Source organism: Geomonas terrae (assembly GCF_004791675.1).
GTDB classification, from domain to species: domain Bacteria; phylum Desulfobacterota; class Desulfuromonadia; order Geobacterales; family Geobacteraceae; genus Geomonas; species Geomonas edaphica.
The window spans coordinates 1-57,071 of sequence record NZ_SRSC01000005.1; the positions used below are offsets into that span (position 1 = coordinate 1).

The 57,071-nt window shown below is 62.4% G+C and carries 52 protein-coding genes and 1 rRNA gene (1 of these 53 running past the window's edge); 26 read left to right on the forward strand and 27 right to left on the reverse strand.

Annotated elements, in window-relative coordinates; all coding sequences use genetic code 11:
* Positions 1-9 precede the first annotated feature (9 nt).
* A 5S ribosomal RNA gene (gene rrf / locus E4633_RS18180) occupies positions 10-126 on the forward strand.
* 86 nt (positions 127-212) lie between these two features.
* Here the strand turns inward: rrf and lon are convergent.
* Entirely contained in the window at positions 213-2,618 is a 2,406-nt protein-coding gene (gene lon, locus E4633_RS18185) for an endopeptidase La (RefSeq protein ID WP_135872404.1), read from the reverse strand.
* 185 nt (positions 2,619-2,803) lie between these two features.
* Between lon and E4633_RS18190 the strand changes: the two genes are divergently transcribed.
* The gene (locus tag E4633_RS18190) at positions 2,804-3,487 is read left to right on the forward strand and encodes a type 1 glutamine amidotransferase domain-containing protein (RefSeq protein ID WP_135872405.1); all 684 of its coding nucleotides are present in this window, start codon (positions 2,804-2,806) and stop codon (positions 3,485-3,487) included.
* Positions 3,488-3,547: 60 nt separating this feature from the next.
* The gene (locus tag E4633_RS18195) at positions 3,548-4,447 is read left to right on the forward strand and encodes a pirin family protein (protein ID WP_135872407.1); all 900 of its coding nucleotides are present in this window, start codon (positions 3,548-3,550) and stop codon (positions 4,445-4,447) included.
* Between the two features lie 70 nt (positions 4,448-4,517).
* Here E4633_RS18195 and E4633_RS18200 read toward each other — a convergent pair whose 3' ends face one another.
* Together E4633_RS18200 and E4633_RS18205 are read right to left on the reverse strand one after the other, a co-directional pair.
* Positions 4,518-5,207, reverse strand: a complete 690-nt coding sequence (locus E4633_RS18200) for an OmpA family protein (protein ID WP_135872409.1) — start codon at positions 5,205-5,207, stop codon at positions 4,518-4,520.
* 83 nt (positions 5,208-5,290) lie between these two features.
* A complete protein-coding gene (locus E4633_RS18205) occupies positions 5,291-6,166 on the reverse strand; it encodes an alpha/beta fold hydrolase (RefSeq protein WP_135872411.1) in 876 nt (291 codons plus the stop codon).
* 535 nt (positions 6,167-6,701) lie between these two features.
* Here E4633_RS18205 and E4633_RS18210 point away from each other — a divergent pair.
* The 5 genes from E4633_RS18210 (at position 6,702) to E4633_RS18230 (ending at position 12,036) form a co-directional block, all read left to right on the forward strand.
* Positions 6,702-8,117, forward strand: a complete 1,416-nt coding sequence (locus E4633_RS18210) for a B12-binding domain-containing radical SAM protein (protein WP_135872414.1) — start codon at positions 6,702-6,704, stop codon at positions 8,115-8,117.
* Between the two features lie 94 nt (positions 8,118-8,211).
* The gene (locus tag E4633_RS18215) at positions 8,212-8,994 is read left to right on the forward strand and encodes a hypothetical protein (RefSeq protein WP_246038234.1); all 783 of its coding nucleotides are present in this window, start codon (positions 8,212-8,214) and stop codon (positions 8,992-8,994) included.
* A 20-nt stretch (positions 8,995-9,014) separates the two neighbouring features.
* Positions 9,015-9,722, forward strand: a complete 708-nt coding sequence (locus E4633_RS18220) for a methyltransferase domain-containing protein (protein ID WP_135872416.1) — start codon at positions 9,015-9,017, stop codon at positions 9,720-9,722.
* A complete protein-coding gene (locus E4633_RS18225; RefSeq protein WP_135872418.1) occupies positions 9,719-10,948 on the forward strand; it encodes a U32 family peptidase in 1,230 nt (409 codons plus the stop codon). The genes E4633_RS18220 and E4633_RS18225 overlap by 4 nt, the downstream gene beginning before the upstream one ends.
* On the forward strand, positions 10,948-12,036 hold the full coding sequence (locus E4633_RS18230; RefSeq protein ID WP_135872419.1) for a type III polyketide synthase: 1,089 nt from the start codon (positions 10,948-10,950) through the stop codon (positions 12,034-12,036). Before E4633_RS18225 ends, E4633_RS18230 begins: the two co-directional genes overlap by 1 nt.
* 16 nt (positions 12,037-12,052) lie before the next feature.
* Here the strand turns inward: E4633_RS18230 and E4633_RS18235 are convergent, their stop codons facing one another.
* Positions 12,053-13,465, reverse strand: a complete 1,413-nt coding sequence (locus E4633_RS18235) for a B12-binding domain-containing radical SAM protein (RefSeq protein WP_135872421.1) — start codon at positions 13,463-13,465, stop codon at positions 12,053-12,055.
* A gap of 164 nt (positions 13,466-13,629) precedes the next feature.
* On the opposite strand from E4633_RS18235, the gene E4633_RS20655 reads away from it, so the two are divergent.
* From E4633_RS20655 to E4633_RS18245, 3 genes are all read left to right on the forward strand, one after another.
* A complete protein-coding gene (locus E4633_RS20655) occupies positions 13,630-13,779 on the forward strand; it encodes a hypothetical protein (protein WP_198419476.1) in 150 nt (49 codons plus the stop codon).
* A gap of 164 nt (positions 13,780-13,943) precedes the next feature.
* Complete coding sequence (gene ppk1, locus E4633_RS18240; RefSeq protein ID WP_246038235.1) at positions 13,944-16,544, forward strand: polyphosphate kinase 1; 2,601 nt, start codon at positions 13,944-13,946, stop codon at positions 16,542-16,544.
* A gap of 112 nt (positions 16,545-16,656) precedes the next feature.
* The gene (locus tag E4633_RS18245) at positions 16,657-16,926 is read left to right on the forward strand and encodes a hypothetical protein (RefSeq protein ID WP_135872423.1); all 270 of its coding nucleotides are present in this window, start codon (positions 16,657-16,659) and stop codon (positions 16,924-16,926) included.
* A gap of 123 nt (positions 16,927-17,049) precedes the next feature.
* On the opposite strand, the gene hcp is transcribed toward E4633_RS18245, so the two are convergent.
* The 3 genes from hcp to E4633_RS18260 all read right to left on the reverse strand — a co-directional run bounded on the left by hcp (position 17,050) and on the right by E4633_RS18260 (position 20,685).
* On the reverse strand, positions 17,050-18,684 hold the full coding sequence (gene hcp / locus E4633_RS18250; protein ID WP_281276793.1) for a hydroxylamine reductase: 1,635 nt from the start codon (positions 18,682-18,684) through the stop codon (positions 17,050-17,052).
* A 435-nt stretch (positions 18,685-19,119) separates the two neighbouring features.
* Positions 19,120-19,392 (reverse strand): hypothetical protein, encoded by a 273-nt coding sequence (locus E4633_RS18255; RefSeq protein WP_135872427.1) that lies wholly within the window; start codon positions 19,390-19,392, stop codon positions 19,120-19,122.
* 60 nt (positions 19,393-19,452) lie between these two features.
* Positions 19,453-20,685 (reverse strand): MFS transporter, encoded by a 1,233-nt coding sequence (locus tag E4633_RS18260; protein WP_135872429.1) that lies wholly within the window; start codon positions 20,683-20,685, stop codon positions 19,453-19,455.
* Positions 20,686-20,819: 134 nt separating this feature from the next.
* Here E4633_RS18260 and E4633_RS18265 point away from each other — a divergent pair, with 134 nt between their 5' ends.
* Entirely contained in the window at positions 20,820-21,731 is a 912-nt protein-coding gene (locus E4633_RS18265; RefSeq protein WP_135872431.1) for a LysR family transcriptional regulator, read from the forward strand.
* Here E4633_RS18265 and E4633_RS18270 read toward each other — a convergent pair.
* The 18 genes from E4633_RS18270 to E4633_RS18355 form a co-directional block, all read right to left on the reverse strand.
* Positions 21,728-22,291: a CheB methylesterase domain-containing protein gene (locus E4633_RS18270; RefSeq protein WP_135872433.1), complete on the reverse strand. Its 564-nt coding sequence runs from the start codon at positions 22,289-22,291 to the stop codon at positions 21,728-21,730. The two genes, E4633_RS18265 and E4633_RS18270, sit on opposite strands and share 4 nt — an antisense overlap.
* Entirely contained in the window at positions 22,281-22,679 is a 399-nt protein-coding gene (locus tag E4633_RS18275) for a response regulator (RefSeq protein WP_135872435.1), read from the reverse strand. Before E4633_RS18275 ends, E4633_RS18270 begins: the two co-directional genes overlap by 11 nt.
* Complete coding sequence (locus E4633_RS18280; protein ID WP_135872437.1) at positions 22,676-25,048, reverse strand: GAF domain-containing protein; 2,373 nt, start codon at positions 25,046-25,048, stop codon at positions 22,676-22,678. The genes E4633_RS18275 and E4633_RS18280 overlap by 4 nt, the downstream gene beginning before the upstream one ends.
* Positions 25,045-26,811, reverse strand: a complete 1,767-nt coding sequence (locus E4633_RS18285; protein WP_246038236.1) for a cache domain-containing protein — start codon at positions 26,809-26,811, stop codon at positions 25,045-25,047. The genes E4633_RS18280 and E4633_RS18285 overlap by 4 nt, the downstream gene beginning before the upstream one ends.
* Before the next feature lie 31 nt (positions 26,812-26,842).
* Positions 26,843-27,928 carry a protein-glutamate methylesterase/protein-glutamine glutaminase gene (locus tag E4633_RS18290; protein WP_135872438.1) on the reverse strand — a complete coding sequence of 362 codons (1,086 nt, stop codon included), beginning with the start codon at positions 27,926-27,928 and terminating at the stop codon, positions 26,843-26,845.
* Positions 27,913-28,482 carry a histidine kinase gene (locus tag E4633_RS18295; RefSeq protein ID WP_135872440.1) on the reverse strand — a complete coding sequence of 190 codons (570 nt, stop codon included), beginning with the start codon at positions 28,480-28,482 and terminating at the stop codon, positions 27,913-27,915. The genes E4633_RS18290 and E4633_RS18295 overlap by 16 nt, the downstream gene beginning before the upstream one ends.
* Before the next feature lie 2 nt (positions 28,483-28,484).
* Positions 28,485-29,369, reverse strand: coding sequence for a CheR family methyltransferase (locus E4633_RS18300; RefSeq protein WP_342791910.1), 885 nt, complete (start codon positions 29,367-29,369; stop codon positions 28,485-28,487).
* The gene (locus tag E4633_RS18305) at positions 29,354-31,090 is read right to left on the reverse strand and encodes a methyl-accepting chemotaxis protein (RefSeq protein WP_135872444.1); all 1,737 of its coding nucleotides are present in this window, start codon (positions 31,088-31,090) and stop codon (positions 29,354-29,356) included. Before E4633_RS18305 ends, E4633_RS18300 begins: the two co-directional genes overlap by 16 nt.
* The gene (locus tag E4633_RS18310) at positions 31,087-31,614 is read right to left on the reverse strand and encodes a chemotaxis protein CheW (protein WP_135872446.1); all 528 of its coding nucleotides are present in this window, start codon (positions 31,612-31,614) and stop codon (positions 31,087-31,089) included. Before E4633_RS18310 ends, E4633_RS18305 begins: the two co-directional genes overlap by 4 nt.
* A gap of 21 nt (positions 31,615-31,635) precedes the next feature.
* Positions 31,636-33,684 (reverse strand): chemotaxis protein CheW, encoded by a 2,049-nt coding sequence (locus E4633_RS18315; RefSeq protein ID WP_135872449.1) that lies wholly within the window; start codon positions 33,682-33,684, stop codon positions 31,636-31,638.
* A gap of 50 nt (positions 33,685-33,734) precedes the next feature.
* Positions 33,735-34,061: an STAS domain-containing protein gene (locus tag E4633_RS18320; protein ID WP_135872451.1), complete on the reverse strand. Its 327-nt coding sequence runs from the start codon at positions 34,059-34,061 to the stop codon at positions 33,735-33,737.
* Positions 34,062-34,488: 427 nt separating this feature from the next.
* Complete coding sequence (locus tag E4633_RS18325; RefSeq protein ID WP_135872453.1) at positions 34,489-35,397, reverse strand: type II secretion system F family protein; 909 nt, start codon at positions 35,395-35,397, stop codon at positions 34,489-34,491.
* A 9-nt stretch (positions 35,398-35,406) separates the two neighbouring features.
* A complete protein-coding gene (locus tag E4633_RS18330) occupies positions 35,407-36,366 on the reverse strand; it encodes a type II secretion system F family protein (RefSeq protein WP_135872455.1) in 960 nt (319 codons plus the stop codon).
* A 14-nt stretch (positions 36,367-36,380) separates the two neighbouring features.
* Positions 36,381-37,688: a CpaF family protein gene (locus E4633_RS18335; protein ID WP_135872457.1), complete on the reverse strand. Its 1,308-nt coding sequence runs from the start codon at positions 37,686-37,688 to the stop codon at positions 36,381-36,383.
* A 52-nt stretch (positions 37,689-37,740) separates the two neighbouring features.
* Positions 37,741-38,907: a nucleotide-binding protein gene (locus tag E4633_RS18340; RefSeq protein WP_246038237.1), complete on the reverse strand. Its 1,167-nt coding sequence runs from the start codon at positions 38,905-38,907 to the stop codon at positions 37,741-37,743.
* Between the two features lie 13 nt (positions 38,908-38,920).
* Positions 38,921-40,243: a type II and III secretion system protein family protein gene (locus tag E4633_RS18345; protein WP_135872459.1), complete on the reverse strand. Its 1,323-nt coding sequence runs from the start codon at positions 40,241-40,243 to the stop codon at positions 38,921-38,923.
* A 44-nt stretch (positions 40,244-40,287) separates the two neighbouring features.
* Entirely contained in the window at positions 40,288-41,148 is an 861-nt protein-coding gene (gene cpaB / locus E4633_RS18350; protein ID WP_135872461.1) for a Flp pilus assembly protein CpaB, read from the reverse strand.
* Between the two features lie 134 nt (positions 41,149-41,282).
* Positions 41,283-41,471 carry a Flp family type IVb pilin gene (locus tag E4633_RS18355; RefSeq protein ID WP_198419477.1) on the reverse strand — a complete coding sequence of 63 codons (189 nt, stop codon included), beginning with the start codon at positions 41,469-41,471 and terminating at the stop codon, positions 41,283-41,285.
* A gap of 427 nt (positions 41,472-41,898) precedes the next feature.
* On the opposite strand from E4633_RS18355, the gene E4633_RS18360 reads away from it, so the two are divergent.
* The 14 genes from E4633_RS18360 to E4633_RS18425 all read left to right on the forward strand — a co-directional run bounded on the left by E4633_RS18360 (position 41,899) and on the right by E4633_RS18425 (position 55,624).
* Positions 41,899-42,390 carry a TadE/TadG family type IV pilus assembly protein gene (locus tag E4633_RS18360; protein WP_135872464.1) on the forward strand — a complete coding sequence of 164 codons (492 nt, stop codon included), beginning with the start codon at positions 41,899-41,901 and terminating at the stop codon, positions 42,388-42,390.
* Positions 42,390-42,908: a TadE/TadG family type IV pilus assembly protein gene (locus E4633_RS18365; protein ID WP_135872466.1), complete on the forward strand. Its 519-nt coding sequence runs from the start codon at positions 42,390-42,392 to the stop codon at positions 42,906-42,908. Before E4633_RS18360 ends, E4633_RS18365 begins: the two co-directional genes overlap by 1 nt.
* Before the next feature lie 15 nt (positions 42,909-42,923).
* On the forward strand, positions 42,924-44,234 hold the full coding sequence (locus tag E4633_RS18370; protein WP_135872468.1) for a pilus assembly protein TadG-related protein: 1,311 nt from the start codon (positions 42,924-42,926) through the stop codon (positions 44,232-44,234).
* Positions 44,235-44,260: 26 nt separating this feature from the next.
* Positions 44,261-44,974: a Crp/Fnr family transcriptional regulator gene (locus E4633_RS18375; RefSeq protein ID WP_135872470.1), complete on the forward strand. Its 714-nt coding sequence runs from the start codon at positions 44,261-44,263 to the stop codon at positions 44,972-44,974.
* Between the two features lie 129 nt (positions 44,975-45,103).
* Positions 45,104-46,234 (forward strand): sugar transferase, encoded by a 1,131-nt coding sequence (locus E4633_RS18380; RefSeq protein WP_135872472.1) that lies wholly within the window; start codon positions 45,104-45,106, stop codon positions 46,232-46,234.
* A 25-nt stretch (positions 46,235-46,259) separates the two neighbouring features.
* Entirely contained in the window at positions 46,260-47,285 is a 1,026-nt protein-coding gene (locus E4633_RS18385) for a Gfo/Idh/MocA family protein (RefSeq protein ID WP_135872474.1), read from the forward strand.
* Positions 47,286-47,326: 41 nt separating this feature from the next.
* Entirely contained in the window at positions 47,327-47,854 is a 528-nt protein-coding gene (locus E4633_RS18390; protein ID WP_135872476.1) for an acyltransferase, read from the forward strand.
* On the forward strand, positions 47,817-48,926 hold the full coding sequence (locus tag E4633_RS18395; RefSeq protein WP_135872478.1) for a DegT/DnrJ/EryC1/StrS family aminotransferase: 1,110 nt from the start codon (positions 47,817-47,819) through the stop codon (positions 48,924-48,926). The genes E4633_RS18390 and E4633_RS18395 overlap by 38 nt, the downstream gene beginning before the upstream one ends.
* Positions 48,916-49,953: a lipid II:glycine glycyltransferase FemX gene (locus E4633_RS18400; protein WP_135872480.1), complete on the forward strand. Its 1,038-nt coding sequence runs from the start codon at positions 48,916-48,918 to the stop codon at positions 49,951-49,953. The genes E4633_RS18395 and E4633_RS18400 overlap by 11 nt, the downstream gene beginning before the upstream one ends.
* 279 nt (positions 49,954-50,232) lie before the next feature.
* Positions 50,233-52,230 (forward strand): asparagine synthase (glutamine-hydrolyzing), encoded by a 1,998-nt coding sequence (gene asnB, locus E4633_RS18405; protein ID WP_135872482.1) that lies wholly within the window; start codon positions 50,233-50,235, stop codon positions 52,228-52,230.
* Positions 52,231-52,255: 25 nt separating this feature from the next.
* Positions 52,256-53,812 (forward strand): class I adenylate-forming enzyme family protein, encoded by a 1,557-nt coding sequence (locus E4633_RS18410; protein ID WP_135872484.1) that lies wholly within the window; start codon positions 52,256-52,258, stop codon positions 53,810-53,812.
* A gap of 31 nt (positions 53,813-53,843) precedes the next feature.
* Positions 53,844-54,830, forward strand: coding sequence for an NAD(+) synthase (gene nadE / locus E4633_RS18415; RefSeq protein ID WP_135872486.1), 987 nt, complete (start codon positions 53,844-53,846; stop codon positions 54,828-54,830).
* Between the two features lie 25 nt (positions 54,831-54,855).
* Positions 54,856-55,125, forward strand: coding sequence for an acyl carrier protein (locus E4633_RS18420; RefSeq protein WP_135872487.1), 270 nt, complete (start codon positions 54,856-54,858; stop codon positions 55,123-55,125).
* On the forward strand, positions 55,097-55,624 hold the full coding sequence (locus E4633_RS18425; protein ID WP_281276796.1) for an acyltransferase: 528 nt from the start codon (positions 55,097-55,099) through the stop codon (positions 55,622-55,624). Before E4633_RS18420 ends, E4633_RS18425 begins: the two co-directional genes overlap by 29 nt.
* On the opposite strand, the gene E4633_RS18430 is transcribed toward E4633_RS18425, so the two are convergent.
* Together E4633_RS18430 and E4633_RS18435 are read right to left on the reverse strand one after the other, a co-directional pair.
* A complete protein-coding gene (locus tag E4633_RS18430; protein ID WP_135872489.1) occupies positions 55,621-56,421 on the reverse strand; it encodes a cytochrome c3 family protein in 801 nt (266 codons plus the stop codon). The two genes, E4633_RS18425 and E4633_RS18430, sit on opposite strands and share 4 nt — an antisense overlap.
* A protein-coding gene (locus E4633_RS18435; RefSeq protein ID WP_135872491.1) for a cytochrome b crosses the window boundary here: on the reverse strand, positions 56,418-57,071 show its 3' portion. Its footprint extends 444 nt past the window's final position; 654 of the gene's 1,098 nt are visible here — the last part of the coding sequence; its start codon lies off the right edge, out of view; the stop codon is at positions 56,418-56,420. The genes E4633_RS18430 and E4633_RS18435 overlap by 4 nt, the downstream gene beginning before the upstream one ends.

Genomic DNA, 57,071 nt, shown 5'->3' on the forward strand with positions numbered 1-57,071 from the left:
GAAGAGTTTCTCTGTGGCAATGCCGAGAGGGCCACACCCGTTCCCATCCCGAACACGGAAGTTAAGCCTCTCTGGGCCGATGGTACTGCATTGGTAACGATGTGGGAGAGTAGGTCGCCGCAGGGAATTTAATAGAGAAGCCCCACTGGATATCCGGTGGGGCTTTTCGCTTTTCTGCCTTCTACCAAGCTGTCACGCAAATCACAAACTTCTTAAACCTTCCCGAACGCAACTTTGGCGACGTCTTTATACTCTTTGGCGAAATGAACCTCCAGCCCCTCTTTAAGGTAATCCGGCAATTCGTCAAAATCCTTCTTGTTCGCCTCGGGGAAGATCAGCACTTTCAGTCCGGCTCGACGCGCTGCGATGGTCTTTTCCTTCAGTCCGCCGATTGGTAAAACCCGCCCCGTCAGAGTCAATTCTCCGGTCATCCCCAGTTTCTTCCGTACGGGCTTTCCTTTAATCATCGAAATGAGCGCCGTTGCCATGGTCACACCAGCCGACGGGCCGTCTTTCGGGGTAGCGCCGGCCGGGACATGCAGGTGCACGAAGTGGTTGTCGAAGTAGTCCGCCGGTGCCCCGTACGACTTCAAATGCGCCATCACAAAGGAATAGGCAATCTCGGAACTCTCTATCATCACGTTACCAAGTTGCCCTGTCTGTCTGAACCCCTTGCCCTTGCTCGCCATGGCGGTGGCTTCGATGGGGAGTGTCGCTCCCCCCATGCTGGTCCAGGCCAGACCGGTCACCACACCGGGGACCCCTTCGAAGATCTCCTCAGTAGTGAATACCGGCTGCCCCAAGTAATCATGCAGGTCCTTTTTGGTGACCACTATGGCTTCGGTCCGTCCGGAGGCGAACTCCATTGCCGCCTTGCGCATCAGTTTCTTGATGCGGTTTTCAAGGGTCCTGACTCCGGCTTCCCTTGCCCATCCGTCGACTATCGCGGCCAGGGCATCCTTCCTGATGGTAACCTGTCCTACTTTCAACCCGTGGTTCTTCATCGCCTTGGGTATCAGGTAGCGTTTCGCGATCTCCATTTTCTCCTCAAGGACATAGCCGGAAAGGCGGATCACCTCCATCCTGTCGAGTAACGGCGCGGGAATCGTGTCCAACTGGTTAGCCGTGGCAATAAACAGAACATTGGAAAGATCGAACGGCACATCGAGATAATGGTCGCGGAAAGTCCCGTTCTGTTCGGGGTCCAGCACCTCGAGAAGCGCCGAGGCCGGATCGCCCTGGAACGAGGCGCCGATCTTATCTATCTCGTCCAGCATCAGCACGGGGTTTGCGGTCCCCGCATTCTTCATGGCCTGCAGGAATTTTCCGGGCATCGCCCCGATGTAGGTTCGGCGATGGCCTTTGATCTCGGCCTCGTCACGCATGCCGCCCAGTGAGAAACGGAAGAACGAACGACCGAGGGCGTCCGCGATGCTCTTCCCGATGGAAGTCTTGCCGACGCCCGGGGGACCGACGAGGCAGAGGATCGAACCGGAGATGTCACCCTTCATTTTGCCCACCGCGATGAACTCGGTGATGCGGTCCTTCACGTCATTCAACCCGTGATGGTCGCGATCCAGCGCCTTGCGCGCCTTCTCGACGTTGTACGAGTCCTTGCTGTATTTGCCCCACGGCAGAATGGTGAGCCAGTCGAGGTAGTTCCGGGTCACGTGGTACTCCGGCGAGGACGGCTCCAACAGCCTGAACTTGTCGAGCTCGTCGGAGACTGCGCGCTGCGCCTCGTCGTTCAGTTTCAGCTCCTTCAGGCGCTGCTCGAATTTCTCGATCTCGGACGTCTTTCCCTCTTTCTCCAGTCCCAGTTCCTTCTTGATCGCCTTCAACTGTTCCCGCAGGAAAAACTCGCGCTGCTGACGACTGATCTTCTCTTCGATCTGCTTGGTGATCTTTGTCTGCAGCCGGGAGACCTCGAGCTCCTTCTTGAGCAGGGTGAGAACCAGGTCGAGCCTTTTCCTCACATCGAAGGATTCAAGGACCAGTTGCAGTTCCTGCCCGTCGGCGGAAGTGAGGCTCGCGGCGAAGTCAGCCAGCTTGCTCGGATCGTCAAGGCTTGAGCGCCCGAGGAACATCTTGATCTCCTCGGAGTAGAGCGGGTTGATCTGTACCAGTTCCTTCAGCGTGCTCACCACCGCGATGGAATATGCCTTCAGTTCCGGGTTGACGGAAAGCTCGGTGCCGTACTGGTAACTGACCGTGGCATAGGTGGCCCCATCGCTTTGGTGCAGCTCGACGATCCTGAAACGCTCAAGGGTGTTGAGCAGGAACTGGGCGTTGTCGTCCCCCAGGTGGATCATCTTGACGATCTTCCCCACAACCCCGACGGCATGGAGGTTATCGGGACCGTCCGGCTTATCCGGGTCCTTGACGAGCACGAGCCCGATCGCTTGGGCCTGGGATTCCATGGCGTGTTTGATGGCGCGTATTTGGTTCTGATCATCTAGCGCCATGGGAATCAGCATGTTCGGAAACGCAGGGCGCGGCCGTATCGGAATTATGGGGACACCAAGCGGCAGGACCTCGGAAGCCAGAACGAGACTGCCTGGCTGCGAAGGCTTGCCGTTTATTTCAGCTTCTACAACTTCGATATCCTTTTCGCTCATGATGAGACTCCTGGCGTAGTTTTAATAAAACGTAAGCACGGAACCCGGCAGTGTCAACCTCACCGACAGCAGACGATCCGTGCGAAGGCGCGAAACATCTGCCTGTCGGTTGATATATCCCGGGGATGTTGTAAGACTTAGCAGTGCTCAACCAAATCCCAACACACTCTCGAAAGGAGTCAGTGATGAAAATTCTGATGGTAGTGACCTCGCATGACAAGTTAGGCGACACCGGCGAGAAGACCGGTTTCTGGCTGGAAGAGCTTGCTGCGCCCTATTACGTCTTTCACGATGCAGGGGTAACGGTGACCATAGCCTCTCCAAGGGGAGGAATGCCCCCGGTGGATCCGAAAAGCAATCTGCCGGAAAACGAGACCGAGTCGACGATGCGCTTTAAGGACGACCAGGCGGCGCAGGACGACCTCGCCCATTCCAGAAGGCTGCGCGAGGTGTCGGTGAACGACTTCGACGCGATCTTCTATCCCGGGGGGCACGGGCCGCTGTGGGACTTGGCGCTCGATACCGATTCCATCGCACTCATCGAGGCCTTTGTACGGGCCGACAAACCGGTGGGCGCCGTTTGCCACGCCCCGGCGGTGCTGGCAGACGTGAAGGGACCGGATGGCGATTTCCTGGTGAGGGGGAGGCATGTTACCGGCTTTACCAACGCAGAAGAAGAGGCGGTGGGGCTGACCGATGTGGTCCCGTTCCTCCTGGAGGACCGGCTTAAAGAGCGAGGTGCGACCTTCCGGGGCGGGGGAGACTGGGCTCCCCACGTTGAAGTGGACGGTAAGCTCGTGACCGGCCAGAATCCGGCGTCCTCCGCGCCTGCTGCCGAAGCGCTACTGAAGCTGTTGAAGCCGTCGTAACCAGGTGCTGGGCCCCGTTGATTCCCCCGGAGAGCGGATCCCATCACGAAAGGAGCTATTATGGAGACCCTGCGTAAGATACGGAAGATATGGAAGAGCGAGCCGACCATCGAGGGGGCGGGCGTACACCTGAAGCGCGCCTTCGGATACCACGAGGCGCCGCTTTTGGATCCGTTCCTGCTCTTCGACGACTTCCATTCCAACTACCCGCCGCATTACTTGAAGGGCTTTCCATGGCACCCGCACCGCGGCATCGAGACCATAACCTACGTGCTCCATGGGAAGGTGGAACATGGTGACAGTATGGGAAACAAAGGGGTCATTGATTCCGGCGATCTGCAATGGATGACCGCCGGCAGCGGTATCATCCATCAGGAAATGCCGCTCGGCGACGGTGAAGGGCTCATGTGGGGATTCCAGCTTTGGGCGAATCTCCCTGCCTCACACAAGATGATGGCGCCGCGCTATCGCGGCATCGTCGCCTCGGAGATACCCGAGGTTACCATGAACGGCATCAAGGTGAAGGTGATCGCCGGGACGGCGGGGGGCGTGCAGGGACCGGTACGGGACGTGGTGGTCGATCCCGAATACCTCGACGTGACCATCCCCGAGGGGAGCAGCTTCACCCACCCCATAAAGCGCGGCTACACGGCACTTGCCTACATCATCGACGGTGAAGGTTACTTCGATCACGAGCGCAACGCCTTCGGGCACGAGGTAGTCGGTAATAAATACTTCGACCTCGATCGGCAGTGTGAGTGCGGTCCGGAGAACCTCATCCTTTTCGAGGACGGCGACGTGGTATCGGTAACCACACAGGGGAAACCAGTGCGCTTCCTATTGATCTCGGGAAAACCGATCGGGGAACCTGTGGCGTGGTACGGCCCCATCGTCATGAATACGCAGGAAGAGTTGGAGCAGGCCTTCGAGGAGTACCGCAACGGCACCTTCGTGAAGTAGGCGGGGAGTTCAGGTAGTTGAAATAAAAACGGGACGCCGAGGTCGGCGTCCCGTTGTTGTTTGCGTGGAGCTAGTTGCTGCCGCTTCCTTCCTGGGCCTTGAGCTTCTCGGTGGGAGTGAGCTCGATCTGCACGCGGCGGTTCAGGGCGCGGTTGGCCTCGGTATCGTTGGCCACGGCAGGGCGGGTGGAACCGTACCCTACGGCAGTCATCTTGGATGCGGGGACACCCTGGGAAATCAGGAAGTCGCGCACCCGTCCGGCGCGCCGCTCGCTGAGCGGTTGGTTGATGGCGTCGGAGCCGGTGGAATCGGTGTGCCCCTCGATGACGATGGTGGTCTGGGAATCCTTGAGCGTCGGGGCCGCCTTGCCGAGTGCATCCTTCGCTTCCTGTTTCAGGACGTCCTTGCCCACGTCGAAGAGGACACCCGAGGGAAGGGCCACGTAGACCTTGTCGCCGTCGCGCACCACTTCAGCCTGGGGCATGCTCTTTTTGAGCGCGGCCGCCTGCCGGTCCATGTAATTACCTACACCACCGCCTACGACCGCACCGGTCAACCCGCCGATGGCCGCGTTGCGTCCGCGGTGGGATTTGCCGCCGATGAGTGCGCCGGCGCCGGCGCCCAGGACCGCACCGCCCAAAGCTCCCAGACCGGTTCTCTTGTACTCGTAGCTCCCGTCAGGATTGGTCGCGCAACCGGTTACTAACAGGGCGGCTGCTGTCATTCCAACGATCATTCTGGCTATCCAACGTGCTTTCATACTCCATCTCCTTGTTGATTAAAATATGATGGAACTCACCAAACATAGCACTACAGTTGTTTGGAATCAATGCGCCTTTGGCTTTACGACTTATTTTCTTTCTCGGCCTCGGTGATGAAACTGTCAATGATCTCATAAGTTTCAACAGGTTTCTCCTCCTGAGGGTTGTGTCCGCATTCCTCGAGCACACGTAGTTTTGCCGCTGGAATGGCAGCTTGAAGACGATTCCCCTGTGACAGTGGCACGATCTCGTCGTGCCTTCCCCAGAGAAGCAATACCGGCAGGCGCAGGTCCTGGTAGCGGGAGGCGATCTCTTCCTGGTTGACCGGCACCAGGCTGCGGCAGGTCGCGACGAGGGCCCGCTTGGCGGCTTTGTTGCGGTAGCAGGGGGCGTACCGGGCGATGTGTTCCCGGTCGATGAGGCTGTGGTCGTGGTAGGCCATCTTCAGCCCCACTTTCACCCATACGTCCGGTGCATACAGGGCAACGAAGAGGGCGGCGGCGTAACGGTTTTTAAAAATCTCCGCCATAAGCGGCAGACGCTGTAAGTAACCGGGGCCGGCCATGATGATCACGGATGCCAAAAGATCGCGCTCATCCCGGAGCATCGCCTCTACCGCGGTCAGCAGCACCACTGCTCCGCCAAGGGAGTGGCCTGCGACGATGACCTGGGCGAGCCCTTCCTGTTCCAGAAAGCCGATGAGGCGGACCGCGTGGCCGCGGATGGAGTAGTCCCCCCCGTTCGGTTTCGAAGATTCTCCTGATCCAAGCAGGTCGAGAAGGTGGACGCTGTAGCGGTCGGCGGGGAAGAGCGACACGAGATCACTCCATGTCTCGGATCTTGCCGCCAGGCCGTGCACCAGGACGACGTTGGTTGGCCCCGTCCCGTAGGTACGGTAGGCGAGAGTCTCGGTTTCCGACAGGCGGCAGAATAGAAGGGGGAGGGTGGCGATGTTCATGTCGGGTAGTTTAACAGAATACCGACGGAACGCTGGGGTGGAAGGCGGCGAAAAGTGAAGTCTCTGTTACTCTTGTGGCTGGGTAATCAGTAATTGGACATATTCAGTACTTGGCCAAGCAACGGTCCTTCGGTATCGGCCACAGGTAACCGTAGGCAACAGAAGGTCTGGCAACAGAAAAGGCCCGATGTGAAGTCATCGAGCCTTGTGTTAAAAAAATAACTGGCGTCCAGTGAACCTGCTCAATCCGTAGGAGTGGTTTTTGTGCTTCTGGGAGAAACTTCGGTAGCCACCCTTATCTGGTCTTTTTATGCCATAACGGACGAGATATCTAAGCCTTTCGGCCTGGTCTCCTGAACGTCAGTTACCAACCCCGGATGTCGCTTCATGCACCTGGAGTTGTTTTATGTCGGTTTGTGAAGTTTTTTGTCTTTTGCTCCCTCCATAAGAAACATTTTACTCCTGCCACATTGTCGGATCAACACTTTTTGTGCCGGTCTATGAAGTGCAAGATACTGTTTTTCAGGAGGAAGATGTGCCGTCCCGCATACTCGTTATCAGCACGAACCGTGAACGCGCGCCGCAGCCGACGGTTCCTCTCGGCGCCGCCTGGGTGGCCGAGTCGCTGCTGCAGGCCGGCTTCCAGGTCCGCCTGCTCGACCTCTGCTTCGCGCGGGATGCACTGCTTGCGACGCAGAACGCCATCGCCGCGTTCGCTCCTGACGGCATTGCCATTTCCGTTAGAAATCTCGACAACTGCAACTTCCTCGCCCCCAAATCCTATCTTCCCGAGGTGCGGCTACTGGTGGATTTCATCAAGTCACGCAGCGACGCCAGAATCCTGGTGGGAGGCTCCGGCGTGAGCATCATGCCGCAGCAGGTCCTCGACTTTCTCGAGCTGGACCATGCCGTCGTTGGGGAGGGGGAGCACGCCGCCCCGCTTTTTTTTCGCGCTGAAGGAGCCGAGCATGCCGGACGCGTGGCAGGTGTGGTCCGCCGTAGCAAAGCGGGTGTGGTGGAAGCGGGCGGGGGGGCGGCAAGCGCCGGTCCCTTCATCACGCCGCGTCTGCACCGCTGGGTGGAGACACGGCGTTACCTCGCGCTGGAGCCGGTATTGCCCATCCAGGGAAAAAGGGGATGCACCCATCGATGCCTATACTGCACCTACCGCAGCATCGAGGGGGATTCGTGGCGGGTCAGGGAGCCGGGAGCGGTGGTCGACGAGATCCTGTCGGCCATGCGTAATACCCGGGCTCGCGAGTTCGAATTTGTGGACAGCATCTTCAACGAGCCGGAGGGGTATCTGGAAATCTTGCTCGATGAGATTTTGAGGCGCGGGATCAAGGCCCGCTTCAGCGTCTCGTCCCTTTCCCCGAAGGGGCTCACCAGGGATCAACTTGAGCTGATGGCCCGCGCGGGAGTGGCTTCCGCGGTCATCACCCCCGAGAGTGCAGCCGGCGCCACCTTGGCTGCGCTTGGCAAGGGATTCGATGAGGGCGAGGTGCACCGCGCCGCGGAACTTGTTTCAAGCTCGCGCCTGCGCGCCTTGTGGTGCTTTCTCATGGGTGGTCCCTCCGAGGACGAGACAACCCTGGGGAAGACGGTGGTCTTTCTGAACCGCTACCTGAGCGACAAAGACCACGCCTTCCTGACCACCGGGATACGTATCTACCCGGGCACCGGTTTGCATGATGTGGCCTTGCGGGATGGGCTGGTTGAGACCGGAGACGATCTGCTCATGCCGGCTTTCTATTTTTCGCCGCAGCTTACCCCGCAGCAGGCCCGGACGCTTTTGGACCGGGGAATAAGTTCGCCGTCGCGCTGCATCAATCTGCTTGATACACAAGCTCCGGTAATTGGGGCTTTGCGCCGGATAGGAACTGCCGTGGGGTTGCCGACGCCGTACTGGCGCTATACCCGCTTTGCCAAGGGAATGAGCCGCACACGCTGACAGAGATGTACGTCGCTCCTGCACGTTGACAATAATATGTTAGAATCGCCAAATGGTTAATCACCCAATTCCCCTTCAGCACCAAGGAGAGACAGTGTCTGCGTACAGTCGAATGAGTAGCACGCTGCTGTTGGTACTTTTGCTGCTGTTGCCTTTGCCGGTACAGGGCGCACCGGTGACGGTAAGGTTCACGGAAGGAATGGTGCGCGGCTTTCTCATACTAAAGGACGAAGCCGGCAATCGGATCGCTTCCGGTGATTTTCTGCAGCTACCCAAGGACGGCGGGATAAAGACCCGCATCGTGCTCAATTTCAAGGACGGTTCTCTCCACGACGAGACGGTCATCTTCTCACAGCAGCACCACTTCCTCCTGAAGAGCTACCGGCTCATCCAGAAAGGGAAGTCTTTTGACGAGGACCTTGATGTGTCTCTGGAGCGGAGCCCCGGCACCTACCGGGTCCGCGTGAAAGGAAAGGACGGCCGCGAGAAGGTCTTGCAGGGTGAGCTGGAGCTCCCGTCCGACGTCTACAACGGCATGGTGCCGACGGTGATGAAGAACCTCGTCAAGGGAAGCAGCGAGACCATCCACATGGTCGCCTTCACCCCGACACCGAGGGTGATCGAGCTGGAGATGTCCCCTTCCGGCGAGAACAAGATACTGATCGGGGACGTCGAAAAGACGGCAAACCACTACGTGCTCAAACCGAAGCTCGGACTGCTGAGGCTTCCCGCCGCGCTCCTCGGCAAGAGCCCGCCGGACCACCACATCTGGACCGTCATGGACGAGGTGCCCGCCTTCGTTAAATTCGTAGGCCCTCTCGCCACGGGCGGCCCCATCTGGCGTATCGAGCTGACCAGCCCCAGTTGGCCCAAATAGAAAAGGGAAAGAATCAGCCTATGCCGTTTATCCCCCGCAGGAGGACAAACCTGGAATTTCTCGATCTCCCGTCGGACGTCTGCAGTGTCGACGAACTCGAAGGGAGCCTCGCCGACATCCGCACGGTGAACCGTTACCTCGGCGACCGCTGGGCGCTTTTGAAACACCTGTCGGCTCGGGTGAGGGGGCTCGCGCGGATCACGGTGCTTGACGTCGCCACCGGTTCCGCCGACCTCCCGGTCACCCTGGTTGAGTGGGCGCGTAAAAAAGGGATCGATATCAGCGTCACTGCAGTCGACATCAACAGCCGCACCATAGACATTGCGCGCCGGTGCACCCTGCAATACCCCGAGATCGAGCTGATGGTCGCCGATGCCCTGGAACTTCCGTTCGGGGATGGGAGCTTCGATTTCGTGCTCTGCAGCAAGACCTTGCACCACATGAAGGAGCCGGAAGGGGTTGCCGCGCTGCGGGAAATAATGCGGGTGGCGCGTAGGGGATACCTCGTCATGGACCTGCAAAGGAGTTGGGTCGCCTACCTCCTCATCTACGCGCTCACGAGAATTTTCACCAGAAACCGCATGACCCGATACGACGGCCCGCTCTCCGTGCTGAAGGCGTTCACCGTCGAGGACCTCACCCTGTGGGCGCAGCAGGCGGGGGCCCCCTCCTTCAGGATCCACCGCGAGCCGTTCTGGCTGCTCGTTCTCTCGGGGGATAAATCATGAAGTTCTCCGTTGCCACCAATTTCGAGCCCGACCTGCTGTCCGCTCTCGAAGGGTTTCCGGTCGCGGAGCTCTTCGGCAAGCTCCCTAGTGACAGCATCGGCGGGGGGCGCGCCTCCTTCATGCTGGCGCCCCTTGGCAGGGACCGGTTCCGCGCCCACGTCGCAGATGCGGCGCGCAGGGGGATCGGGTTCAACTACCTGCTGAACCCCGCCTGCCTGGACAACCGCGAGTACACCCGGAAGGGACAGCAGGACCTGGAGCGGCTGCTCGAGTTTGTCGAGGAGTGTGGCGTCACCTCGGTCACGGTCTCGCTTCCTTTCCTGCTTCCCATCATCAAGAAGCGGCACCCGCGTCTCAAGGTGCGGGTGGGCGTCTACGCGCGGGTGGACTGCGTGGCGAAGGCCAGGTTCTGGGAGGACCTGGGGGCGGACTGCATCACGCTGGAATCGATAGCGGTGAACCGGGACTTCGCCATGCTACAGGCGATCCGCGAGACGGTGCGCATCGAGCTGCAGCTCATCGCCAACTCCAACTGCCTTATCTTCTGCCCCTGGTCGGGACAGCACATGGTGAACCTGTCGCACGCCTCCCAGAAGGGGCACGAAAGCCGCGGCTTCATGATTGATTACTGCGCCCTGCGCTGCTCCGCGGCAAAGCTCGCCGACCCGACGCATTACCTGCGCTCCGAGTTCATCCGGCCCGAGGACCTCTGCGCCTACACCGGCCTTGGCTACCATTCCTTCAAGATCCTGGAGCGGGGTGCGCCGACGCAGGTGTTGGCGCGCCGGGTGAAGGCCTACGCCGAAGGGCGCTTCGAAGGGAACCTGCTCGACTTGATCCAACCCTATGGTTACCGGGGGGGCGGGGAAAGCGGGGGGCTTGCCGGACTTTTGAGGTTCGTGAGGTTCTTCTTCCGTCCGGCAACGGTGAGCCCCACCGGGCTCATGCGCCTGAAGCGTCTGGCCGAGAAGCGTGGCCTGCTGGCGGGACTGGACTGGGACCCGGTTTACATCGACAACCGGCTTCTGGACGGCTTTCTGGACGGCCTGAAGGATATCGAATGCCGGGGGCGTGATTGCCCCCGGTGCGGCTACTGCGCCAGCTGGGCGGACAAGGCGATCCGAGTCGACACGAAGTACCGCGAAGAGATGCTGCAGCTTTACCAGGAAGCTTTCCATGACATGCATTCCGGGGCCCTCTGGGGGGTGACCGATGGGAGGGGATGATGATCGATGCACGTTTCACCAAGGGGGAGCCTGCCTCGCCCGGGGCGGTCTATGTCGCCTCGGTGGCGCTGGCCGTACCGGAGTTCAGCGCAACGCAAAGTTACGCGGCGGAACTCGTCCGGCAACGCTTCAAAGAAACCCTGACGCCGAGGAGCCTCGGGCTGATCCGGGCGACCTTCGAGCATCCGGCCATCGAGAAACGTCACTTTGCCGTCGACGCACCGGCGCGCATCTTCGACGAGACCGCTGACGAGCGTGTCGCCCGTTTCACAGAAGAGTCGGTGGCGCTTGCGACGCGGGCGGTGCTGTCCGCACTGGAACAAGTGGGGCTATCGCCCTTGCAGGTGAGCGGCTTGGTGCTCAACACCTGTACCGGCTACATCTGTCCCGGCATCTCCACCTACGTTGCGCAGCGTCTCGGTATGCGACCGAGCACCCGGCTTTACGACCTCGTCGGTAGCGGCTGTGGCGGCGCAATCCCGAACCTGCAGGTGGCCGAGTCGATGCTGAGAACAACCGGTGGCGTCGTGGTGAGCGTCTCGGTGGAGATCTGCAGCGCTGCCTTCCAAATGGAAAACGACCTGAGCCTCATCCTTTCCAATGCGCTCTTTGGTGATGGCGCGGCGGCAGCCGTTTTGTGGCAGAAACCGGTCGGGTTCGAGTTGACGGCATCGGCGGGGCGCTACGTGCCCGAGGAGCGCGAGGCGATCCGCTTCATCCACAAGGGGGGGCAGTTGCACAACCAGTTGTCGACGGACCTCCCCAGTCTGGTGGCAAGGGCCGCGGCAGAGGTGGTCGACGACCTTCTGGACTCGGCCTCGCTGGAAAAGGAAGACATCGGGGCGTGGGCCCTGCACACCGGCGGCGAGAAGGTAATCAACGCGGTGCGGGACCAGGTGGGGATACCGGAAGAGCTCCTTTGGGCGACACGGCGGGTTCTGTCCCAGTACGGCAACATGTCTTCGCCCACCGTCTGGTTCGTACTCGAGGAGATGATGCAGAAGGGGATACCTGCCGGCACGTGGTGCGTCCTGCTCGCCTATGGCGCGGGGCTATCTGCCCATGCCTACCTGCTGCGCAAGACGTGAAGGTGATAAATGGTTTTCAAAACCTGTGGCGGGAGCGGAACTGGTCGCCGGTGAAATAGCCGCGCACGAGGTCGAGGTTGTTGAGTAGCACCTTCCAGGCCCCCTTCTCGCGCTTCTTCACGAAGCGGTTCCCCACGAACATCGAGGGGCTGAAGAACGCCTTCAGGTTCTCCCAGTTCATCAGCCTGTTCAACTGGGCCGTGCTGAGCTGCCTCGTCTTCACGTTGCACATGAAGCCGGTGTACCTGCTCAGTCGGTCGGAATTCGTGACGAGCTCCGCCTGCAGCAACTCCTCCCTGATTCTGGTGCCGGGGTAGGGGGTGACGCACTGCACGTAGGGGAGATCCACCCCCAGCCGGCGCGAGGCGCGGAACACTTCCCTTATCTCCTCTTTCCCGTCGTCGGGATTGCCGATGATGAAGCCTCCCATCACCCCGATGCCGTGTTCGCGCAACCGGTGCACCGCCTGCCTGGTCTGCTCCCTGATGTCACCCTTTTCAAAAAGAGCGAGGTTCTTCGGCAGCACCGATTCAATGCCGAGGAAGACCATGGCGAAGTTGGCACGGGAAAGCGCAGGTATAAGCGCCGGGTCGGCCACGATGCCGGCGACGGATGCTTGGACCAGGTACTCCATGTCGTTCAGCCCCTGCTCCGCGATCGCCTCGGCGAGCCGAGTGAAACGGCGGCTGTCCAGGGTGATGTTGTCGTCGACCAAAAGCACCGTCTTCGTGCCATGCCGCTTGAGTTCCCGCAGGTCTTCGAGCACCATCTCGATCGGGCGGCATCGGAAGCTGGAGCCGTACATCCCGGTGATCGAACAGAAGGTGCAGGTCTTGGTGCAGCCGCGCGAGGTCTCAACGCAGTCGAGCCGGCGGTCGAAGTAGGTGAAGCCGTCCAGAACGCGCACGCTGCGGTCCGGCAGTGGCAGGCACTTCAGGTCGAGCAGAGGTCCGGGAGGATTGTGGACGAAGATGCCGTGGCGCGGCCAGGAGAGGCCGGGGACATCGAAAAAGGAGCGCTGGCCGTCGAGCGCTTCCAAAAGGGCGGCAAAGGCATGCTCACCTTCGCCGCGTACCAGGAAGTCAAACGGGGCGTTGCCGGAGGCGAGTTCTTCGCGGGCGAGGGTGGCGTGGTAGCCGCCAAGGACAAGCTTGGCGCGCGGGGTGGCTGCCCGGCAAATGGCGAAGACTTTCAGGGCGCTTTCGTACTGGAAGCTCATGCTGCTGACGCCGATCACATCGGGAGAGAACTCCGCCAGAAGCCGCCTGAGCCACGACTCGATGTCGCGATGCACGAGGACGAGATCGACGACCTTAACCCGGTGCCCCTTGAGGTGCGCGGCGATGGAACAGAGCCCGAGGTTGGGGACTTTTATGATGCGATGGAAATTGTTGGCGGCATCAGGCATCGCCAGAAGGAGTACATTCATGATTTCCCTTGTGACTGCGGCAGGTTCGATTGAGCCCCTAGCATTATAGTGGCTGGGGCCGCTTGCGCAAACGGAACGCCTGCTGGCAAGGGGGAGGATTGAAGATAAAATGTTCGTCATTAAATCCGGTGCTGCGGTAGAAGCCGCCGCGGCTGGAGGTTCCCATGGACGAACAGGAAAAAAAAGAGGTAGCACCGGTGGTGGTGATTGTAGAGCGGCGCAGGCAAAGTGAGACGGAGTTGAGTCCGGCTGAGGTCATGAAGATATTGAGAAAGAGGGCGGCTCGGGTGCGGAAGAACCCGACTCGTGAGTAAGAGGAGTTGTCATTATCGGCAATGTGAAGGCCTCCGTTTCAGTAACCACAGTGTTAACTGGGCCGGAGGCCTTTCCATGTCTCCTTTACATGCTCAGCAGCGGTTGCAATATGAGATAATAATGCAAGAATATTCCATCCCTACAACCTCCGGAGACCAAGGTCATGGAGACCAAGACTGTCGTACCCTTAAATATTGAGCAGGAAGAGAACATCTTGCAGCTGGTGAATGAGTTGCCGATCCTTCCTGATACTGCAGCAGATCCAGTGCAGGCCCCCCAAGTCCCCCCTGTTGACGCAGACAATCCTTTTGCCATCTCCACCTCCGTCCAAAACGATGCTGCCACTCCCGGCACCAGGACCGAGACGATCGCCGTCCTGCCGCAGGCAGGTGTCGACCGCAAGGGGGGAAAGCAGGGGTGGCCGCAAGCCAAATCGAAGGCGGCTAAAGGCGCGAAGGGGGCGAAGACGGCCAAGGGCTCCAAAGTAGCGAAGGATGCGAAGACGGGCAAAGATGAGAAGGCGGCGAAAGTGGCGAAAGCGAAGGGGGAGAAGCCGGTAAAGGCGGCCGCCGGGGTAAAGCCCGCCAAGGCTGGTAAGGCGAAGGTGGCGAAGGCTAAACCGAAGGGGGGACCTAAGCCGAAACAGCCGGTAACGGAAGAGTCACCCTTTGACCTGAGCGAGAGCCGCTGGTACCTGAACCGGGAGCTGACCTGGCTCGAATTCAACCGGCGCGTGCTGCACGAGGCGATGGACGAGCGGACACCGCTTCTGGAGCGGCTGAAGTTCATCGCCATCGTGAGTTCCAACCTCGACGAATTCACCATGAAGAGGATCGGCGGCTTAAAGCAGCAGATCGGGGCCGGGCTGCATGAGCTGACCCTGGACGGCCGCTCGCCGCGCCAGCAGGTGCTCGAGTGCAACACGTCCGTGCGCGAGATCGAGACGGTCAAGCGGGAGGCGTTTCGGGTGGTGCGGGAACTCTTGGAGGCTAAGGGGATCGTCATCGAGAGCTACGACACCCTTGCCCCGAAGGATAAGAAGCAGCTTCGCGAGCATTACTACAAGAACATCTATCCCCTCCTGACGCCGCAGTCCATCGACCCGGCTCACCCCTTTCCGTTCATCTCGAACCTTTCGCTGAACCTCCTGGTTACCCTGCGTTATCCCAAGTCCCGCGAGCATTCCCTGGCGCGGGTGAAGGTCCCGGTCGGTCTTGGCACGCCGCGCTTTATCCGCGTCGGCAAGGGGGACCACTTCGTCCCGCTCGAACAGGTGATGATGAACAACCTGGACATGCTCTTTCCCGGCATGCTGATCGTCTCCTGCGAGATCTTCCGCGTCACCCGCAACGCCAACACGGAGAAGGACGAGGAAGAGGCGGACGACCTGATGTCGATGATCGAGTCGGAGTTGAAGGAGCGCAAGTTCGCCCCCATCGTGCGCCTGGAGATCGGGGCCGGCATGGAACCGGTGCACCGTGGCCGACTGGCGGCAGAGCTGGAACTGGACGAGGAGAACGACGTCTTCGAGGTCCCCGGCATGCTCGCCCTGCGCGATCTCTTCGAGATGTCGCGGCTCGATTACCCGCGCCTGCACGACCCGCCGCATCACCCGGTCGATCACCCGGGGCTACCGGCCGAGCGAAACATCTTCCACACCATCCGCGACCTGGGATCGCTCCTTTTGCAACATCCCTACGTTTCCTTCTCCACTTCGGTGGAACGCTTCCTGCGCGAGGCGGCCAACGATCCCAAAGTGCGCGCCATCAAGATGACCCTCTACCGCACCTCGATCCAGGGGCGCATCATCGACGCCCTGGTGCAGGCCGCGCAAAACGGCAAGCAGGTGGCGGTGGTGGTGGAGCTGAAGGCGCGTTTCGACGAGGCGACCAACATCCATCTCGCCGAGGTGATGGAGGAGGCGGGGATACACGTCACCTACGGCGTGGTGGGGCTGAAGACCCATTGCAAGGTGATCCTTGTGGTGCGCCAGGATTACACCGGCCTTAAGCGCTACGTGCACATCGGCACCGGCAACTACCACACGGAGACCGCCAGGATCTACAGCGATATCGGGCTCATCACCTGCGACGAGGTGATCGCGCAGGACGTCACCGAGCTCTTCAACTACCTGACCACCGGGTTCACCGCGAAGAGGAACTACCAGTCGGTCATGCCTGCGCCGAAGCTCCTTAAAAAGGCGCTCCTCTCGCGCATCGAGCGGGAGATCGAGCTGCACCGGCAAAGCGGCGGCGGGTGGCTGCAGTTCAAGATGAACGCACTGGAGGACGGCGAGATCGTGAAGGCGCTGTACCAGGCCTCCATGGCCGGGGTGAAGGTCGATCTCTACGTGCGGGACACCTGCCGGCTGCGTCCCGGGGTTCCGGGCCTTTCGGACCACATCCGCGTGGTGAGCATCGTCGGGCGCTTCCTGGAGCATGCGCGCATCTACTACTTCAGAAACGGCGGTGCCGAGGAGTATTTCATCTCGTCCGCCGACGCCATGAAGCGAAACCTGGAGGCTAGGGTGGAGGTGCTTTGTCCGGTGACTGCGCCGGAGCTGACCGTGGAGCTGCGCGCCATCTTCGACTGCTACGACGCGGACCGCCGCTCGGCGTGGGACATGCGGCCGGACGGAAGCTACCTCCAGCGTCAGCCTGTCGAAGGGGAGAGCGGTGAGGGGACGCACCAGATGCTGATCGCACAGGCACAAAAACGGCTGAAGGATGCGCTCAAGCAGAAGAAAAAGCCGCTGCAGAAGTAGCGACTCACTTTATTCGGTGTGAGGTGACATGCGACGGGAAAAGCGGTAGCATATGCGATGTGCCAATGCTAATGTTGGACCCCAAACAGAGAGACAACAGCAGGGGGAACTGATGGAACCGAAGAACAATTGTATCTGCGCCGGCGATCACGAACACCACATCTGCTTTCTGCATAGCAAGGGACTGGTCAAAGAGGTCGAGCAACTGACCGATAACCCGACGGTGACTTGTTCCAGTTGTCTTGTGAACGCAAATTCGCCCGATAACGTTTGCTCGCCCACCACGCTCGGCGGTGGGTTCAAATACTCAGATATGAAGGGAAGCAAGAAGGTCATCTGCGAGAGTGTGACGGAGGCTATCCCGGAGAAGGATAAACAATAGTCAGGTAGGTAGTTAACGTCCACATTCCCTCTCGCAGCCTTCCCTTGGGGAGGAGCTAAAAGAAAAGGCGGCCCCGGTGATGATACCGGGGCCGCCTTTTTGTTCATGCTGCAGTTTTGTCGATTAGCCGAGGATCTGCTTCAGGTCGCCTTCGGCGGTGCCGATCGGGCCGATGTTGAAGTTCTCGACCAGGAAGTTCAGTACGTTCGGGGTGATGAAGGCCGGCAGGCTCGGTCCCAGCTTGATGTTCTTCACGCCCAGGTGGAGCAGGGTGAGGAGGATGGCAACCGCCTTCTGCTCGTACCAGGAGAGGATGAAGGAGAGCGGGAGGTCGTTGACGCCGCAGTTGAAGGCGCCTGCCAGTGCCACGGCGATCTGGATCGCGGAGTAGGCGTCGTTGCACTGCCCGATGTCCAGAAGGCGCGGGATGCCGCCGATGTCGCCGAAGTCGAGCTTGTTGAAGCGGTACTTGCCGCAGGCCAGGGTCAGGATGACGCAATCGGCCGGGACGTTCTCGGCGAACTCGGTGTAGTAGTTACGGCCGGTCTTGGCACCGTCGCAGCCGCCGATCAGGAAGAAGTGACGGATCTGTCCGCCTTTTACTGCGTCGATGACCTTGTCGGCAACGCCGAGCACCGCGTTGTGCCCGAAGCCGGTGAGGATCTCTTTGCCCGGTTTTTCTTCGAAGCCGGGGAGGGCGAGAGCCTTCTCGATGACCGGGGAGAAGTCCCAGCCGTTGATGTTCTTGACGTCCGGCCACTGGACGAGGCCCCAGGTGAAGAGGCGGTCTTTGTAGCTATCGGCCGGGCGCTGGATGCAGTTGGTGTTGAAGATAATGGCGCCGGGGAAGTCGACGAACTCCTTCGCCTGGTCCTGCCATGCACCGCCGAAGTTGCCGGCCAGGTGGGCGTACTTCTTGAGGCCCGGGTAGCCGTGGGCCGGGAGCATCTCACCGTGGGTGTAGATGTTGATCCCTTTGCCTTCGGTCTGCTTGAGGAGTTCCTCGAGCATGCGCAGGTCGTGGCCGGAGACGAGGATCGCCTTGCCCGCCTTGGTGCCGAGCTGTACCGGGGTCGGTACCGGGTGGCCGAAGCTGTCGGTGTTGGCCTTGTCGAGGAGCTCCATGGTGACCAGGTTGATGCGGCCGCACTCCATGGCGAGGCCGACGAAGTCCATGAGGCCGAGTTTCGGGTCGAGGGTGGCGGCGAATGCCTTGTGGGTGAAGGCGTAGATCTCGTCGTTCTCAAGGCCGATCACCAAGGCGTGGTGGGCGTAGGCTGCGTACCCTTTCATGCCGTAGGTGACAATTTCCTGGACCGATTTCACGTCCGCATCGATGTCGTCGCTCTTGACGCCGTGTTTCGCGCCGAGTTCGACGAGTTCCGCGGTGGTGCCGGCGTGGAAGGCCTTAGCTGCTTCGGGAACGATGCCGGTGTAGGCGCCGCCGTTTGCCTTCTCGTAGAGGGCCTGGGCCTGGTTGCGGTAGGACGCGGCGTCGCGGACCAGTTTGGCGATCTCGTCGGCGTCGAAGTCGACGTTGGTTACCGTGGTGAAGAGGCCGTCGATCATGAAGCGGTCGATGGCGGAGTCCTTGGCGCCTTTCTCGCGGGCCAGGTTGGCCCAGAAGGCGATACCTTTCATCGAGTAGACCAGGAGGTCCTGCAGCGCGGCGACATCCGGTTTCTTACCGCAGACACCTACTTTGGAGCAACCGCCATTGGCGGCTTGTTCGCACTGGTAGCAAAACATGTTTTCCATTACTTCCCCCTTTGCGTTGTTTTTGGTTGAGGTTTCAATGCCGAACAGGTTTTTAAAAAAGGCTTTCATCGTCTCTCCTAATGGTGATCTCTTGAGGCGGTCGGTCTCGGCTGCCTTCGGCACCTTTGCCCCGCTCTCGATGATGCGACTTTAACCACTATTACGGGGGGGGGCCTTGACCTAAGTCATAAAAACGCGATTCTGGGTTTTGGGATCTTTTTTGTCTTGTGGAGGATGCTTGGTGGACTTGGTGGACGGGATGGACGGCAGCAAAGGGGCGGTGACACGCCGGCCGGGCTGGCTGCTGGCGGTTCGCTGGGCCGGGGCCGGTAGGGGGGGAGCTGGGGGTGCTGAGGCTCGGAGAGCTGGGTGGTGCGGAAGGGTGCGGAAGGGTGCGGAAGGGTGCGGGGGGCGCGGGGGGGGCGGGAGGCAGCGTCAGTTGACGACGCTGCCGATCATGGCGCGATAGATGTCGGGACGCAGTACCAGTTGCAAACTGGCGGAGGTGGCGGCTCCAAAGCCTATCGCTTGCTCGCCCCCTATGGAGCTGTTCAGATAATAGATCGGGCGCAAGTTAAAACCCAGCCGCACCAGATCGGCTTCGAAAATGGGACCGTGCTTCACGGCCAACTCGGAAAGACTGTCCCAGGTCGCCCACATGTCTACGGGGATCGCTATCCCTTCTGCTACGCGTATCAGTTCCTGCATGGCTCGCTCCTCGGTCCTTTTGATGAGACCTATCGGCAGGCCGGCCCGGAACTTGAGCGGTCAACTGCGCATGGCGTCGAGGCTCGCGACGGCGTTGCGGGCTGGGCACTCGGCGGCGGCACAACTCGTGAGTAACTTCCAAAGGGCGAGCGCCAGCAATAAAAGGCCTATGATGAGCAGCACCACGCCACCCCATCCGTGGGATACCCAGAAGACTCCGCCGACGGTGCCGGAGACGCTTGACCCCAGATAGTAGAAGAAGAGGTAGAGGGACGCGGCTTGTGCTCGTGCGGTCTTGGCGCGGCTCCCGACCCAGCTGGAGGCGATGGTGTGGGCGCCGAAAAAGCCGCAGGTGAAGATGGCGATGCCGGTGACGATGCTGCCGACGTCGCGGCTCGTGGTGACGGCAGCCCCGAAAACCATGGTGCCGATGGTGAGAAAGAGCATCCTCCCGCGACCGAAACGTTCGACCTGTCCGCCGATCATCGAGGAGCTGAAGGAACCGAGCATGTAGACCAGGAAGATCAGGGAAACCAGCCAGGCGGAAAGGTGGTAGGGTGCGCCGAGAAGCCGGAAGGTGATGTAATTGTAAAGGGTTACGAAGCTCCCCATGATCAGGAAAGAGATGCCGTACAGGCAGAGCAGTCCCGGATCCTTCAACTGGCGCAGCAGCGAGCTGAACAGGTAGCGCACCGCGAACGGGCGCTTCTTCAGGTTCTCGGATGGGGGAAGGGTCTTGGCGAAGTAAAGGCTCAAGACGAGGCAGACCACGCCGATCACCTCGAGGGCCGCCCTCCAACTGGTCTGCTCGGACATCACGGCGGTGAAGATCCTGCCGGTCATGCCGCCGATGGCGTTGCCGCTTATGTACAGGCCGATCGCCGAGGTGAGCGAGCTGGGGGCGATCTCTTCACTCAGGTAGGCCATGGCCACCGCCGGAAGCCCGGCAAGGGCGATCCCCTGCAGGAACCTGACGACGACCAATTGTTCTAGGTTCGCCGTCTGGGAGGTGATCAGCGCGAGTATCGAGGTCGTGACAAGCGAGGCGACCATGACGGCCTTGCGCCCCAGCGTTTCGGAGATGGTCCCGGCAAAGAGCATGGAGACGGCGAGGGCGCAGGTGGTCACCGAGAGGGGGAGGCTCGCGAAGGCGGCGCTCACCCCGAATTCACGGGTGAAGACCGGCAACAGCGGCTGCACGTCGTAAAGGGTTATGAAGGTTACGAACCCGGCGCAGAAAAAAGCCCAGTTGATCTGCCGGTATCTCTTGGTGCCGCTTGTTATCGATCCCATTGCTCTCTCCCCGCGTACTGCCTGTGACGGAGTTCACTATAGCGCTTGCCATACCATAAGCAAAATATATAATGCTTATCGTATTGATAACGATTAGATATGGTTGAGGCTGGGGCAAAACAGGGGAGGCAACCATGGAAGTAAGGCAGCTCAAATATTTCCTGGAGGTGGCGCGGCTCAAGAACTTCACCAAGGCGGCGGAGTCGCTGCGTATCGCGCAGCCCGCGATCAGCATGGCGGTGAAGAAGCTCGAGGAGGAGCTCGACCTGGTGCTTTTCAACCGCCAGGACAAGCGGGTTTCCCTCACAGCTGAGGGAGAGATCTTTCTGCCGCATGCCCGGCGCATCCTCGACGACCTGCACGGGGCGGAGCTGGAGATGGCCGAGCTGAAGGGGCTCAGCCGCGGAGAGGTGAGGATCGGGATCACGCCGATGATCAGCGCCTACTTCTTCCCGGACATCATAAGGGACTTCAAGAGGGCCTACCCGCAGTTGAGCATCTCCGTGCTCGGCGAGGGTTCGGGGCGGATCCAGAAGATGATCGGCCAGGGGGAGCTCGACATGGGGGTGGTGGCGGGAGGGGGGAGCGCCGCTTTTCCCGACGCCCTGGAGGTGCGTCGCTTCCTGCGCGAGGAGATCGTCGTCTGCGTGCCGCTTGGCCACCCCTTCGCCGGACGCGCCTCGGTGACGCTCGCCGAGTTCATCCGGGAGCCGCTGGTCTTCTACAAGGAGGGGTACTACATCAGGGAGTTCTTTCTGGAGGCGATCAAGGAGAGCGGCAGTACGCCGGACATCGTCTTCGAGACGAACCTTTTTTCGCTGGTGAAATCGCTGGTTAGAAACGGGACAGGGATCTCCATCTTCCTCAAGATGGTGGTGGCGGGTGACGAGGACCTGGCCGCGGTCCCTTTCGATCCGCCTCTGTCCCTCGACCTCCTCATCGCCTGGAAGAAGGATACCTACCTCTCCCTTGCCAATCGGGCTTTCGTCGATTTTCTCCTGAAGCACGCCCCCGGTGAACGCGCGGCGGGCGAGCCCCGGGGCTAGGCGAGGAGTTCGATCAGTTTCGCCGCGATCTTCTTCGGGGGGAGCACGTGGTCGACCGCCCCGGTGAGCGCCGCGGCCTTCGGCATGCCGTAGATGGTCGAGGAATGCTGGTCCTGCGCGATGGTGATCCCGCCGATATCATGGATGTGTTTGATCCCGTCGGCGCCGTCGCGTCCCATACCGGTCAGCACGATGCCGACCAGTTTTCCCTTGAGCGGCCGGGAGACGGAAAGCATCGCCACGTCGGCCGCCGGCTGCACGTAGTTCACCCGTGCCCCCTCGTACAGCACGACCCGCTGGTTCCCCTCGAGTTTCAGGTGAAAGCCCCCCGGGGCCATGTAGATGTGCCCGGGTTTCAGGTACTCCCCGTCCTCGGCGAGGGTCACCGGCATCGTTGCCGCGGCGGCAAGCCCCTGCGCGATCCGGTAATCCATCTGCGGCGTGATGTGCAGCACGATGAGAAAGGCGGCGTCCAGCGGGGGGATCTCCTTGAACAGCGCCTTCAGGGTAAGCGGGCCTCCGGTGGAGACCCCTATGACGACGAGGTTCCTAGCGCTCATGGTCATCTACCGGCGTGTTTAAAAGCGTAAGGTAGTACTCCAGGGAATCGAGCAGCTCGTCCGGGTTGAAGGGCTTGGTCATGTAGTCCGACACGTACTCCTGGAGCCCGTCCATCTTCGAGTCGGGCTCTCCCATGCCGGTCAGCATCACCACGATGTTCCCCTGGTAAAGGTCCCGATCCACCATCTCCCTTATGGTGTCCCAGCCGTCCATCTCCGGCATCATGATGTCCATGAGGATCACCCCCCTGAACCCCTCCTTCAGGCGTTCCAGGCATTCCATGCCGCTGGCTGCGCTGGTCAGGTCGAGCCGTCCCGACTCGCAGATGATGTCAACCGATGCCCTTACGTACTCGTTGTCGTCTACGATCATTATTTTTCTGTTCATGGCGCGGGTTCCTTCCTGTGGGGGGGATAGCCCCTCTGTTCTCCTATGAGTCGTGCCATCTCCCTGTGATCCAGCGGAGGAGGTTCGGCAACGCCAGGGGCCATCTGGAACAGCATCTCGGTGATCCTCGCCATGAACTGTTCCAGGGTGAAGGGCTTCGCCAGGAAGATCGCCTGCCGGCTCTCCTGCTCTTCCTGGAGGGGACTACTGGTGTAGCCCGAGATGTAGAGTACCGGCAGGTCAGGGTACTGCTCCTGCAGCTTCTGGTACAGCTCGGGACCGGTCATCTCCGGCATGATGACATCGGTCGCCAGCAGGTCGATGTCGGCGGTACTGCTCGCCGCAAGCTCCATGGCGCGTGCCGGCGAGTCTGCGGCGAGGACGCGGTAGCCGAAGGAGTCGAGCAGGTCGGCGGTCGCCTCGCGGATCATCCGGTTGTCCACGACGAGAAGGATCACCTTCTCCGCGCTCCCCTCCTGCTGCAGCTTCGCTCTCAGCGGCGGCGTGAGGATCGGCTCCTCGAGGCTTGCGCTGGCAGGGAGGTAGATCGCAAACCTCGTCCCCTCTCCTGGGACGCTCTTCACCTCGATGCAACCGCCGTGATGCTTGATGATGCCGTAGACGGTGGCGAGCCCGAGGCCGGTGCCGCGCCCCGTTTCCTTCGTGGAGAAGAAGGGCTCGTAGACCCGTCTCAATATCTCCTCGCTCATGCCGCAGCCGTCGTCGCTGCAGGCGAGCAGGATGTAGTGGCCGGGCTTCGCGACCGGGTGCTGCCGGTGAAACTCGTCATCGAGGATCAGGTGCCCGGTCTCGAGGCAGATGGAGCCTCTTCCCTCTATCGCGTCCTGCGCGTTCAGGATGAGGTTCAAGAGCACCTGCTCGAGTTGGCCGCGGTCCGCCTGCACCTTCGCGGCGCCGGGGGAGAGGATGAGGTCGATGACGATCTCGTCCCTTATGGTGGCGCGCATGATCTCCCTGAAGGAGGTGATCACCTCGTTCAGGTCAAGGAGCGTCATGTGCAGCGCCTGTCTGCGCCCGAAAGATAGCAGTTTCTGTGTGAGTTCGCTAGCTTTATGCGCTGCGGCGCTCATCGACTGCACCATGCGGGCCTGGGGCGACCCCTCCGGCGCCATGCGCATCAGCATGTCGCCGTAGACGATGATCGGCGTCAAGAGGTTGTTGAAGTCGTGAGCCACGCCGGCCGCCAGCTGTCCGACCGCCTCTATCTTCTGGCTCTGGCGCAACTGCTCCTCCAAGACGTGGCGACCCTCGTCGGCCCGCACGCGGCTGATGGCGATGCCGGCGAGATGAGCCGCCGATTCCAGGAGCTGGAGGTCGTCCTCGCTCGGGGGGAGCGGTTCTTTCCTGTACACCGCGATGGTGCCGAGCAGGGTGCCGTTGGCGGCGAAGACCGGGTCGGACCAGCACGACCTGAGCCCGGCGTCGCGCGCGGCGGGGAACGTGCGCCACCACGAATGCTCTTCCAGGTCCTCGATCACCACGCGCTGCCGCAGGAAGGCGGCCGTGCCGCAGGAGCCGTTCCCCTTGAGGATCTGCAGCCCGTCCATCGCCTCGTTGAAGGCGCTTGGGAAGGAGGGGGCGGCGCCGTGGTGCAGCCTGGTCCCGGAGTTGTCGATGAGGAGGATGGAGCAGAGCGAACCGGGGATGGACTCCTCGACGAAGCGGACCACCGAGGTGAGGAGTTCCTCGAGGGGGGCGTCAGAGGCGACCCGCTCCAGCGTTTTCAGGCGGCTTTGCTCCCTGATCTCGGCCTGTTTTCTCTGGGTGATGTCGCGCGCTATGTTCAGGATGAGCTGCCCCTCGCGGCTCTCCATGGTCCGCGCCCGCACCTCCACCGGGATCACCCGGCCGTCCTTTGCCCGGTAAGCGCTCTCGAAGGCGGCCTCGCCGCACTCGGTGATGAGGCGGATGGTCGGCTCTATCTGCGCCGCGCATTCGGGCGGCTCGATCTGGTGCAGCTTAAGTCCGGCCAGTTCCTCGGGTGCGTATCCGGTCATGCGGCTTAGCGCCTGGTTGAAGTGGATGAGATGCCCCTCCGCGTCGATCTGCACGATGCAGTCGTTGGCGGCGTCGATCTGTGCCGCCTTCAGGGCAAGCTCGGTGCGCTGTTCCTCGATGATGCGCCGGGTCTCCTCGAGGTGCTCAAGGTGGGCGAAGAGGAGCCGGGCGAGCACGGCGACCGCCATGCACAAAAGCAGGACGAGTACCGACTGCAGCTGCGAGGTCCGGTCGCCGGGGTCGCCTCCCCGCAGGAGCCCGAGGGTGAAAGTGCCCAGTGCCGCACCGGTCACGACGGCGACGGTGATGCCGATGCGGCGTTTCAGTTGATCAACGGAAAGATATTTCATATGTCGTACAGCACCGGGATCGGGTCGCCGGAACTGTCCCCCTTGAGGGTGAAGGAAATGGTGGTGCCAAGGCCGGGACCGGGGCTCTCGGCCCAGATCATGCCGTCGTGGTTAGTGACGATCCTCTTGCAGATGGCGAGCCCAAGCCCCTGGGTGGTGAGGTCGTGGCGCGCGCTGTCCGCCTTGTAGAATTCGTCGAAAATGAGGGCGAGATGTTCCCGGTCGAGTCCCACACCGTCATCCCGCACCGAGACCACGATCTCGTCCTCCCTGCCGGTCGTGGAGAGCACCACCTTCCCGTTTTGAGCCGCGTAGCGCGCCGCGTTGCCGAGCAGGTTCTTGAAGAGGAGGGTGAGCTGTTCCGCGGAGCCCAGCACCTTCAGTTCGGGGTCGATGGCGTTGCAGCAGATCACGCCGCGCTCGGCAAGGGCGTTGGAGACGTCGCCGAGCGCGCTGTCCGCGGCGACGGCGAGGTTCACCGGAAGGAGCCTCGGGCGCTCGGAGGAGATGCGCACCAGGTCGAACGTCTTCCCCGCCAACCCCTGGATCTGATTCACGCACTGCTGGCAGATTTCCAACATCCGGTCCACGCCCGCGTCCTCCACCTTCCGCCTTATCATCGGCAGCAGGGCGAAAAGAGGGGTGAGCGGCGTGTTCAGGTCGTGGTTCAGCTGGATCAAGAGCAACTCCATCATGCGGGAGCGGTGCCTTTGGGCCTCCATCAGGCTGCGCTCCTTTTCGGCCGCCTTTCTCTCGGTGATGTCGAGGATCACCCCCACCAAGCCGCCGGGGGTGCCGTGCTCGTCACGGAAGGAGGCCTTGTGGAACATCACGTCGCGCAGCGACCCGTCTGCGTAGCGCACCTGCGACTCGTAGATCTGCGTTCCGGTCGCCTCCATGATGTCCCTGTCCATGTCGTAGTAACGCTGCGCCAGTTCTTCCGGCCAGAGTTCGAAAACGGACTTGCCGATCAGCTCCTCGCGGGTAAGCCCCACGTAGGACTGGAAGGCCTTGTTGCAAAGGGTGTAGCGCCCCAGGGCATCCTTGGAGAAGATGGGACTGGGGATGGTGTCGAGCAGGTGCTGCTGAAACAGTAACTGCGCCCTTATCTCCTTTTCCGAGTGCCTGCGGTTCAGGATCAAAAGGACGGCGAAGAGCACGAAAATGGCGGCCAGGGTGCCGTTGATCGCGGTGATCTTCACGGCGATCCCGTTGTAGCGCGCGAGGTACTCACTTTGCTTCACACCGACGAAGAGGGCGCCGATCACCTTGCCGCTCGGATCCCGGATCGGGTCGTAGGCGGTGAAGTAGGGGATGCCGAGGATGTCGGCGCTGCCGCGGTAGCGCATCCCCTGCCGGAAGACGGTGTCGTACGCCGGGCCCACGAGCCTCGTGCCGATGGCGCGGGTCCCGTCCGCCTTCATCACGTTGGTGGCGATCCGGGTGTCGCCCATGAAGATGGTCGCGCGGCTGCCGGTGATGTGGAAGATCCGGTCTGGGATCTCGTTGCTGTCGTTCAGCACGTAGTAGTCGCCGAGGATCATCCTGCCGCCCTCGATGTGGAAAAGGTTGCCGTGGCGGCTCGTCTGCTCCCAGAAGGCCGCCATGCTGCTCTCCTGCTGCCGGCTCGCCTGGCGCACCGCCTCCTCGCGGATCTGTTCCAGCACGAGGCGGTTGGCGACCATCATCACGAACGCGATGGCGACTGCCGTTATCACAAGCAGTATGGGGACCTTTTCGGTTGCCATCTTCAGATGCTTCAAGGTTCTTTTCTCCGGTTACGGCAAAAGGTGTTCAGACCCTGAAGCTGCGCTTGCCGTGCGAGGCGAGCCAGCCAAGGAGTCGATGCGCCATCTCGGACAAGGGGACCACCTCGTCCACGCCCCCCCGGGCGATCGCCTCGCGGGGCATGCCGAACACGACGCAGCTCTCCTCGTCCTGGGCGAAGGTCCTCGCCCCGGCCTCGTGCATCTCGAGCATCCCGGCCGCGCCGTCGTCCCCCATGCCGGTCATGATGATGCCCAGGCCGTTGGCGCCGGCGCAGTTGGCCGCGGAGCGGAAAAGGACGTCCACCGAGGGGCGGTGCCGCGATACCGGGGGGCCGTCGTCCAGGGCGATGGTGTAGTTGGCGCCGCTTCTGGCGAGCATCATGTGGCGGTTGCCGGGGGCTATGTAGGCGTGACCCGGCAGCACCCGCTCGCCGTGCTCCGCTTCCTTCACCGCCAGCGCGCAAAGGCCGTTCAGCCGCGCCGCGAAGGTGCGCGTGAAGGTCTCGGGCATGTGCTGGGTGACGAGGATCCCCGGGCAGTCCGGCGGGAGCTGGGTCAGGAAGGCCTTGAGCGCCTCGGTTCCCCCGGTGGAGGAGCCGACGGCGATCACCTTCTCCGTCGTGGAGAAATGCTGGCGGGCGCTCGGGAGTACCGCGTCGGCGGTTAGTTTTCGCTCCACCTGCGGCACGCTCCGCGCGGCACCCCGGTTGCGGAAGGATAGGTGGGCGCAGCGGATCTTTTCGGTGAGCTCCCGCGCGTACTCCATGAGGCCGCTTCTGATGTCGATCTTCGGCTTGGTGACGAAGTCGAAGGCGCCAAGCTCCAGCGCCCTCAGCGTCACCGTCGAACTCTTTTCGGTAAGCGAGGAGACCATCACCACCGGCATGGGGCGCAGCCGCATCAGCTTTTCCAGGAAGACGAGCCCGTCCATCTTGGGCATCTCGACGTCCAGGGTGAGCACGTCCGGGTTCAGTTCCTTTATCTTCTGCCGCGCAGCGAGCGGGTCCGGCGCCGTCCCCACCACCTTGAGGTCGGGTTCGGCATCGATGATCTCGGTCAAAAGCGACCGGATCAGCGCGGAGTCATCTACTATCATCACCTTGATGGGCATCGCGTTTGTTCCTGCGGGTTGCGCATCCTTTTCACGAGGGCGCGACCGGTTTTGGGGAAGAAGATCACCTTTCTGGGGCAGCACTCCCCAAGGTCCGAGGCGACGATGGGGATCCCCTGTTGTTTCAAGTATTCGATGGCGAAGGCCGCGTTGCTTCCGCCGATGTCGGCGCCGGTCGCCATGACGCGTCCCGCCCCGAAGAGTTTCGCCGCCAGGCGCCTGCGGTTCGCGCCCAGAAGCTCAAGCTGCGCCATGAGGCGCCTCATCGCGCAACTGCCGTAGCGTGCGCAACTGCGCGATTGGGTGTTGCAGAGGCCGGCGCAGGGGGTGGCGTTGCCTCCTTTTTGCAGCTCCGGGAGCATGAAGTGGTTCATGCCGCCTACGCCGCGTTCGAGATCGTAGAGGCAGACGGCCACGCAGGAACCAAGGAGCGTGGTGATGGCGAGCTCTTCGGAGGTGGCAAAGAACTCGCCCGCCACGATCTTCACCGCCTCGGTTGCGAACTCCTGGTCGAAGTAGCGTGCCGGCTCCTGCTCTTTTCCCCTTTTCGCCACCGTCAGCTCCTCAATGCATAGGTCGTGTTGCCGCAGATCCTGAAGAGATCCTGGGCGTGATGCAGGCTCTCCGAGTGCCCGACGAAAAGGAGCCCGTCGGGTTGCAGCACCCGGGCGATCCGCTCCAGGATCGCCTGCTGGGTGTTCCTGTCGAAGTAGATCATCACGTTGCGGCAGAAGATGAAATCGAACCTGCCGCGCATGGGCCACTCGTGGTCGAGGAGGTTCAGCCTCTTGAAGGAGACCATGCGGCGCAGATCCTCCTTCACCCGGACGAACCCCTCGTTTTTGCCGTCGCCGCGCAGGAAGAAGCGCCGGCGGTACGCCTCTGGCACCTTGTCCAGCTGGTCGACCGGGTAGATCCCCTCCCGCCCCCGGGCAAGCACGTTGGTGTCGATGTCGGTGGCGAGGATGCTCGCCTGGGTTCTCCCGCCGAGGGCGTCCTGGGCGGTCATGGCGATCGAGTAGGGTTCCTCCCCGCTTGAGGAAGCGCAGCTCCATATGGTGACCGCGCGACCCGCCGGCCGATGCGCCAGGCGCTCCGCCAGCGTCTTGAAGTGGTGCGGCTCCCGGAAAAAGGAGGTCATGTTGGTGGTGAGGGCGTTGATGAAAGCCTCCACCTCCTCGGGTTCCCCCCCCTCCACGATCGAGATGTAGTCGGAGAAGGAGGCGACGCCGCGCGCCCGCAGCCGGCGCGCCAGGCGGCTGTAGACCATGTCCATCTTGCCCGGCGCGAGGGCGATCCCCGCGTAGCGGTAGATGAAGGCCCGGATGCGCGCGAAGTCGTCCCCTGTGAATTCGAACTGCCCCGCGTGCTGCGCCGCTCCCCCCCCCGTCAGGGGCAGCGGCGCGCTATGGAGCGTATCGGGTCTCAGAACTCCTTCCAGTCATCGTCCTGCTCAGCTTCCGCTGCGCGTGCGGGACGTTGTTCCAGCGCTCTTACCCCTGCCGATGCCGCTACGGGTTTCACTTTTTTCTCCTGCGCCTGGGGCTTGCCCGCCGCACGGGTGAGTTTGCGTTTCTCCACCGGCGGCGCTGCCTGCTTCTGCGCCTGCTCGAGGGTGAAGCGGGCCACGACGGAGACGAGCTGCTGGGCCTGTTCCTCGAGTGACTCGGCCGCCGCCGCGGCTTCTTCCACGAGGGCGGCGTTTTGTTGCGTCACGTCGTCCATCTGGGTGATCGCGGTGTTCACCTGTTCGATCCCGGAGGACTGCTCTATCGAGGCGGCCGAGATCTCGGCCATGATGTCGGTCACCCGCTTGATGCTGGTGACGATGTCCTGGGTGGTGCGCCCCGCCTCCTCTACGAGCCGGCTGCCGTCCTGGACCTTGGCGACCGAGTCCTCGATGAGCGACTTGATCTCCTTGGCTGCCGCGGCGCTTCTTTGCGCGAGGCTTCTCACCTCGGCGGCGACCACGGCAAACCCTCTTCCCTGCTCGCCGGCGCGCGCCGCCTCGACCGCGGCGTTCAGGGCCAAGATGTTGGTCTGGAAGGCGATGCCGTCGATGACGCCGATGATGTCCGAGATCTTCTTGGAGCTGTCGGTGATCGACTCCATGGTGCGCACCACGCGGTTGATCACCTCGCCACCCTTCACCGCGACGCCGGAGGCGTTGATGGCGAGCTGGTTCGCCGCCTGCGCGTTGTCGGCGTTTTGCTTCACCGTGGAGGTGAGTTCCTCCATGCTCGAGGCGGTCTCCTCGAGGGCGCTCGCCTGTTCCTCGGTACGCTGGGAGAGGTCGGCGTTGCCCGCCGCGATCTCCTCGGTCGCCGTCGCGATCGACTCGGCGCCGTTTCTCACGTCCCCCACGATGTGGGCGAGCCCCTCGTTCATATCCTTGAGCGAGGCGAGGAGCTCGCCGGTCTCGTCCTTGCTGTTCACCACGATTTGGGCGGTGAGATCCCCGGAGGCGATGCGCTTCGAGGCGCCGATCGCCTGGTCGAGTGCCTCCTTGATGCGGCGCGCGACGAACCAGGCGAAGACGACGATGAGGGCGGCAAGCGCCGCGGTGCCGCCGATGATCTGCCACTTCATCTTGTTCATCTCCACCGTGACGGTGTCGACGTAGATGCCGCTTCCCACGATCCAGCCCCACTCCTTCATCAAAATGACGTAAGAGATTTTAGGGACGGGAACGGTGGACCCGGGCTTGGCCCACATGTACTCCACCACCCCTTCGCCTTTCTCCTTGCAGACGTTGACGAATTCCACGTAGAGCTTTTTGCCGTTCGGATCCTTGTTGTCGTACTGTGTTTTGCCTACCAGCTCGGGTTTTATCGGGTGCATGAGCACCTTTGTATCCAGGTCGTTGACCCAGAAGTACTCGTTCCCCTGGTACCTCATCTCGGAGATCTGCTTCAGTGCGTCGGCCTGCGCCTGCTGCAGGGTCTTTCTCCCCTCCTTCACCGCGTTCTGGTTCGAGGTCAGGACGTCGTAGGCCACGTCGACCACCGCCTTCGTCGCCTGTATCTTTTCGTCCATCAGCTTGTTCTGCATGAAGGGGAGCACATAGAGCATCACGCCGAGCACCATCATGAAGATGGTGGCAATCGAGATGCTGAGGATCTTCGTAAGTATCTTCCAGTCTTTGAATCGTGCCGTTTTCATTGGTTCACCACCTCGCTTTGGGAATTGTCAGCCGCGCTGTCGACGATCTGCAGCTCGTCGCTGCCGATCAGCTTTTCGATGTCCACGAGGATCAGCATCTGGTCGTTCAAGGTGCCGAGCCCGGTGATGTAGCGGGTGTCGAGCGACGCCCCGAGTTCCGGCGCCGGCTTGATGCTTTCTCTGGGAAGCGCCACCACGTCGGAAACGCCGTCCACCACGATCCCCACAACCTTGCCGAGCACGTTGATGATGATCACCACGGTGAACTCGTGGTAAGTCGCCTCACCCACGTTGAACTTGATGCGCAGGTCCACGATAGGAACGATGACCCCGCGCAGGTTGATCACCCCTTTGATGAACGGGGGGGTGTTGGCGATCCGGGTGACGCAATCGTACCCCCTGATCTCCTGCACCTTCAGGATATCGATCCCGTAGCTCTCGCTTCCCAGCGTGAAGGTGAGGTACTCGGACGCCGCCTGCGCCACCCCCTGCGGTTCGGAGCCGTTTTGTGTCGTCTGTTGCATGGTTCTTTAGCCTCCTTCCCTTTAAAGCTGCCTGTGCATCGAGAAAAGCTCCGGGAGGTCGAGGATGAGCGCCACGCGCCCGTCGCCCAGGATGGTCGCCCCGGCGCTCCCTTCGACCCGGCGGTAATTGGTCTCGATGCTCTTCACCACGACCTGCTGTTCGTCCAAAAGGGCGTCCACCATGACCGCCCCCCGCTCATCGTCCGCCTCCACCAGCACCAGGATCCCCCGGCACGGTTCGGTCACCTCGGTCTCCAGGTTGAAGATCGAGTGCAGCTTCAGGATGGGGAGGTACTCGCCGCGCACCTGGACCACCTCGCGTCCGTTCACCGTCTTCAACTGCTCCGCCTTCGGCTGCAGCGATTCGATCACCACGTTCAGCGGGACGATGAACTTCTCGCCCCCTACCGCCACCGAGAGCCCGTCGAGGATGGCCAGGGTGAGCGGGAGGCTGATGGTCACCCGCACCCCTTTTCCCGCCTCGGAGGAGATCTGCACCCGGCCGCCGATCGCCTGGACGTTTTTCAGTACCACGTCCATCCCTACGCCGCGCCCGGAGAGATCGGTGACCTCGCTCGCGGTGGAGAAGCCTGGGGCGAAGATGAGCTGCCACACCTCTTCGTCGCTCATCGTCTCCGAGCATGGGATGCCGCTTTCTGCAGCCTTCGCGAGGATCCTCTCCCGGGGGAGCCCCGCTCCGTCGTCGATGACGTCGATCACGATCCTTCCCCCTACCTGGGAGGCCGAGAGCTGGAGCGTCCCGACCGGATTCTTGCCGGTCGCCGTCCGTTTCTCCGGGCTTTCCAGCCCGTGGTCGAGGGCGTTGCGCACGAGGTGGGTGAGGGGATCGGAGATCTTCTCGATGAGGCCGCGGTCGAGTTCGGTGCTGTCGCCTGAGGTCTTAAGCTCTACCTGCTTGCCGAGCTTCGCCGCTATCTCGCGCACAAGGCGCGGGAAGCGGTTGAAGACGATGCTGATCGGGACGAGCCGGATCGACATGACGCTCGCCTGCAGGTCGCGGGTGTTTCGCTCCAACTGGGCGAGCCCGCGCTGCAGTGACTGGTGCAGCATCGGGTCGAGCCCCCCCGCGACCTGGCTCAGCATGGCCTGGGTGATGAGGAGTTCCCCCACCTGGTTCACCAACTGGTCCACCTTGGTGACGTTCACCCTGAACGAGGACTCCGTCTCGGCGCCGCGCCTGCCGAAGGCGCCGGGAGCGGTTTCGTTGCGGTCGTAGGCGCGCCTACCCTCGACCGGGAGCGCGGGCTCGCTAGGCGGGTCCGGTACCTGGGAGCGCCGCTCCGCGGGGTGCTCCTCGATCCGGAGCTGGTCTTCGTCCGCCACGAACATGAAGACGTCGGCGAGTTGGTCCCTGCTTGCCCGCGAGACGAGGGCGAACTCCCATCCGGTGATGCAGCACTCGGGGTCGAACCCTGCGAAGTCAGGGAGTTCAGCGAGTCGTGCCTCGCAGCGGAACGTTCCCGCCTCGGCGAGGTCGGCGAGCTCCGCGATGATGCTCTCCATCCGGACCCGCCTCATGAAGATCTCGGGCTCCGGTGTGAAGGCGAGTCGGTAGCTTGTCGGTAGCCCACCTTCGGGCGGTGCCTGTGCCTGCGTCTGCGTCTGGGACGCGGGGGAGGCGGGCGCCTGCGTCGTGTCGCCATCTATGGTCTGTTGCAGCCTGGCGCGCACCTGGTCGATCGCCTCCTGTTGCACCGGTTTCCCGTCGCGGTGACCGGCTAGCTGCATGGCGATGGCGTCGCCGGCTTCCAGGAAGAGATCGATCATGCCGGGGGCGAAGACGATCTCGTGGTTTCTCAGCCGGTCAAGCAGCGATTCCATGACATGGGTCACCACGGTCATGTCGTCGAAGCCGAAGATGCCGGCGCCGCCCTTGATGGAATGGGCGGCACGGAATATGGCGTTCATCTGCTCCTGGTCCGGCTCCCGGTCCCCGAGCGAGATGAGGATCTGCTCCATCTGCGCCAGGTTCTCCGCGCACTCCTCGAAGAACACTTCGTTGAAGCGTTTCAGATCAACGCCGCTTTGTTCCCCGCCTGCAGTCGTCATGCTAGTCCCTTCGTTGCACTCTATCGCGCCGGCTTTGCTGCCGGGGCGCGTTACGGTTGCGGGTGTTCCCCGGAAAAAAGAGATGAGAAGCCCAGGAGCTCGATCATCTCGCGGATCTCGGTGCCTGCGCCGTCCGCGCTGGCACCGATGCCCAGGCGCCTCAACTGCTCCAGAAAGAGGGCGAGAAGCTGGCAGCCGCAGGCGTCGATCCCGGTCACCTGCGCCAGATCGACGCGCACCCCCGCCGCGGAGGGGGGCGTCCCGGTCAGGGCAGCGCAGCGCTCGGCGAGGAGCGCGTGCAGGTCGGTGACCCGCTCCATGGTGCAGTTGCCGTCCAGTGTGATGTTTACGTCATTAACAAAACCTTTTTTTGCCATGATCGTTAGGCCCCATAAGGTGTTTTCCCTATTCAGCACGGGAATTTCCGCAACAAACAACCAGTGTTATATCATCAGCTGCTTATCGGCAGGCGTGCCCGGCACTTTAATTTATCTTTGGGGTCGGGAATCCTCATTAGAAGAACCCGGGCGCGCTGGAGTAAGGGAGGAGGTGAGCCGGGGAGGCGTGTGGTGCATTTGGTAGGCTTGGTGCGCTGGTGCGTGTCAGGCAGGGGAAGTCAGGGGCGGAGGGCCTCTTGCCGGCGCTGGGCCGGCAAGAGGGGGAGAAGTTACTTCCTGGAGGACTTCACGTACCCCAGTGCCAGTTGGACCGAAATGATGAGCAGGACAAACGTGTTGAAATCGATCTTCATGCGCCTCACCTCCTTCAGGGGGGGATTGGGTTCCGGTTTCGCGCACCGTGCGCTTACTTGAACACCTTTGCTATCTGCACCATAGCCGGCCCGAGGACGACAACCAGTAGCGCCGGGAAAATGGCGAAGACCAGCGGGAAGATGAGCTTTACCGTTGTCTTCGCCGCCTCCTCCTCCGCCATCTGACGCCGCCTGGTTCTCAGGTCGTCGGAAAAGGTGCGCAGCGCCTGGCCGAGCCCGGTGCCGAACCTCTCGGTCTGGGCGAGCATGGTGGCGAAGGACCTCAAGTCATCCACCATGGTCCGCAGCGCCATGTCCTTGAGAGCCTCCATGCGGGGTTTCCCGGCGCGGGTTTCCATGTTCACCTGCCGGATCTCAGTGGTGAGCGGGTTTTTGCCGAACTGCGGGGTCTCCGAGGCCCTGAGCAGCGCCGCGTCCATGCTGAGCCCCGCCTCAACGCAAAGGGTGACCAGGTCGAGCAGGTCGGGGAGGGCGTGGAATATCGCCTCCTGGCGGCGTTTGACCCTTCGCTTCAGCCACAAGCTGGGCAGGAGGTATCCACAAACGGTCAATGCGGAGGTGATGAGCAGGATGTCGGCGCTGAAATAGTCATGGCCTGGGGCGGCAGCCAGGAGCAAGTAGGGAAGTGGCAGTAATACGGCGAGCAGCAGCTTGCTACCGATGAAGGCGTGCAGGGTGTCCCTTCGCAGTCCGGCAGCAACCAGCGCCTTGCGGTAACGGGAGTTCTCCTCCTTTGGGAGCTTCACCCGTTCCCCGATGCGGCTCAGTTTCCCGGCCCAGGCGCCCGATGTGGACTCCCTGGCGGCTCCCGCCTTATTCCCCGCCGGGAGAAAAGCGGAGAGACGCTGGGCGACGGTGCTACGCCGGGTAAGGACGCCGTACAGGGCGGCGCACAGAAAAAGCGCGGTGCAGAACACGGTGAAGGAGATGAGGTAGAGCATGGCGCACCTCTAGATGCGGATGTTGATGATCTTCCTGATGACGGCAAGTCCGACGAGCTGCAGCAGCGCCGCGAGCACCAGGATGACCAGACCGGTCGGCTCTTTCAAAAGCGCGGACTCGTACTCGGGACTGGTGCTGTTGAAGACCAGGAAGGCGATCAGGGGGAGGGCTCCCAGTACGTAGCCCGACATCCTCCCCTGTGCGGTGTAGACCCTTACCTGACGTCTGATCTTCAGCCGCTCCCGTATGGTGCCGGCGAGTTTGTCCAGAAGCTCGGCGAGGTTGCCGCCGATCTCGGCGTTTATGGTCACCATGGTGGTGAAGAACCTGAGGTCGAGGCTTTCCACCCGTTCGTTCATCGCGGTGAGGGCATCAACCATCCTAAGCCCTAGCTGCTGTTGCTCGTGCGCCGTCCTGAAGAGGGGGCCGACCGGAGGGGGGATTTCCTCGGCCACGAGCTGCACCGCGACGGCTAGGGAGTGCCCGGCGCGTAGCGAGCGGGCGATCATGGTGAGCGCGTCGGGTAAAAGCTCGGTGAAGCGTTCGCGCCGGTGCGAGATCCTCAAGCGAAGCGCGATCTCCATGGTGCCGATGACGGCCGCTGCCGCCGCCGCTGCGGGTGCCGCCTGTCCGGTCACGAGCGCCGTTGCCGCTCCCGCGACGACCACGGTCAGGGCACTTGCCGCAAGTACCGAAGCGGGCGGGATTGACATCCCCGCAAGCTCGAGCCTTTTGACGATGCTGCGCGCGAGTGGCGTACCGGTCACGAGGGCTCCGGCACGGCGGGCCTGCTCGGCAAGGCGTGCCTGCAGTTCCGGAGGGAGCTCCCGGTCCGTCCCAGCCAGTTGCTGCAGCCGCCTTTTCAGCTCGGTGCGCGGCGAGGCGCTTCTCTGCAGGAGGTAGAGGCAGGCGGCGCCGAAGGCGAAGAGGGCGGTGAGGAAAACGAAGGTGACGATGGGGATGAGCATGGCCGTCTCCTGGGCTAGAACATGGCCTGTGGGAGCTCTATGCCGAAAAGCCGGAACCGTTCGGCGAAGAGGGGACGGACGCCGGTGGTGACGAACTCCCCGACGACCCTTCCCTCACGGTCGATCCCCTGCTGCTGGAAGACCATCACGTCGTGCATTACGATGGTGTTCCCCTCCATCCCGGTGATCTCCGAGAGCTTCACCACCTTGCGGGTGCCGTCGGAGAAGCGCACGAGCTGCAGCACGAGGTTCAGGGCCGAGGCGAGCTGCTCTTTTACGGCCCGCTCGGGAAGCTCGACGCCGGACATGAGCACCATGGTTTCCAGCCGGGAGAGGGCGTCCCGGGTCGTGTTCGAGTGGACGGTGGAGAGGGAGCCGTCGTGCCCGGTGTTCATCGCCTGCAAAAGGTCGAGCGCCTCGGCGCCGCGCACCTCGCCGATGATGATCCGGTCCGGCCGCATCCTGAGGGCGTTGCGCAAAAGGTCGCGCGAGGTCACCTCGCCCCGTCCCTCGAGGTTCGGCAGCCTCGTCTCCAGGCGCACCACGTGTTCCTGCTTGAGCTTCAGTTCGGCCGAGTCCTCGATGGTCACCACGCGCTCGCCTTCCGGGATGAAGGCGGAGAGGACGTTCAAAAGGGTGGTCTTCCCGGTCCCGGTCCCGCCCGAGACGAGGATGTTGAGGCGCGTCTGCACCGCCGCCTCGAGAAGCTGCGCCATGCGCTCGTCGACCGTTTCCAGCTGCACCAGGTCTTTCATGGTGAGGGGGTCGCGGCCGAAGCGGCGGATGGAGAGGACCGGTCCGTCCAGGGCGAGCGGGGGGATGATGACGTTCACCCGGGAGCCGTCGGGAAGCCTCGCGTCGACGTAGGGGGAGGATTCGTCGATGCGCCTTCCCACCTTTGAGACGATGCGCTCGATGATCTGCATCAGGTGCGCGTTGTCCCGGAAGCGCACCGGTGTCCGGAAGAGCCTTCCCTCCCGCTCGATGTAGACGCTGGAGCTGTTGTTGACGAGGATGTCGGAGATCCTGTCGTCGGCGAGCAGGGGCTCGAGCGGCCCGAGTCCGAAGGTCTCGTGCTGGATCTCCCGGACCAGCCGGTCCCGCTCCTTCTGGTTCAGGGGGATCCCCTCCCCGGTGATGAGGGTCTCGATGATGCCGCGGATCTGCTCCGTCATCTCGCAGCTTCTCATCAGGTCCATCTTGGCGAGGTCGATGGTGTCGATCAGGCGCCGATGGATGCGGGTCTTCATCTCCTTCAACTGATCGTCTTCCGCCATGACGGCGTCTTCGCCTGCCTTGCCAAGCGGCTCGTCCAGCAGCATAGCTACCCCCTTTCGGCGCCCTGGCCGCGTCCCGGCGCTAGAGCCCGGCGCCCTAGCGCCTGACGCGCTCGGCTAGCCCCTTTATCGCCCTGCTGACCGGAGACTTGGGCAGCAGCTTGATGACCGGGATCCCCTTGTTTATCGAGGCGACCACGTCGCCGTACTCGTTCGGGATGGCCTGGAACACCGGGATGCCCAGCACCTTTTCCGCGTCTTTGAGCTGGATGTCCGCCCTGGGAAGGTACCGGTTGATGACGAGCTTCACCCGGTCGCTTCCCAGCCCCCTCGCCTCCATGGCGGCTATGTAGCGCTTCGTGTGTTTGAGGGCGGGGAGGCTCAGGGTCGTGGTGAAGAGGATGAGGTTCGCGTTGGAAAGGATGGAGGTGTTGCAGCCGGCCAAAAGCCCCACTGCATCGACCACGACGTAGGAGAAGATCCCGCGCAATAGTTCCAGCACGCGCTGCACCTGCTCGGGTGTGATGGAGACCGCCTCGTCCACCTCCAGCGGCTCGGTGAGGATGTAGGGACCGGAGCTGTGGCGCGTCATCACCCCCATGAGGAACTCGGCGTCGAGGCGCTCCATGTTGCTCGTGACGCTGCTAAGTGTGTAGGCGGGATTCACGTTCAAGAAGGTGCTGACGTCGCCGGCCTCCAGGTTCAGGTCCACCATGGCGACCTTGGCGCCGTCCTCGGCTAGCGCCGCGGCGAGGTTGACCGCGATGGTGGTGGTCCCCATGCCGCCGATCGGGTTGTAGACGACGATGATCTCCCCTGCCGGGGTCGCCTGGGGGGCGACCGGAAAAAGCAGGCGCCCTACCTTCCGCATGGACTGGTCCAGTTCCTCGGGTGCTATGGGGCGCAACAGGTATTCCACCGCGCCGGCGCGCATGAGCGCCATGAACCCCTCGACGCTCTTCTCGGCCGAACAGGCGATGACCGATGCCCTGGGGAACCGCGCGGTGATGGCGCGGATGTCCCGGATCCCCTTCTCGACCGTCCCGACCCCGAGGAACACGACGTTGGGGACCCCCTTGGAAAGCGAGGTCTCCCTCGTGGCATGCTCCACGGTTCCCGCGACGGTGATCGCGTCGGCGTACATCTTCAGGGAAGACTGGAGCGCCTCTCGGGCCGCGCTGTCCTCGTCGATGATGGCAATGGAAAACTCGGCAGTCATCTTGAGCCCCTTCACCGGACCTTCCCCGGTGTCACCTGTCCGCAACCGGCCACCGCCGCTAGCGTGTCTTAGGTATCCAGTCGAACTCCCGTTTTTCTTCCGGTTTCACCCGGTCCGTGGGGAGCACGGTGGCCTCCCCCGGAGGCGTAGGTCGCACGATCTTAGGCGTGATGAAGAATACGAGGTCCTTTTCTCTCATCTCCTTGTCCGTGGCCCTGAACAGTGCGCCGAGGATCGGGATGTCCCCAAGGAGCGGAATCTTAGACATGTTCCTCACCTGTTCTTCCTGAAGCAGCCCCGCGAGGACCAGGCTCTCCCCCTCGCGCAGTTCGACGCTGGTGCGCACGTCACGCGTGTCGATGATGGGGTAGCCGTTCACGGCGAGCGTCCCGGCGATGCTGCTCACCTCGGCCGGGTCGATCTTCAGGTTGATGAGACCGCTCGGCAGCACCTCGGGTTTGAACCTCAGTTTCACCCCGACCGTTTCGAAGACGATGGAGGTGGTGGCGGTCCCGCCGGTACTCACCACCACGTTGTACGGGATCTTGCTCCCTGCCAGAAAATCCCCTTCCTGTCCGCTCTTCACCAGGAGGTTCGGCTCGGCGAGGATCTTCGCGAGCCCCTTGCTGCTGAGCGCCTGCAGCACCGCCCCGATCCCGGCCGGGAAGTAGGAGACCCCGACTGTGAACGGGTCCAGAGGGTCGAACGAGGTGAGTGCCGGGACCGAGCCGGCTATCCCCTTGAGCCCCGCGGAGGAGCTCGTGCTGCTTGGCGCCGCGATGAGGTTCAGGAACCCCTCGGCGCTGGTCCCTTTTACCATGGCACTGATGCCCAGCTGCTTGAGCGAGGTGCGATCCACCTGCGCCACCTTGACCTGTAGCAGCACCTGCGCGGGGGGCTCGACGGTGATGTGGTTCAGCACCTTCGGTGCGTACGCCTTCGCGATCTCCTCCGCCCTTTTCAGGGTAGTTTCGCTTGCGACGCTCCCGGAGAGGACCAGGGTGTCCTGGGCAAACTGCACGTTGATGTCGTCGTCGGGCGCCCACTCCTCAAGGAGCGACTCGATCCCTTCCCGGTCCCCGACCACGCTCACGTCGAAGAAGATGGGCTTGTCGCTGTTTTGCTCCCACACGACCAGGTTGGTATTGCCGATCTTCCTGCCGTTGATGAGGATCTGGTTGCGTCGCGGGGGATCCGGGACGTCGATGATGTCGCGGTCGGTGATGGTGATATAGGTCGCCGGCTTCTTCAGCGTCAGCACAACCCCCTTGTTGACGATCACCGTGGTCGGGACCCCGGCCGAGGCCGCTTGGGGGGGAAGCGCCGCCATCAGGAGTGTCACGGCAAACGCAAGGCTTTTAAGGGCGCGGAGAAACGTCATGGGTCACCTCGTCCGATGCGGAAGCGGTCGTTTTATCGGCACTTTTACTCGGGGTATTGTCGTGAAGATTTTTCGGATCCCCTGACGATTACCAGGGTGTAGGAGGCCTCCGGCGTCGGCTTTGCCTCCCGTTTCGGGCGCGCCAAGGGGGCGCGGTTTGCCACCGGTTGCGGCGTGCGGGCGGCCTGCACCCCGAGAAGCCTGGATACGGTGATCCCACGGGAGGCAACAGGGGCGCTGTCCGAGATGTTTCGCAGCAGCAGTTGCAGTGACCCCTTGCTCGCAGAAAGCACCAGCTTTTCGGATTCCTCCGGCGTTAGGTCGAGGGTGACGGTCGGCACCACCACGGGCTTTCCCCCCTTCTGGTCGGTGATCTGGCCGGTGGCGAGCACGGGGGCATTCTCGAGGACGATTCTGCTGATGCTGTCTCTTTCGTTTTCCGGCAGAGGCATGGTCACGACGACGTCCACCCGGTCGCTCGGGGTGAGAAACCCCGCGACCCCCGCTACTTCATTCACCGCGACGGTGACGGCACGGTGCCCCTGTGGCACCACGTAGGTCATGAAACCGCTGCCGGGGGCGCCGGAGCGGGGCTTTAGTTTCGCCTCGGTGACGGCGTCGCCGCCGTTGATCGGGCGAACCGCCACCCGGTTCACCAGTGGCTCCGGCTCCCGGCTGCTTCCGGGGGGGATGCTGTCTTTGGGCCAGCTCGTTACCTTAAGCTGCGCCTCCTTGATTGTGGACCCGACCGGGATGTCCGTCGCGGCGACGACGATCCTTTGCGGTTGGACCGCCTTGAAGGTAGCCATTTCCTTTTGCAGATAGGTGTAGGAGAGCCAGGCCGCGGCCACGGCGAACAGCAAAGCGAATACCGAGACCACTGCGACAGTGCTGGGGCGGGTCATACGTTTCCTCCTCGTTCACGTGCGCCGGCAGCCACATGCGGGGTGCTGGATCAGGGGGGAGGCGCCCTTAAGAAGGCGATGCCAGGGGCCACCTGCGGCGGGGTGCGCGCGCAGGTGGCCCCACGGGAGCCGTTTCAGCGGGCACTCAGGTTGGTGTTGACGTCCGTGAACACGGTGCTGGTCGTTCTGCCGAGGGTTCTCACCGCAACCATCACTACGATCGCGATGAGCACCAGTATCAGAGCGTACTCGACCAACCCCTGCCCACTGATGCTTTTGAACAGACACTTCATCTTGCTTGATACTTTCGCTTTTACAGACATGTTGACCTCCCTTTTCGTGGCTGCTGTTGGAGTATCTACCACCCGGACTTCAGTACAACATCGCGGTGATGTTGTTTGCACAACTGATTTGATTGGATGTGGTACCGGTGATGATTCCCAGCCGTCCTGATTCAAAGAATTGTTTCAACTCAGGATATGTGTGGTCATGCGGGTTGTTAGTGATCAGGACTCGTAACAATCATTAAATTCTATTTGAAATTAAAAAACTTTAAAATACTACGACGGCGGAACGATTGTGCAAGCGATTTTTTTAGGGCCCCGAGGAATTCCGGGTGGCCTCTCCCCGGTAATTGAGGATGGCCCTTTTTTGCCTTCCGGCCGGCTTGAAATTGGAAGCCTCTAACCTATACTGGTGCCTGTTTTGTCCGGAAGGTGCCGGCAACCGCGGCGCGCAAGGAGCTTTCTTATGCGGAACGATAAAAGGGGGCAGGCTTTGGTGGAGCTCGCGCTGGTGGTTGTGATCGTTTCCCTGCTGGGGTTCGCGGTCATCGATCTGGGGTGGATTTTTTACGCAAACCTCACCATGCAGCACGCGGTAAGAGAGGGGGCGCGGCTCGCCGTTACCGGCTCCAGCGATGGGGCACCCTCGCGCAGGGCGGCTCTCATCGCCAAGATAAGGGAACAGTCAATGGGGCTCTACGACCGCAACCTCCATAACCCGAAGGACCCGAAGGTGAGCGTGCTTCCCCGTGATGTCCTGGCCTTTGCCAACTACACCGGTGCCCCGGTCGAAGATGGGGGAGACCCCGGTGAGCCGAACCGGCTCATCATGGTAAGCCTCACCTATACCTGTCCGCTGCTGACGCCGGTCCTCAGGCCGGTCTTCGGCCCTACCTACACCTTCACCGCCAGATCAACCATGAGAAACGAGGACTTCCCCCTTAAGGAGGGGAAATAATGAGGCCCGAGGGGAGCCGGAACCGGGCGCGTGGGCAGGCCTGCGTCGAGTTCGCCCTGCTGCTGCTCGTTTTCGGGCTGGTGCTGCTGGCGATCTACGATTTCTCCTGCGCCATCCGCGCCAACACCGTGATATCCAACGTGAGCCGCGAGGGAGCCAACCTCGCTGCCCGTCCCGCTCCGGGGACGCAACCGGATCTGCAGGGGATCATGGATCTCCTGGCGGCCACCGCCCAGCCGCTGGACATGGCGCAAAGGGGGATGATGTACATCACCGAAGTGCAGGGGGACACCATCCAGGCGCAGGAGGCGTGGAATAAAGGGGCCCTGAGGGTCGACAGCAGGATTGGAACCTACACGCCGGGTGGGGCGCACCCAAAGGCGTTGGACCTGGACGCGCTGAAGCTGGAGAGCGGGGAGAGGGCTTTCGTCGTGGAGGTTTTCTACGCATACCGGAGCCTTTTTTCCGGAAGCATGGTGACGCTGGACAAGCAGTTCTACTCGAGGACCGTCTTCTGACGGTACGGAGGGGACATGAAAGAGCCTGCAGGCAGGGAGAAGGGGCAGGTGCTCGTCGCGTTCGTCCTCACCGCGACGTTTCTCCTGGCGATGATCGGGCTGGCCATAGACGTCGGCATGGCCTACCTGGTGAAGACGAAATTGAGAGCGGCGGTCGACGCCGCAGCGCTCGCCGCCGGGAAGGTGGCCCCCCAGGGGGAGGTGACTGCGGGTGCGGAAGCCGCCAGGTTCTTTGCCGTCAACTACCCTGATGGCCTCTTGGGTGCACAGGTTGCCGCTCCGACCACCGTCGTCACGGAAGAGGACCAATCCTGGAACGTAACGGTAAGCGCCACTGCGCTGCTCCCCTCATACTTTGCGAGGGCGGTGGGGACGAGGCAATTCGTAGTCAGCGCGAGTGCAACTACGACGCTTTCCCCCGTGGACCTGGTGCTCGTGCTGGCAACCCCGGAACGACCGGGCGACCAGGCGCTGGAGGCGGCAAAAACCGCGGCAGGCAGGTTTCTGGGAAACTTCAACCCGGAGTCGGACCGCGTCGGCTTGATCCGTTTTGCAAACGGCGTCGAAGCGCGGGACGAGTTCAGGATCAGGGAAAAACGCGGTTTCGACCTGAGAAGGATGCAGGATTATCTCGCCGGCCCGGAAGCGCGGGAGCCGGGGTACGCCGCGGTGGAGGAGGCGCTCCGGGTTGCCAAGGCGCAACTGGACTCCTTGCCGAAGCCCAGGCAATCGAAGCGGCGCATCATCGTCATCTTTGCCGCCAGCGCGCCCAACGGCATGGCCGCCCGCTTCGAAACCGGCACAGGGGAGGCTGTCGGAGCCCTTTCCTCGCAGGACGGCGGCCTCTACCCGCTCTACCAACGGGACGAGGTGAGCTCGCCGCTGCGGCGCTCGGCCCTGTCCCTAAACACGCTACCAGAGATGGACTGGAGCGGGACCGTGCCCGTTAAAAGCTTCAACGCAGCGCGGGAGCTTCTCACCGTGGCGAACAGCTTCGATGAGCAGAAGTGCAACGTCGACCGCGCGGCGCGCAACATGGCCGAGAACGTGGCCGACGCGGCGCGCGGCGAATCGGGTTTGCAGGGGTACCCGATCACCATCCACGTCATCGGGCGCGGCTCCAAGCTCAGCGAGATCGAGGCTGCCTGCCCGTCGTACGGCAACAACGAAAAGGGGGAGAACATCATGAGGCGGCTGGCGAACGTGAACGGGGTGGATACCTACAACGCGAACCAGCCAAGCGGCACATACTTTTCGGCGGAGCCGGAAGAGTTCGACGCGGCCTTTCGCAAGGTCGCCACTTCGGTGCTGCGCCTGTCAAGGTGAGATCATCACCCATCTGGGGGTGCACGTTGAAGAAATCGGGAACGGAAGGAGAATTGACCGGCCACGCGAGACTGCTCAGGTCGATCGCGCTCTTCTCGCACCTGGACGAGGGGGAGTTCGACGAGGTGCAGCGCAGGATCCTCGAGAAGAAGTTCCACAAAAACCAGATCGTCCTTCTCGAAGAGGACACCGCCAACTTCATGTATGTCGTCTTCAGCGGCAAGGTCCGCGTGGTCCACCTCGGGGGAGAGGGGACGGAGCGCATCCTTGCCGTGCACAAGCGCGGCGACGTCTTCGGGGAGATGGCGCTCCTCGACGCGAAGACCGCCCCGGCCACGGTGATCGCCATGGAGGACACTGAGATAGGGCTCATCTCCAAGGAGACCTTCGACACCTTCTTCCTCGGCAACGACAAGGTACTGCTCCAGTTGGTCGCGATGCTTTGTCAGCGCCTGCGCGAGGCGCAGCTGGTACTGAAGGCGATCACCCTGCCGGATGCGGAGCAGAGGCTGCGCTCCATACTGAACCACCTGAGCCTGCTGCACGGCGTGCCGGACTCCCGCGGCGTGGTGATCGCCCTTCGACTCACCCACAAAGAGCTGGCGGGTTACACGTCGGTATCCAGGGAGACCGTGACGAGGCTTTTGCAGCGGCTGACGCAGGAGGGGGATCTTGAGATGTTGCAGAACCGGACCATCCTGCTGAAGCCCGGGTTCAAGCGCAAGATGCAGTTCCTGTAGCCCAGCGACGGGCGCCTTGACATGGTGAAGCGCCTCACTATACTTGCACGGTTGGAAAAAATTAATGATACTGGCCGGGCGCTGTCATTGAAACTGCACCGGCTGTATCTGGTTCTTTCGGAGCTGCACATGGACGGTCAATGGACAAAAAAACTTTCCTGGTGGCGCATGCTGTGCGAGCGCAGCGCAGGTAGTACAGACCACTTCGGTCACGGCTTTCATGCCGTTGAGAGCTTCCGCCAAAAACTCAGCCAGGAACGAAAACGCGCTGAAAGAGCGGGTAAGCCGCTTCTTGTCATGGTGGTGACTGCCGGAGGCGGCTTTGAAGATGCCCCCGCCGCTTTCCTTGGCCGGCTGGCCAAGGAGCTTCCCGGCTGCCTGAGGGATACCGACATCTGCGGGGCACTGGAGGGGAGGGCGGCTGGCGCGATCCTGATCGAGGTGGCCGCGGACAAGGTGAAAGAGGCGGAGCGGTGCGTCGGCAACAAGGTGACCGGGATGCTGCGTAGCTGCTTCGGCGAGGAAGCGGCGAGTCGCATGGTGGTCACCTTCAGGCTTTACCCCGAATCCGGGGGGGACAGCGCCGCCTTCGACCTGCTCTTTTTCCCGGAGGTAAACGCCACCACGGCCAAGACGCCCGGGGCGCTCGCCAAGCGGGCCCTCGACTTGGTCGGAAGCCTCACGGCGTTACTGCTGCTGAGCCCTATCTTTCTCCTGGCCCCCCTCGCCATCAGGCTCGGTTCGGAGGGGCCTGTCTTCTTCGTCCAGGAGCGCTATGGGCTGAACGGTGTCCGGTTCAAGCTGTTGAAGTTCAGAAGCATGCACGTGAACCGGGACGACGCCATCCACCGGGAGTTCGTGAAGGAACTGATCGAGGGGAGGATCGATGCTGGCGAGGACACCGTGTACAAGATCACTAGCGATCCCCGCGTAACCGGCGTCGGCAGGTTTCTGAGGGCGTACAGCCTGGACGAACTGCCGCAGCTTTTCAACGTGCTGAAGGGGGAGATGTCCCTGGTAGGGCCGCGGCCGCCGATCCACTACGAGGTCGAGAACTATCGCGGCTGGCAGCGCAACCGCCTGATCGGGAAAAAACCCGGCATCACCGGCGCCTGGCAGGTAAGCGGCAGAAGCTCGACGAACTTCGACGAGATGGTGCGGCTCGACCTTCGGTATCTAAGGAACTGGAGCGTGCTGCTGGATTTGAAGATCCTCCTCATGACCCCCATGGCCGTACTGAGGTGCAGGGGGGCTTACTAGCGCTTCAACATTCAGGGTGGGAGCTATGATCAACGTCGGCATAGTAGGATTCGGCTATTGGGGGCCCAACGTCGCACGGAACTTCAACACGACCCCGGGCGCCAGGGTCGTCGCCATAAGCGATGCGGACGAGAAGTCCCTGCAGCGGGCCGCCGCAAGCTATCCCGGAGTCCGGACTGAGCGCGAATGCGACAGGCTTCTTAGCGCCAAGGATATCGACGTCGTGGCGGTCGTTACACCCGTTTCGTCACACTTCGAGATCGCCCGCAAGGCGCTCGCGAACGGAAAGCACATCTTCATCGAAAAACCGTTCACGGCCTCGGTAGCCGAGGCGGAAAAGCTCATCGAGCTCGCCGAGCGCAGAAACCTGAAGATCATGGTGGATCACACCTTTCTCTTCACCGGCGCGGTGAAAAAGATCAAGGAGTTGATAGACGACGGCATCCTCGGGGACCTCTACTACTTCGATTCGATAAGGGTGAACCTCGGGCTCTTCCAGAAGGACGTGAACGTGGTGTGGGATCTTGCCCCGCATGACCTTTCCATCATGGACCATCTCCTGCGCATGGATCCCGTCGCGGTGACCGCCACCGGCATCGCCCACTTCAGAAACGACCTCGAGGACGTAGCCTACATCACCATCTACTTCCCCGGCAACGTCATCGCGCACCTGAACGTGAACTGGCTGTCGCCGGTAAAGATCAGGACGACCTTGATCGGCGGTCAGAAGAAGATGCTGGTCTGGAACGACCTGGTGAGCGACGAGAAGATACGTGTTTACGACAAAGGGGTGGACGGCCTTGACAGCCTTAACCTGGAGTCCAAGGAGAAGGCGTATGGGCTGCGGCTGAGCTACCGCAGCGGCGACATGTGGGCCCCGCGCGTTACCCAGGTCGAGGCGCTGCAGGGCGAAACATCCTATTTCATAGATTGCATAAACAACAACGTCACCCCGAAAAACGACGGCCACGCCGGGTTGCGGGTGGTCCGCATCCTCGAGGCGATCAAGAAGTCGTTGGCCGGCGGTGGCGTGCTCGTGCGGCTGAACTGACGGGAAGGAGTCGGCGCCCGCACCCTGGAAAGGAGAACGCTATGGTGGAAAACTTCGCGGCAGTGGCACCTGACGTAAAGCTCGGGCAGAACGTGAAACTTGGGAAGTTCATCAACCTCTACGGCTGCACCATCGGTGACAACTCGAAGATCGGCGCCTTCGTGGAGATCCAGAAGAACGCAGAGATCGGCAAGAACTGCAAGATATCGAGCCACAGCTTCATATGTGAAGGGGTGGAGATCGAGGAGAACGTCTTCATCGGCCACAATGTGACCTTCATCAACGACCTCTATCCCAAGGCCACCACAGCTTCGGGGGAACTGCAACTGGAATCGGACTGGAGCGTGGTCAAAACCGTGATCAGGAAAAACGCCTCCATAGGTTCCAGCTCAACAATCCTGTGCGGCGTAACGGTGGGCGAAAATGCCATCGTCGGCGCCGGCAGCGTCGTGACGAAGAACGTGGAGCCTTACAGCATAGTTGCCGGAAATCCGGCCCGGGTGTTGCGGTACATCCCGAAGGAGAACTCAGATGAAAGTGCCCTTTCTCAATCTCAAAGCCCAGTATGACGCCATAGCGGATGAGGTGCAGCAGTCGATAGGCGAGGTCATGGCCAACTGCGCCTTCTCCGGAGGCCCCTACGTCGAGAAGTTCGAGGAGGAGTTCGCCGCCTTCTGCGGGAGCAGGTACGCGGCGGGGGTGGGTAGCGGCACAGAGGCACTTTGGCTTGTGCTGCTAGGCCTCGGCATCGGAGCGGGGGACGAGGTCATCACGGTCCCGAACAGCTTCATAGCTACGGCGGAAGCGATCACGCTGTGCGGCGCGACCCCTGTTTTCGTCGACATCGACCAGAAAAGCTACACCATGGATCCGGCCCTACTGGAGAATGCCATCACCACGAGGACCAAGGCCGTCATCCCGGTGCACCTCTACGGCCAGACCGCTGACATGGACCCGATCCTAGCCATCGCCGACAGGCACGGCCTCGCGGTCATCGAGGATGCCTGCCAGGCCCACGGCGCCGAGTACAAGGGGCGGCGCGCGGGCTCCTTGGGGCATGCCGCCTGCTTCAGCTTCTACCCCGGCAAGAACCTCGGCGCCTACGGCGAGGCCGGTGGGGTGGTCACCGCCGACGAACAGCTCGCGCGCCGGATCAGGATGCTGCGCGACCACGGCCAGTCGCGCAAGTACTACCACAACGTGATCGGGATGAACGGCCGCATGGACGGCATCCAGGGCGCGGTGCTGAGCGTCAAGCTGAAGTACCTGGAAGGGTGGAACGCCAGGCGCCGGGACCACGCCCAGTGGTACCGCAAGAACCTTTCGGGGATCACGGCGGTAAAAACGCCGCAGGAGATGGATTACGCCCGTCACGTCTATCACGTCTTTGCCGTTAGGACCTCGAACCGGGAACAGATGAAAGAAGCGCTCCACGCAAGCGGCATAGAGTGCGGCGTGCACTACCCGGTTCCCATCCACCTGCAGGAGGCTTACAGCGCAAGCGGAAAGGCTCCGGGGAGCTTTCCCTTTGCCGAGTGCTGTGCCGCTGAACTGCTGTCGCTGCCCATGTTCCCTGAGCTGACGGAACACCAGATTCAATACATCTGCCAGGAAGTAAGGCGGATCAGTGATGCACCTTAACGATCTCCACGTTATCGATCCCCGCAGTGATGATGCATATGACACATGGGTCGGCAGCCGTCGGGCGAGCACCGTGTTCCACTGTTCCGCGTGGGCGCGGCTGCTCACCGATTCCTACCGCTTTCGTCCCGCCTACCTGCTTTTGAACAATGCATGGGAGGTTGCCGCGTGTCTTCCCTTGATGGAGGTGGACAGCCTCATCACGGGAAGACGCGGCGTCTCCCTCTGTTTTTCCGATTCCTGCGGCGCGGTGGTCGACGGGCAGGAGGAGTTCCAGGCGCTTTTGCAGGCGGCATTGGCCCACGGCAGAAAGCGGAAGTGGCGCTATCTCGAGTTCAGGGGGGAGCGCTTCCTGGAGGGTGAGATGGCAAGCCGCTGCTTCGTGAATCATACCCTTGCCCTTTGCCGGGATACCGACGAGATGTTCGCGAGGGTGAGAAAGAGCACGGCGAGGGGGATCAGGAAGGCGCTTAAGGAAGGGGTGCGTGTCCAGTTCCATCTGGACCTTGCAGGCGCTCTGACCTACTACAAGCTGCACTGCCTGACCAGGAAACGTCAGGGGGTCCCCCCACAGCCCAGGAGCTACTTCGTGAACCTGCATCGGCATCTGATCGGCAGAGGGCTCGGGTTCGCCGCCCTCGCCTATCATGCAGGGACCGCCGTCGCCGGGGCCATCTGCCTTCACTATGGAAGTAACGCCATCTACAAGTACGGTGCCTCGGACGAGAGGTACCAGGGGCTGCGCGCCAACAACCTGCTTTTCTGGGAGATGATCACCAGATGTGCGCAAAAAGGCTTCGACAACCTGAGCCTTGGCCGGACCGATCCGGACAACAGCGGCCTGATTCACTTCAAGGACGGCTGGGGCGGGGTCAGGAGCGAACTCAGGTACCACCGCTATGATTTCCGCAAGGGGGGCTTTTGCGGGCCGGACGCCGAGGGGTGGAACTACAGCGCACTCTTGAAGAAGCTGCCGGGGGGGATGCTGAGGGCCCTTGGAGAGCTCGGTTACCGGCACATGGGATGATGCTTCCCCGCGCGGCGTTGATGTGCTCCCCTCCCCGGTAAGAAGATCAGTGCAGGACAAACGGGAAAAGTGAAGGGGCAGTGGTCGTGACCGCTGCCCCTTCTATGTTGCGCCGCTATTCCCGTCCTGTTTCACGCACCGCATGCTGCGCCGTCAGGCTTTCACCGACGGTACGCCCGAGATTCCGTGCCAAAAAACGCATTGCTTCAAGAGGCTTCATTGGTATAGTTTCATGGTTTTGCGCCGCCCGGAGGGCGTGGGTGGCTTGGGAGGAACCAAGTGTGCGGGATTGCAGGCATCGTTAATCTGAAAGAAGCCGAAGCCCCAAGCCTGGAGCAGGTGGTGGCGATGATCTCGCCGCTGCGCCACCGGGGACCGGACGAGTCCGGGGTGTACCTCGACACCCGCGCTGGGCTCGGGCACCTACGCCTCAGCATCATCGGCATCGACGGCGGAACGCAGCCGATCTGCAACGAGACCGGCACGCTCTGGATCGTCTACAACGGTGAGGCCTACAACTACCTTGAGCTGAAGGAGGACCTCCTCGCCCGTGGGCACCGCTTCACCACCCGCACCGACACAGAGGTCCTGCTGCACCTTTACGAAGAGTACGGCCCCGCCTGCCTCGACAGGGTCAATGGCCAGTTCGCCTTCGCCATCTGGGATGCCGTAAAGGGGGAACTTTTCCTTGCCCGGGACCGCGTAGGCGTCCGGCCGCTCTACTACACCTTTACCCCCGACGGCCGGCTCCTCTTCGCCTCTGAGATCAAGGCGATCCTAGCCGTCGCCGGCAGGCGCGAGCTCGACGCGCAGGCGCTCAGCCAGCTCTTTGTCTTCTGGAGCGCGCTACCGGGGCGGACCTTCTTCCAGGGGGTCGAGGCGCTCCCCCCGGGGCACTACCTGCGTGTCGCCGGCAGGCGCTCCGCCCCCGTTTCCTACTGGCGCATCCCCCACTTTTGCGAGCAGAAGATCCCCCCGGGGGAGCTTGCCGAGGCTGCGGACTCCTTCGCCGCGCTCCTTGACGACGCGGTCCGTCTGAGGCTGCGTGCCGACGTCCCGGTGGGCGCCTATCTCTCCGGCGGGCTCGACTCCTCCATCATCGCCGCCCTCATCGCACGCCACTGCAAGAGCCGTCTTAAGACCTTCTCGCTTGGCTTCGCCGACCCCGCCTTCGACGAGAGCTCCGCGCAGGACGAGATGGTGACCCGTCTGGGGACGGACCACCGGCGTGTCCTCGTCGAAGACGCGCAGATCCGGACGCTTCTGCCCGAGACGGTCTGGCACTGCGAACAGCCGACCCTGCGCACTTCTCCGGTCCCGATGTACCTCCTTTCCCGCCTGGTCCGCGAGGAGGGGTACAAGGTGGTCCTCTCCGGAGAGGGGGCGGACGAGATGCTCGGGGGGTACAACATCTTCAAAGAGGCGAAGATCAGGCAGTGGTGGGGACGCCTTCCCGGCTCGTCGCTGCGCCCGCGCCTTCTCGAGCGGCTCTACCCTTACGTGTTCCGCGACCCCTCCCGCGGGCGCCAGTTCCTGCGGGAGTTCTTCGCCGTCGACCCGAGGCAGTTGGACGATCCCTTCTTCTCGCACGCGGTGCGCTGGGGGGGAGGTGCGAGAAACCTCACGTTCATGTCGAAAGGGGCCCGCGAGCAGCTCGAGGGGTACGATCCGCGTGAGGAACTTGTACACCTGCTCCCGGATGGGTTCGCCGGGCGCGACTTTTTCAGCCGCGCCCAAGTCCTCGAGATCGAACTCTTCCTCGCGGGCTTTCTCCTCTCCGCGCAGGGAGACCGCGTCGCCATGGCCCACTCGGTGGAGATGCGCCACCCGTTTCTCGACTACCGGGTGATCGAGTCCGCCTTCAGGCTCCCTCCGCACTGGAAGATGCGAGGGCTCGCCGAGAAGTACTTCCTGAAAAGGGCCTGCCGCGATCTTTTGCCCGAGAGGATCCTGAAAAGGGCGAAGCAGCCCTACCGTGCGCCGGTCCGCTCCCTTTTCACACTGGCCGCGGCGGATTACGTGGAAGAGCTCCTGAGCACGGCGAGCCTTAAGGCAAGCGGCTACTTCGATCCGGAGCGGGTTGGGCGCCTTTTTCGCAAGGTGCTCTCCGTCCCGGCCGGTGAATTCGACAACATGGCCCTCATGGGGATCGTCACCACCGAAATACTGCACCGCCAGTTCGTCGCTGCCTCCTCCTGGAAAGGGGTGCCCGTCGTGCGTCCGGACCTGGTATGCACCCCCTTGGGGCGGAAGAAGTGGGGGCGCCCCCGCGGGTGAGGCCTAATTTTTTAAAGGAGAAACCATGAACGGTTGCGTGCACCATTTCCTGGAGAACAGCGCGTCGCTCCGCCCGGACAAGGTGGCCCTCGTCCACGACGGCGAGCGGGTCACCTACCGTCGGCTCGATCGTGCCGCGTCACGCCTGGCCGCCTTCCTGGTGGAGCGCGGCGTGCTGCCGGGAGACCGCATCGTTCTGCTCCTGGGCAACGGCGTCCAGTACGTGGCGAGCTACTACGGCATCCTGAAGGCGGGAGCGGTTGCGGTACCGCTGAACCTTCAGACCGGCCCCGAAGCGCTCGCGCGTCTTTGCGAAGAACTGCAGCCCGCAGGCATCATCATGGAGCGTGAGGGAACCCTGCTGCGCACCCCGCCCCAATTTCTCCCCTCGGTCCGTTTCGTTCTCTTCGCCGACGCGGCGGCCCCGGCGGGGGAAGGGGGCGCCTGGGGGTGGGATCAGGCCCTGAAGGGGGAGGGACTCCCGCCGGAAGGCCGCCAGGTCGCCGATACCTCCCTTGCCAGCATCATCTACACCTCCGGCTCCACGGGGGCCCCGAAGGGGGTGATGCTCTCCCACGCGAACATCGTGAGCAACACCCGCTCCATCGTCGAATACCTGCACCTCACCGAGGACGACGTCCAGATGGTGGTGCTCCCCTTCTTCTACGTCATGGGAAAATCGCTCCTCAACACGCACGTGGCCGTCGGGGGGACGGTGGTGATCAACAACAACTTCGCCTACAGCGCCTCGGTGCTGCGGCAGATGGCCGAGGAGGGGGTAACCGGCTTTTCCGGCGTCCCCTCCACCTACGCCTACCTTCTGCACCGCTCGCCGCTCGCCTCCTTCCGGGAGCGGCTCCCGGCCCTGCGCTACTGCACCCAGGCGGGAGGGCACATGGCGCGCGAGATCAAGGAGCGGCTCATGCAGGTCCTGCCGGCGCACACGAAGCTCTTCGTCATGTACGGGGCGACTGAGGCCGCGGCGCGCCTCACCTACGTCGAGCCGGAGCGGCTCGCCGAGAAGATCGGCTCCATCGGAAAAGCGATCCCCGGGGTGACTGTTCGCGTGCTCGGCCCGTCCGGCGAGGAGCTTCCCGAGGGGGAAAGCGGCGAATTGGTCGCCTCGGGCCCCAACATCATGCTCGGGTATTGGGGGGACGTGGAAGGAACGGCGCGCGTCCTGGACCGAAACGGCTACCACACCGGGGACATGGGTTACCGCGACGGCGACGGCTACCTCTACGTGACCGGCAGGAAGGACCACCTGCTCAAGGTGGGTGGGCACCGCGTCGACCCGCAGGAGATCGAGGAGGTGCTCATGTCGAGCGGACTTTTGCTGGAGACGGCGGTGCTCGGTGTGGACGACGCCCTTTTGGGGACGAGGCTTGTGGCACTTGCCGCGCCGCTTGAAGGGGCCGCCGACCACCTAGCGCTTTTAGCCCATTGCCGCGCAAAACTCCCGAGACACAAGATACCGGCGGAGATAAGGCTCGTCTCCCTGCTCCCCAAACACCCAAGCGGCAAGGTGGACCGGGCATCCTGCCTGGTCATCTGCGGCGCGGCCCCATCGACCACCAGCTAGGTCCCCTTAGGGACCGGACAGGAAGGTGCCTATGACGACAGCGACGTTTTCACCCGAGGTGCTCCGCCTCGACCCGGAAGGGGAGGCGGAACGGATCTGTGCCAGGATCAGGGAACTGATGCGCAGGGAGGTCAAGCGGGGAGGGATGGTGGTGGCCCTTTCCGGTGGGATCGACAGCAGCGTGACCGCGGCGCTTGCGGTCCGGGCGCTCGGTGCAAGGCGCGTGGTGGGGCTCGAGATGCCCGAGCGCCACTCCGCCCCGGAGACCCTCGCGTTGAGCGGGAAGCTCGCGGCTACCTTCGGGATAACGACCTGCGTGGAGGACATCTCGGGGATACTGCACGCCGTCGGCTGCTACGAGAAGTACGACCAGGCGGTGCGCCAGGTGGTGCCGGACTACGGGCCGGGATGGAGCTCGAAGATCGTCATCTCCGCGGTCACCGACAAGCCGCGCTTCACCACCTTCTTCCTCGTCACGCAGGACGAGAAAGGGGAGCAGCGCACGGTGCGCCTCCCCCTGGAGCCCTACCTGCAGATCGTCGCCGCCACAAACTTCAAGCAGCGCGTGAGGAAGATGCTCGAGTACTACCACGCCGACCGGTTGAACTTCGCCGTCGCCGGCACGCCGAACCGGCTCGAGTACGACCAGGGCTTCTTCGTGAAGCTAGGGGACGGCGCCGCCGACCTTAAACCGATCGCGCACCTTTACAAGTCCCAGGTGTACCAGATGGCCGAGTACTTGGGCGTCCCCGAGGAGATCCGCCGGAGAGCGCCGACCACCGACACCTATTCGCTTGCCCAGGGGCAGGACGAATTCTACTTCTCGCTCCCCTACCAGGAGATGGACCTCTGCCTCTGGGGGAAAAACCACGGCGTTGCGGCCGAAACCGTCGCACCCGTCCTAGGGCTCACCCCGGGCCAGGTGCGCATGGTCTACGAGGATATCGAAACCAAGAGAAGGACCACCCGTTACCTGCACCTGCCGCCGCTGTTGATGGAGGAGGTGGGGTGGCTGTGACCCGAAGGGGTAAAGGAGGCGTACCATGAGCGTTGCCGAAGAGATCAGGAACTTCGTCGTGGACAACTTTTTGTTCGGGGATGAGGCGGGGCTTACCGACGACAGCTCCTTCATCAGGGAAGGGATCGTCGACTCCACCGGCATCCTGCAACTGGTCAGCTACCTCCAGGAGCGCTACCAGATCGCGGTGGACGACGAGGAACTCACCCCGGAGAACCTCGACTCGGTGCGCCGGGTGGCGGTATTTGTCGAGATGAAACGGGGCCGTGCCGCAGCTGCCGCTGCAGGGGCTTAAGGGGGCGATCATGGGGCTGGGGATCCTGCAGAGGGTGCTCGGAAAGCTGGCGATGGTGGTCCCGGGGGGATACACGCTGCGCCCGTGGCTGCAGCGTCGGCGCGGGGTGCGTATGGGGAAAAACGTCTGGCTGAGCCAGCTCGTCTACCTGGACGACCAGCACCCCGAGCAGATCGTCATCGGTGACAACGTGACTATCGGCCTTCGCTGCACCGTATTCGCCCACTTCTACCTCGGGGACCGCGCCACCGAAGAGGCGAAGGGAGGGGTGGTGATAGAGGACGGCGCCTTCATCGGACCCAACTGCACCATCCTGCACGGGGTAACCATCGGCGCGGGGGCGGTGGTTGTGGCGGGGAGCGTCGTCACGCGCAACGTCCCCGCCGGCACCCTCTACGGTCCCCCCGCCGCGCAACCCATAGCGCGCATCACGCACCCGCTGACCAAGGCGGGGGAGGTCCAGTACCGCAAATTCCTCTTCGGGCTGAAAAAGCTCTAGTCGTAGGTCTTCTTCATCAGATGGAACAGGATCGCGAGCAGTACGGCAAAGGCCACCGCGATCCCCCCCACCACGCGCCGGCGCGCATGCTCGTCATCGATCACCTTGAGCGCCGCGTCCAGCTTGTCGAGCTCCTTGTTGATCGCCGCCGACTCGTTCTTCACCCTGTTCACGTCCACGTCGTGGAACAGGGTGTGGAAACGGTTTCTCACCGAGAAGAGCGCCTTGCCCATCTTCTCGGTATCCACCCCGCTCACCTGGAACTGCGCGATCCTCCCCGAGATCCCGACGATGCGCGCCTCGGTCCCGCTCATGGCGTCCCGGATCGTCTTCGCCCTCTCGAAGCTGTGGCAGCGGGTGCAGCTCTTCTCGTTGATGAGGGTGAGCGACGCCTTCACCACCTGGTGGTTGCTGTGACAGGTAACGCAGGTCGGTCCCCCCGCGCCGAGAGCCCGGCCGTGGGCGCTGGCCAGGTAATCCTTGTAGACGCCGGGGTGGCAGCGCCCGCAAAAGGCGGGGATGTCCTTCTCCTTCGGAGCCCCCAAAAAGCCGCGCTGCGGGCTCATGGCGTTCGCCGCGTCCTTCGGGTCGCCGCCGTGACAGCCGTTGCAGGAGATGCCGTTTTCCGCGTGGACGCTGCCGCGCCAGAGGTTCACCGGCGCCCCGAGCCGGTCCGGCATGGAGCCGTGACACTGGATGCAGACCGTCTCCGGCTGTTCCGCGGCGAGAGCTGCGGCCGGTTTCAGGAAGAGAAGCGGGGCTAGGAGCAGGATGGCCAGGATGTTTTTCCGAATCATGACAGGTGCCCCCATACGCTTAGTGCGATCCAGAGCAGGATGCCGGCGATCACCAGGGTGAGAAAGAGCGGGCGCTTCAAGGGGTGGCGCTCAGGAGAGCGGTCGATGAAAGGGAGCAGCGCCAAAAATGTCATCGCCGCCGCCTGCACCGAGAGCCCCAGAAGCTCGCTCGGGAAGATCTTCAGGGTCTGGTAGTTGGCCAGGAAGTACCACTCGGGCTTTATGTGCGCCGGGGTCTTGAAGGGATCGGCCGGGACGAAGGCGTCCGGCGTGAACGGCATGTTGGGCCAGAAGAAGACCACCGCGAGGAACACGGCGAAGTAGATGGAGATCGAGCTGAGATCCTGCAGCACGTAGTTCGGGAAGAAGGGGATCCCCCCCGGGTGCCCCTGGTAGTGGTACTCGCGCGCCTCGAACGGGTTCGCCGTCTCGTCTTTTCCGAAAGGGGGCGCCGAGACGCCGGTCCGCTTCAGGAAGAAGAGGTGGGCCCCGATCAGCGCCGCGATCACCACGGGAAGGACCGCCGCGTGCAGGGCGAAGAAGCGCCCGAGCGTCGCCGGCCCCACGAGCTTTCCGCCGCGCAGGAACTCGACCAGGGTGGGGCCCAAGACCGGGATGGCGCTGACGCTGTTGGTGGCGACCGTCGTGGC

Excerpts from the sequence above, each read along its gene's own strand:
- E4633_RS18365 (WP_135872466.1), top strand. The coding sequence starts at position 42,390 with ATGAGGCCCGAGGGGAGCCGGAACCGGGCGCGTGGGCAGGCCTGCGTC.
- E4633_RS18230 (WP_135872419.1), top strand. The coding sequence starts at position 10,948 with ATGATCGATGCACGTTTCACCAAGGGGGAGCCTGCCTCGCCCGGGGCG.
- E4633_RS18265 (WP_135872431.1), top strand. The coding sequence starts at position 20,820 with ATGGAAGTAAGGCAGCTCAAATATTTCCTGGAGGTGGCGCGGCTCAAG.
- E4633_RS18345 (WP_135872459.1), bottom strand. The coding sequence starts at position 40,243 with ATGACGTTTCTCCGCGCCCTTAAAAGCCTTGCGTTTGCCGTGACACTC.
- E4633_RS18320 (WP_135872451.1), bottom strand. The coding sequence starts at position 34,061 with ATGGCAAAAAAAGGTTTTGTTAATGACGTAAACATCACACTGGACGGC.
- E4633_RS18335 (WP_135872457.1), bottom strand. The coding sequence starts at position 37,688 with ATGCTGCTGGACGAGCCGCTTGGCAAGGCAGGCGAAGACGCCGTCATG.
- E4633_RS18385 (WP_135872474.1), top strand. The coding sequence starts at position 46,260 with ATGATCAACGTCGGCATAGTAGGATTCGGCTATTGGGGGCCCAACGTC.
- E4633_RS18305 (WP_135872444.1), bottom strand. The coding sequence starts at position 31,090 with ATGAAAACGGCACGATTCAAAGACTGGAAGATACTTACGAAGATCCTC.
- ppk1 (WP_246038235.1), top strand. The coding sequence starts at position 13,944 with ATGGAGACCAAGACTGTCGTACCCTTAAATATTGAGCAGGAAGAGAAC.
- E4633_RS18410 (WP_135872484.1), top strand. The coding sequence starts at position 52,256 with ATGAACGGTTGCGTGCACCATTTCCTGGAGAACAGCGCGTCGCTCCGC.
- E4633_RS18310 (WP_135872446.1), bottom strand. The coding sequence starts at position 31,614 with ATGCAACAGACGACACAAAACGGCTCCGAACCGCAGGGGGTGGCGCAG.
- E4633_RS18235 (WP_135872421.1), bottom strand. The coding sequence starts at position 13,465 with ATGAATGTACTCCTTCTGGCGATGCCTGATGCCGCCAACAATTTCCAT.
- E4633_RS18200 (WP_135872409.1), bottom strand. The coding sequence starts at position 5,207 with ATGAAAGCACGTTGGATAGCCAGAATGATCGTTGGAATGACAGCAGCC.
- lon (WP_135872404.1), bottom strand. The coding sequence starts at position 2,618 with ATGAGCGAAAAGGATATCGAAGTTGTAGAAGCTGAAATAAACGGCAAG.
- E4633_RS18220 (WP_135872416.1), top strand. The coding sequence starts at position 9,015 with ATGCCGTTTATCCCCCGCAGGAGGACAAACCTGGAATTTCTCGATCTC.
- E4633_RS18245 (WP_135872423.1), top strand. The coding sequence starts at position 16,657 with ATGGAACCGAAGAACAATTGTATCTGCGCCGGCGATCACGAACACCAC.
- E4633_RS18255 (WP_135872427.1), bottom strand. The coding sequence starts at position 19,392 with ATGCAGGAACTGATACGCGTAGCAGAAGGGATAGCGATCCCCGTAGAC.
- E4633_RS18325 (WP_135872453.1), bottom strand. The coding sequence starts at position 35,397 with ATGCTCTACCTCATCTCCTTCACCGTGTTCTGCACCGCGCTTTTTCTG.
- E4633_RS18190 (WP_135872405.1), top strand. The coding sequence starts at position 2,804 with ATGAAAATTCTGATGGTAGTGACCTCGCATGACAAGTTAGGCGACACC.
- E4633_RS18370 (WP_135872468.1), top strand. The coding sequence starts at position 42,924 with ATGAAAGAGCCTGCAGGCAGGGAGAAGGGGCAGGTGCTCGTCGCGTTC.
- E4633_RS18400 (WP_135872480.1), top strand. The coding sequence starts at position 48,916 with ATGCACCTTAACGATCTCCACGTTATCGATCCCCGCAGTGATGATGCA.
- E4633_RS18195 (WP_135872407.1), top strand. The coding sequence starts at position 3,548 with ATGGAGACCCTGCGTAAGATACGGAAGATATGGAAGAGCGAGCCGACC.
- E4633_RS20655 (WP_198419476.1), top strand. The coding sequence starts at position 13,630 with ATGGACGAACAGGAAAAAAAAGAGGTAGCACCGGTGGTGGTGATTGTA.
- E4633_RS18430 (WP_135872489.1), bottom strand. The coding sequence starts at position 56,421 with ATGATTCGGAAAAACATCCTGGCCATCCTGCTCCTAGCCCCGCTTCTC.
- E4633_RS18270 (WP_135872433.1), bottom strand. The coding sequence starts at position 22,291 with ATGAGCGCTAGGAACCTCGTCGTCATAGGGGTCTCCACCGGAGGCCCG.
- E4633_RS18355 (WP_198419477.1), bottom strand. The coding sequence starts at position 41,471 with ATGTCTGTAAAAGCGAAAGTATCAAGCAAGATGAAGTGTCTGTTCAAA.
- hcp (WP_281276793.1), bottom strand. The coding sequence starts at position 18,684 with ATGGAAAACATGTTTTGCTACCAGTGCGAACAAGCCGCCAATGGCGGT.
- E4633_RS18395 (WP_135872478.1), top strand. The coding sequence starts at position 47,817 with ATGAAAGTGCCCTTTCTCAATCTCAAAGCCCAGTATGACGCCATAGCG.
- E4633_RS18360 (WP_135872464.1), top strand. The coding sequence starts at position 41,899 with ATGCGGAACGATAAAAGGGGGCAGGCTTTGGTGGAGCTCGCGCTGGTG.
- E4633_RS18420 (WP_135872487.1), top strand. The coding sequence starts at position 54,856 with ATGAGCGTTGCCGAAGAGATCAGGAACTTCGTCGTGGACAACTTTTTG.
- E4633_RS18205 (WP_135872411.1), bottom strand. The coding sequence starts at position 6,166 with ATGAACATCGCCACCCTCCCCCTTCTATTCTGCCGCCTGTCGGAAACC.
- nadE (WP_135872486.1), top strand. The coding sequence starts at position 53,844 with ATGACGACAGCGACGTTTTCACCCGAGGTGCTCCGCCTCGACCCGGAA.
- E4633_RS18275 (WP_135872435.1), bottom strand. The coding sequence starts at position 22,679 with ATGAACAGAAAAATAATGATCGTAGACGACAACGAGTACGTAAGGGCA.
- E4633_RS18390 (WP_135872476.1), top strand. The coding sequence starts at position 47,327 with ATGGTGGAAAACTTCGCGGCAGTGGCACCTGACGTAAAGCTCGGGCAG.
- E4633_RS18260 (WP_135872429.1), bottom strand. The coding sequence starts at position 20,685 with ATGGGATCGATAACAAGCGGCACCAAGAGATACCGGCAGATCAACTGG.
- E4633_RS18290 (WP_135872438.1), bottom strand. The coding sequence starts at position 27,928 with ATGCCCATCAAGGTGATGATAGTAGATGACTCCGCGCTGATCCGGTCG.
- E4633_RS18315 (WP_135872449.1), bottom strand. The coding sequence starts at position 33,684 with ATGACGACTGCAGGCGGGGAACAAAGCGGCGTTGATCTGAAACGCTTC.
- E4633_RS18380 (WP_135872472.1), top strand. The coding sequence starts at position 45,104 with ATGGACGGTCAATGGACAAAAAAACTTTCCTGGTGGCGCATGCTGTGC.
- cpaB (WP_135872461.1), bottom strand. The coding sequence starts at position 41,148 with ATGACCCGCCCCAGCACTGTCGCAGTGGTCTCGGTATTCGCTTTGCTG.
- E4633_RS18225 (WP_135872418.1), top strand. The coding sequence starts at position 9,719 with ATGAAGTTCTCCGTTGCCACCAATTTCGAGCCCGACCTGCTGTCCGCT.
- E4633_RS18330 (WP_135872455.1), bottom strand. The coding sequence starts at position 36,366 with ATGCTCATCCCCATCGTCACCTTCGTTTTCCTCACCGCCCTCTTCGCC.
- E4633_RS18280 (WP_135872437.1), bottom strand. The coding sequence starts at position 25,048 with ATGAAATATCTTTCCGTTGATCAACTGAAACGCCGCATCGGCATCACC.